Raw genomic sequence first — 56,111 nt, 5'->3', positions numbered from 1 at the left:
GCCCCGCACGGGCCGCCGCCCCGACCCGCCGGGGCCGCCGCCGCTGACGGCGGGTGCGGCGAGCCGCGCGTACGCGGGCACCGCCACCTCCGGCCGGCCCCTCACCCGCCGGCGGTCCCTCACCCGTCGGCGGTCCCTGCGCCCGCCGGAACCGCTCGCCGGGAGGGAGCCGTTCACCGGGACGGCTGCTGCCGCCGGGAGAGGTTTCGGGGTGATGACGCCGGGTAGCCACGGCCGACTCGGACCGGTATCGACGGGGGGCACGGCGTGGGCTTCCGAAAGCGCGACGGCGAGCTGCCGGGCGACCCGCAGCACAGCGAGGACGAGGCCGGCCAGGTGCCGTTGGTGCAGGTCGAGGCGGACACCGAAGTCCCGCCGCCGGCCGATACCGACGTGCCACCGGACATCGTCACCGAGGACAACAGCTCGGGGATGACCGGCGGCTCCTCCGGCAGCAGCGGCGGCGGGTCGAGCATGCCGGGGCACCCCGACGCGACCCGCCGATCCGGGCGGACGACCTAGCGGCTCGCCAGCGCCGCCCGCGCCTCGGTCATGCCCTTGTTGGCCAGACCGTCGGCGCGCTCGTTCTCCGGGTGACCGTTGTGCCCCTTCACCCACAGCCAGGTGACCTCGTGCCGCTCGCAGGCCGCCTCCAGCCGCTGCCACAGGTCGGCGTTCTTGACCGGCTGCTTCGCGGCCGTGCGCCAGCCGTTGCGCTTCCACGACGCCAGCCAGCTCGTGATGCCGTTGCGCACGTAGGTGCTGTCGGTGTGCAGCTCGACGGTGACCGGCCGGTTCAGGCTCTCCAGGGCCTGGATGGCAGCCATCAGCTCCATCCGGTTGTTGGTCGTCGGGGTGGCCTCGCCGCCGCACAGCTCCCGCTCGTGGTCGCCGTAGCGCAGCAGCGCGCCCCAGCCGCCCGGTCCGGGATTGCCGCTGCACGCCCCGTCGGTCCAGATCTGCACGCCCCTGCCGGCCGCCGCGTCCACCATGGCAGGCAACCTACCCGGCGGCGACCTCGCGCCGACCCGTCGGGGGCCGCCACGCCGGGCCGGAGGCGCTAGGGTCGGGCCGATGGACCGGCATGTCGCGTTCGATCGTCTGCACAACTTCCGCGACCTCGGTGGTCACCGCACCGACGACGGTCGAACGGTCCGCTGGGGCCTGCTCTACCGCTCGGACTCGCTGGGCAAGCTGGCGGGCGCCGACCTGGACCGGTTCCGCGCCCTCGGTGTCGGCACGGTGATCGACCTGCGGTATCCGTGGGAGATCGCCGCGCGGGGCCGGGCGCCGCAGATCGACGGGCTGACCTGGCACAACCTGAGCGTCGAGCACCGCCCCTACGACCAGGCGACGATCGACCCGACGGTCGACCCATGGCGCTATCTGGCCGACCGGTACGCAGAGGTCGCCGAGGACGGCGTCGCCGAGCTGCGTGAGGCGTTGGAGGTGATCGCCGCCACCGACTCGCCGCTGGTCTTCCACTGCGCGTCCGGCAAGGACCGCACCGGCCTGCTGGCCGCGCTGCTGCTGGCCCTGCTGGGCGTCGACGAGGAGCAGATCGCCGCCGACTTCGCGCGTACCGAGCTGGCCACCGAGCGCCTCATCGCTGACTGGCGGGCCCTGAACCCCGACCGTGAGCTGATCTGGCCCGGTTACGGTCGCGCCCCCGAGGCCGTCATCCGGCACTTCCTGGCCGACCTGACCGCAGCGTACGGGTCGGCGGTCGGCTACGCCACCGACCGGCTCGGCGTGGACGAGTCGTTGACCGCTCGGCTGCGGGGACGGCTGCTCACCGAGTGAGGGAGGACTCGCCGCCGGCTGATAATCCTGCGCGCGATCGCCGCCTGGTCTGCCAGAGTCGACGACCGTGGACGGGAACTGGGACGGCCTGCGGGCCGACGTACGGCAGATGATCGACGAGCTGATCGCCAGCGGACGGGAAGCCGGGGTGCAGGTCGCCGCGTACCTCGACGGTAGGCCGATCGTGACGGTGCAGGCCGGGGTCGCCGACCGGGACACCGGCCGGGAGCTGGGGGCCGACACCCCGATCTGGAGCGCGTCGACCGGCAAGGTCCTCACCTCGACAGTGGTGCACGTGCTGGCCGAGCGCGGCGAACTGGACTACGACCTGCGGATCGCCGACGTGTGGCCGGAGTTCGCCCGGCACGGCAAGGATCGGGTCACCCTGCGGCACGCGCTCACCCACACCGCCGGCGTGCCGGCCCTGCCCGCCGACGTGACGCCGGAGGACTTCACCGACTGGGACCGGATGTGCGCCCTCCTGGCCGACGCGGAGCCGATCGCGCCGGCCGGTGAGGTGAAGGCGTACCACGCGTGGACCTTCGGTTGGCTGGTCGGTGAGGTGGTCCGCCGGGTGACCGGCCGGCGCATCTCCCAGGTGCTCGCCGAGGACGTGGCCGGGCCGCTCGGCGTGGCCGACGAGCTGTACCTCGGTGTTCCGGCGGCCGAGCTGGGCCGGCTGGCCCGTGTCGAGGACCGCAACATGGCGGCGCTGTTCGACTACGCGAGCGCCAACCTGCCGAACTTCGACCGGGTCGCCCCGTCCGGCGTGCGGCCGGGTGCGCAGATCGGCAGCCGCGCCGACGTCCTGGCGGCCGACGTGCCGGCCACCGGCACCATGACCGCTCGGGCGGCGGCGCGGATGCTCGCGGCGCTGATCGGCGAGGTGGACGGCGTCCGGTTGATCTCGCCGGCCCGGATGCGGGAGGCGGCGACGCTCGACGGGCCGCCCGGACCGGAGTGGGTGTTCGGGCAGGAGACGACCTGGGGCCTCGGGTACGCGGTGGACGGCGACGGTTCGTTCGGCGCGGCCGGCAGCGGCGGCAGCCTCGCGTACGCGTACCCGGAGCTGGGGTTGACGATCGCGGCGACGAAGACGCTGCTGGCCGCCGGTGACGGTGACCCGATGGAGGACGTGCGCGTGCTGATCCGCGACCGGGTGGCCGCGAGTCGCTGACCGCCCCGGTCAGGTTTGCGAGTCGCTGACGGGCCGGAGCGGCCCGCCCACCACGGCCGCCGGGATGGCCGGCGCGGGCCGGGCGGGCCGCAGCCGGTCGCGTACGCGGTGCGCCGCGTCGCCGGCCGTGGCGGCGATCATCGGCAGCAGTCGGGTGGAGTTCATGATCGCGATCTCCTCGGCGGGTGTGGTGACCCCGTCGAGGAAGCGCAGGACCCGCTCGGGCGGGTTGCGGTCGAAGAGCCGGTCGAAGAACTCGGGGCCGCCGACGCCGCCCCGGTCCAGCGCGCGCAGCGCCACCGCGTCCATCCAGCGGTGCCGGGCCGGGTACGCGGGCCTGGGCACCGGCGGCTGACCGGCGGCGAGCGCGCGGGCCACCTGGTCGGCCTGGCGGTACATGGCGGAGAAGGTGAAGCCGGTGGAGGGGCGGGTCGCGCCGCCGGCCGTGCCGAGGCGGACGATGCGGGCCGACGGTCGGGCGGCAAACGGCGCGTCGGTCATCGGGATCACCCCGTTCTCCACCTCGCGCACACGCAGCCCCGCCGGGTCGAGCCCCAGTAGGTCGCGGTAGTCGGCCAGCGCCCTGTCGTACCCGGCGTCGGTGAGCAGACCGGGTGAGAACTCGGTGTACTCGACCAGGGCGTAGCGGTCGCTGACCGGCAGCACGTAGCCGAAGGAGACGCCCCGGGCGGGCTGCGGGGTGCGAAAGTCCATGAGCACCGCCCGCCGCGGGTCGAACGCCGGGCGCTCGGACTCCAGCCACCAGCCGCGGAAATGTTGCAACCAGGTCGTCCGCCCCGCTCGCGCGGGTGGGCGGGGGCGGGAGTCGAGCACCCAGCCGGCCCGTACGACGCGGCCGTCGCCGGTGCGCACGACCACCCGGGCGCCGTCGTCGGTCACCGCCTCGGCCGGCGCGACGATCCGGATGGCGTCCAGCCGACGCTCGGCCTCGGCAGCCCGGTCGTAGACCGGGCCGGAGCGCAGCATGGCGTACCGCAGCGGGGTCAGGTCCAGGACGCGGCGCCGCGCGGGCGTCGCCACCTCGACCTGCCGCCAGCTCGCGCTCAGCAGCGGGTCGAGGTCGGCGCTCGGGTCGCCCCAGAACGCCCAGGTGCGGTCCTGGCCGCGCCGGCGCACCGGGTCCACGACGGCGATCCGCAGGTCGCGAACGCCGTGCCGGTCCAGCGCGGCGAGCAGCAGCGAGGCGGCGCCCCCGCCGCCGAGCAGCGCGAGATCGACGTCGAGCGGGGCGGAATCGGTCACCGCACCACGCTGCCACACCGCCCCGGCCTCCGCACAAGGCGCTCCGGCCTTGCGACCCGGGGCAGTACGGTCTTGACAAGCAACCATCCGGTTGCCTAATTTCTCAGGCAACCGTATGGTTGCGCTTTTCCGGGAGGGCGAATGGACGAGGCGTTCCGGGCGCTGGCCGATCCCAGCCGGCGGCGGCTGCTCGACCAGCTCAACGCTCGCAACGGCCAGACCCTGCGAGAGCTCTGCGACGGGTTGCCGACGACCCGGCAGGCGGTCAGCAAGCACCTGTCGGTGCTGGAGGCAGCCGGCCTGGTGACGACCGTCCGGCGGGGCCGGGAAAAGGTGCACCACCTCAATGCCGCCCCGATCAACGCCATCGCCGACCGGTGGCTGAGCCGCTACGACCGGCAGCGGGCGGCCGCGCTCGCCGACCTGAGCACAGCATTGGAGGAACAGCCCATGGCAGGCCCCACGTTCGTCTACACGACATACGTCACCACCACCCCGCAGCGACTGTGGGCCGCGCTCACGGAGCCCGCGTTCACCCGCCGCTACTGGGGTGGGGTCGCACTGGTGTCCGACTGGCAGGTCGGGTCACCGGTGCTGTGGCAGGACGCGCCGGAGGGCGAGCCGCGCGATCTCGGCCAGCGGGTGCTGGTCGCCGAGCCGTACCGCCGCCTCTCCTACAGCTGGCACGGCTTTCAACCCGAGCACGCCGAGCACTTCGGCTGGTCCGCCGAGGAGCTGGCCGCTCGGCTCGGCGAGCGCCGCTCGACGGTGACCTTCGAGATCGAGCCGCACGGCCCCTCGGCCGTCCGGTTGACAGTCATCCACGACGACTTCTCCCCGGACAGCGAGATGCACCGGGCGATCAGCGGTCAACTCGACGGCAGCGGCGGCTGGCCGGAGCTGCTGGCCAGCCTCAAGACCCTCCTGGAGACCGGCGATCCCATGCCCGAACCGGCCCCGGCCGAGCGGGCCGGCTGAGCCGGCCGGCGGGCATTTCCTCCGTCGCCGGCCATACCTCGCCATCGGCTCAGCGACGACAGCCCGACCCGAGCGGACATCGACCGGAGCACCGGCACCCCTGAAGGCCGTCGAGGCCTAAGCGCTGCTCTCCCCCGCCTTCGGGTGGACACGTGACGGCAACGAAGGTTTCTCATTTTCACCTGATCGAGGTCCCAACCAACCTAGTGTTGGGCACACCGGTGCTAGTCACGGAGTTGGCCACCCGAACGACGTCCCACGCAGTCAGCGGACGAAAAGTGAGGGAAGACGCGTATGAAGGTCTCAACAGCACTCTGCTCGGCGGCGCTCGGCGTGGGCCTCGGCACGCTCCTGCTGCCGGGCGCCGCACTGGCCGACACCGTCGTGTCACCGGCCACCACCCCGGTCGGGGGAACCGTCGTACTCACCGCGACGACCTGCAACCCGAAGTCGGGTGACGTCATCTTCCGGGTCACCGGACCCAACCGCGACCAGAACGTCCGATCCACCACCGCCGCCGCCGGCGGCGGGCTCAGCGCCGAACTGTTCACCGCCGGGTTCACCCTCGGCACGTACACGGTGGCCGCGACCTGCGGCGACGGCAGTTCGGCGGGCAGCGCCACGTTCACCGTCACCCCGATCGGGGGCGCACCGGCCGGCTCGGGCGGCGACAACCGCGACGGCCGCGACGCGGGCGCCCTCGCCGCCGGAGGCACCCTGCTCGGCACCGCCGCCGCGGGCGCGGTGGTCCTGTTCCGCCGGCGTCGTCCGGTGTCCACCGTCGCCTGACCGGCGACGCGCTCCATCCCTGAGGACGGATGCCCGTGCCAGTGACACCGGCACGGGCATCCGACGATCCCTACGGAGGTCGGCACGTGTGGAGGCGACGGACCCTGCCGGCGGTGGTCGCCCTGCTCGGCGTGTCCGGGCTGGGGCTGATCACCGTCGGCCTCACCGCCGAGCCGGCGCAGCCCCCACGCCCGCCGGCGAACGCACCGACACACACCCGGCCCGCGCCGGACCTGGCGCCGCTCTCCCGCGCCGCGCCCGTCCGGGTCCAGATTCCGGCCATCGGTGTACGCGCGGAGATCGTCCCCGTCGGCGTGGACGCCGCCGGGGTGCTGGAAGTCCCCCCGCTGGACAAGCCGACCCTCGCCGGCTGGTACCGGCACGGGGTCAGCCCCGGAGAGACCGGCAACGCCGTCCTGGTGGGACACGTCGACTCCCCGGCCGGCCCGGCGGTCTTCTTCGACCTGGGTCGACTGCGCGCCGGCCAGGAGATCCAGGTCACCCGCGCCGACGCGCGGGTCACCACGTTCACAGTGGACAACGTCCACGCGTACCCCAAGGACCGCTTCCCCAGCGGCCTGGTCTACGGCCCGTCGGACGCCGCCGGGCTGCGCCTGATCACCTGCGGCGGCCGGTTCGACGCCGGGACCGGCAACTACGTGGACAACATCGTCGTCTTCGCCACCCGCACCGCCTGACGCGGTCCAAATAGGTCTAGGAGGCATCATGCCCGACAGCTCCGACTACGCCCGCGCCCTCGACACAGCGGAGAAGATGCTGGGGTTCCGGCTCGAGCAGTTCCTCACCGCAGGCGAGGGCGAGCCGTCGAACGCCGCCGACTTCAAGCAGATCGCCACCGAGCACGCGTTCGGTGACGCCTGGCCACGCAGCGAAATCCTGGACACCCGCATGCGGGCTCTGGTGTCCGTCACTATCACAGCCTCGCTAGGGATCCTCGAGCCGCTACGTGGCCAGCTGCGCATCGCCCTCAACAACGGGGTAACGCCCGAGGAGATCGTCGAGGCGTTCATTCAGATCGCCGTCTATGCGGGCGTGGCTCGTGCCTTCGACAGCTACACAATCGCCGCCCAGGTGTTCGCGGAGCGGGCACAGTCCCGGGTCGGAGATGCGGCACACGGCCGGTGACGACGGTTGCGACCTGCCCGGCCACCGGCAGGAGAAAGGGCCAGGGCATCTGATGTCGCCGCAAGAAGCGGAAGCCGCACCGCGCATCGGTTGGATACCCGCTCAGGAGCAACACGTGACGGAGTGCTTCAACCACCACATCGTCGGTTCACCGGCGACCGTCAAGGCAGGATTGGAGGATCTCGCCGAGCGCCAACCCACCCCGCTGTCGTGGGCCGGACGCCGCTGGGCAGAATGCGGTGGCACCATGCCCTGCGAGCACCGTGGCCGCGACGGTGCGCGGGAGGGGGCGCGTCGTGCATCAGCGAGCGGTACGAGACCGGGCCGGTCGGGGCGTACGCGCCCTGGCCCGCCGACTGCTCGGCCGCCCCGGCGGAGAGGTTCCCTCGCCCCGCCGGTCCAATCCGGACGCCGTTGTCGACTGCGCCGTCTACGTCAAGGGTCGACGGGAGCCGGGCCGGCCGCACTACGACGACGCGTACGCCCGTGCCCGGCGGGGCCGCGACGCCTTCGTCTGGCTCGGGCTGCACGAACCGGGGCCGGCGGTGCTCGCCGCCGTGGGCCGTACCTTCGGCCTCGACGAGCTGACCGTCGAGCAGGCGCTCGCCGACGGGCACCGGCCCACTGTGCAGCGGCACGGACCGGTCACCCTGCTGGTGCTGCGCACCGCCGGGTACGTGGAGCACGCCGAGCTGACCGACACCTCCGAGGTGATCGACACCGGCGACGTGATGGTGCTGCTCGGTGACCGGTTCGCCGTCACCGTGCGGCACGGTGCCGCCGGGGCCCTGCGCGACGTCCGCGCCGACATCGAGCGCCGACCGGAGCTGCTGGCCGCCGGCCCCTGGGCGGTGGCGTACGCGGTCTGTGCCCGCATGGTCGACACGTACCTGGAGGTTGCCGGGCACGTGGAGCGCGACCTGGAGCGGGTCGAGGAGGCGGTGTTCGCCCGCGACCGCTCGGTCGACATCCAGCACGTCTACCAGCTCAAGCGGGAGGTGGTGGAGTTCAAGCGGGCCGTGCTGCCCCTGCAGACGCCCGTGCGGATGCTGCTCGACCCGGGGGCCGACGGGCCGCCGCGCGCCCTGCACCGCTGGTTCGTGGACGTGGACGGTCGCCTGGCCCGGGCGGTGGACCGGGTGGCCGCATACGACGATCTACTCACCTCGATCGTCCAGTCCCGCCTGGCGCAGCTCGCCGTCGAGCAGAACAACGACATGCGCAAGATCGCCGCGTGGGCGGCCATCGCGGCCGCCCAGACCGGTATCGCCGGCCTCTACGGCATGAACTTCGACCACATGCCCGAGCTGGCCTGGCGCTACGGGTACGCCGGGGCGCTGGCCCTGATGGCGGCGGCGGCCCTCGCCCTGTACCGCCTGTTCCGCCGCTCCGGCTGGCTCTGACCCCTTCCCCCGCGATCTTGCACTTTCTGTCGCCGATACGCACCCTTTGCCGGCAATGCGGGGACGGTAAGTGCAAGATCGGCGCCCGGGTCGGGAGGGCGCGGAGCCTCTCCCGTCGGCCACCGTTCGGGCGGGGGCTAACCTCGCCCGCGTGATGTGGCAGCGGTACGTGGCGATCGGCGACAGCACCACCGAAGGGCTCGACGATCCGGACGACGACGGCGGCTACCGGGGCTGGGCCGACCGGTTCGCCCTGGCGGTGGCGCGCGCCCAGGGCGGGCTGGAGTACGCGAACCTGGCCATCCGTGGCCGGACCACCGCCCGGATCCGCGCCGAACAGCTCCAGCCGGCCCTCGATCTCGCGCCCGACCTGGCCACCGTGGTCGCCGGCATGAACGACGTGCTGCGCCCCTCCTTCGACGCGGACCAGGTCGCCGAGGACGTCGCGGCGATGCAGCGGGCGCTCGTCGGGCAGGGCGCCACAGTCCTGACCTTCACCATGCCGGACCCGGCGCCGGTGATGCCGCTGGCCCGGCCGCTGCGGGGCCGGATGCTGGCGCTCAACGCGGCCCTGCGCGCGGCCACCGCGCAGACCGGGGCCACGCTGCTGGACCTGGGGGCCCATCCCGTCGCCTCGGATCCGCGGCTGTGGAGCGACGACCGGCTGCACGCCAACAGCGCCGGGCACGCGCGGATCGCCGCCGCGCTGGCGTACACCGCGGGGCTGCCCGGGTTCGACGACTCCTGGACGGCGCCGCTGCCGCCGGCGCCGCTGCGCCGCCGCGCCGAGGTGCTCGGCGCCGAGTTGGCCTGGGCCCGCCGGCACCTGCTGCCCTGGGTGGCCCGGCACCTGCGCGGCCGGTCGTCCGGGGACGACCGGGTCGCGAAACGGCCGGTGCCCCTGCCGGTGGCGCTGGACCGCTGACGGCCGGCCGCTCGGGTCGCCCGCCCGGCGGTGCGGCAGGATGGCGGGATGGGCAAGGGCAGGGGCGGCCGGCGGGCGAACGCGACGAGCGGACGGCTCTGCCCGTGCGGCTCCGGCCAGGCGTACGCCGACTGCTGCTCGCCGGTCCACGGCGGCACCGCCCAGGCGCCGACGGCCGAGGCGCTGATGCGTTCCCGGTTCAGCGCCTTCGCTCTCGGCGACGCCGCCTACCTGGTGCGCAGTTGGCACTCGTCGACCCGACCCGCCCGGCTGGAGCTGACCCCGGGGCAGCGGTGGACCCGCCTGGAGATCGTCGAGACCGAACGCGGGGGCCTGCTCGACGCCACCGGCACTGTGACGTTCCACGCCCACTACCGCGAGGCGGGCCGACCGGGCACGCTTACCGAACACAGCCGGTTCGTCCGCGAGGACGGCCGGTGGGTCTACCTCGACGGCGACCAGCCCTGACGGCTGCGCGGACGGCCGGTCGGGGCGTACGATGACGGCGGCGTGGTCCTGCGCCGCACCTCCCTCCCGGCGCTCACGCCGCCGGCCACGCGGAGGCAAAGGGGGCCCTGGAGCCCTCGGGACGTGGTGCCACATGCCCCACTCCGGCGGGGTCGGCGGGAGCGTGGGTCCCGGTGACCGTGCCGTTGACCGGGAGCATGTGATGACCGACCAGAGATCGTTCAAGACCCGGGTCCGCGCCCGGATGGCAAAGACCGGCGAGAGCTACACCACGGCCCGCCGGCAGCTGATCAACCGAGCCGCCGCGCCGGTGTCCACCGCCGCACAGACCGAACGGCCCGCCGGCGCGTCCTCGGCACCAGCCGCCGCCGCGCAGACCGAGCGGATCGCCGATGATCTCCTGCGCGACCGGACCGGCCGGGGCTGGGCGGACTGGTTCGCCGTGCTCGACGCCGCGTCCGCCGCCGAGCGGACACACACCGAGATCGCCCGTCACCTGACGGCCGGGCACGAGGTGCCGGGCTGGTGGGCGCAGACCATCACCGTCGGGTACGAGCAGGCACGCGGCCTGCGCTCGCCAGGCCAACGACGCGACGGCGGCTTCGAGGCCAGCGCCAGCCGGACGGTGGCGGCGCCGGCGGCGCGGTTGTTCGAGGCCGTCGCCGACGAGACGGTACGCGCCCGTTGGCTGCCCGACGTCGAGGTGCGGGTCCGCACCGCCACCGCGCCGCGCAGCTTCCGGGCCGACTGGGCCGGCGGTCCCACCCGCATCGTCGTCGGCTTCGACCCGGTCGGCGAGTCGAAGACGCGGGTCACCGTCCTGCACGAGAAGTTGATCGGAGCCGAGCAGGCCGCCGAGTTCAAGGCGTACTGGCGGGAACGGCTCACCGCGTTGAAGGTGCTGCTCGAGTCGAACGGAGACACCCGATGACCATGACCTTCGTCAACCTGCCGGTGCGTGACCTGACCGTCGCGACCGAGTTCTACCGGGCGCTCGGCTTCACCAGCGACCAGGCCACACCGGACGGGGACAGCATGATGATCACCGTCTCCGACACCACCCGGCTGATGCTGCACGTCCGCTCGGCCTTCGAGGGGTACACGCGGGTGCCCGTCACGGACCCGACGACCAGCCGGGAGGTCATCGTGGGCTTGTCGGCCGAGAGCCGCGAGCGGGTCGACGAGTTGGTCGACCGGGCGGTGGTGGCCGGCGGCGAGTCCCTCGGGGCGGGGATCACCAACGGGCCGATGTACATGCGCGGATTCCGTGACCTCGACGGCCACCAGTGGTCGTTCCTGCACCTCGCCGGCTGAGCGGGTCCCCGGCGGTGGCCACTGCGCCCGCCGCCGGGAACCCCGCCGTCACGGTGTCGGTCCGGGGTGTCGCCGGCGGGCCAGCAGCGCCAGCGCCACGACGACGTACGCCCCGGCCACCGCCGCGAACGCCACCGCGTTGCCGGCCGCCGTGGCGACGAGACCGTAACCGGCGTACGTCCCGATGATCAGCACGTCGGTGGCCATCCCGGCCAGTGAGGTGACGGTGGCCCGGCTGGTGCCGGTGATCCGGGCCTGCAACCGCGCGTCGGCCAGCACGGTGGCCAGCTGCGCGGCGCCGAACGCCACCGCGAGCAGCGCGAAGCCGGCCGGGTGCCGGACCAGCGCGCCCCCGGCCAGCGCGACGGCGACCAGGCCGAGCAGCGCGGCGTAACCCCGGCGGCCCAGCCGCTCTCCCGCCGGGGCGAGCAGCCCACCGACGGTCACGCCGGCCCACAGCAGCAGGAGCAGCAGCGGCACGGCCTGCGCGCCGACGCCGGTGTCCACGGCCAGCAGCGGCGTGTACTCGTCCAGCGCGCCCCAGTCGGCGGCCACCACAGCGACCAGCAGCACGGCCGCCCGCACGGGGGGCCGCGTGCGGACCTGCGTCACACCGGCCCGCAGCGTGCCCCACCAGGTCAGGTCGCCGTCGTCGTCAGGTGTCGCCGGATCGGGCGCGTGGCCGCCTGGCAGCACGGCGACGGGCAGCAGGGCGTCGGGCGCGTGGCCGCCGGGCGGCACGGCGTCGGGCGACATGGCGACCGGCGGCACGGCGACGGGCGGCACGGCGACGGGCGGCACGGCGACGGGCGGCACGGCCGGCGGCGGGTCGTGCGCGGGGTGCGACGGTGCCGGGCCGGGCGGCGGGCGGTGCTCGGGGAACCGGGCCGCGACGGCGGCGGCGAGCAGGCAGGCGAGCACGCTGGCCGCGCCGACCGCCGGGTACCCGCCGACGGCGAGCACCGGGCCGGCGAGCACCCCGGTGACCACCACGCCCAGCACACCCGCCGTCCGGGCCCGACCGAGCACCCGGGCGTACCGACCGACGGCGCCGAGCCGGTCCAGTTCGGTCCAGACCAGCGCCTCCAGGGCGCCGGACACCAGCGCCCCGCCAGCGCCCCACAACAGGAACCCGACCGCGAAGGCCGGGTACGACGGGAGCAGCACCCACAGCGCGTAGCCGGCCGCGGTCACCAGCGGGGCGAGGCACAGCAGCAGCCGACGCGACACCACGTCGGCCCACGCGCCGGACGGCACCTCGAACAGGATGCCGGCGGCCGACCAGATGACGAACAGGGACGAGATCTGCCCCACCGACAGGCCGGTGTCGGCGAAGAGCACCACGTACAGCGGGTAGAGCAGGACGAGGTCACTGAGGAACGCGTACGCGTAGAGGGTCACCGACAGCCGGCGGACCGCCGGGTCGGGCACGCGCGAGGCGAGGTGGATCATGGGGCCTTCCCGTGGGAGTGGAGACGGACACCGGACGTGCGGTGCCCGTGGCGGTCCACGGGTGCGGCCGAAGGCGTTGGATCAATGTCGCCAGGTCATGCCGGCGATGGTAGACCGGCGTGACGGTGCCGGCCAGCGCTTTCGGCGTCCGGCGCGCGACGTGAGCGGGGCGGGATCCGCGTGGATCCCGCCCCGTCGTCCCGCCGAGGGTCAGCGCCGGTGGGGATCCACCGGCGGGATGACCGTCGTGGTCTCGCTGTCGTCGCTGGTGCGCTGGCCCGGAACCCCGCCGCTGATCACCTGGGTCGTGTCGGCGTCGCGGTGGGGATCCACGACCTGCGTGGTGTCCGGGTCGCTCGGGCGGGCGACCACCTGCGTGGTGTCGTCGGTCGACGGCCGCACCACCTGCGTCGCGTCCGCGTCCGTGTCGGCGGGACGGGTCACCACCTGCGTGGCCTCCGGGTCGGACGGCCGCGTCGTCACCTGGGTCGCGTCCACGTCGGCGGGACGGGTCACCACCTGCGTGGCCTCCGGGTCGGACGGCCGCGTCGTCACCTGGGTCGCGTCCGCGTCGGCGCGGGCGGCCGTCGCACGGGCCAGTTCGGCCTCGGCGTCGCGGCGACTGGCCCGGTAGGCGCGGGTGTGCGTGGCGATCAGCTGCGACTCCTGCTCGGCGCGGGTCAGCCACGCCTCCCAGCGACTCTGCATCGGACGGATCAGGCCGCCACCGACGCCGACGACGAGGATGCCGCCCACAGTGGCCAGCACCGCGATCAGCACCGGGGTGGTGACCGCGGTGGCCACACCGATCTGGTTCAGCGCCGCGATGACGCCCAGGCCGAGGATGAACACCGAGGCGGTACCGGCCAGCACCCGACCGTACGAGAGCCCGCCCAGCGCCCCGCTGATGATGTCCTTGACAGCGTTGGCGATGGCGGCGGCGACTACGACGATGACGATCGCGACGAAGGCGCGGGGCAACCACGCGACCACGGCCGTGATCAGGTCGGAGATCGGGTTGGGCCCCCAGATGCCGAAGGCGAGTTGCAGGGTGAGCAGCAGCACCGCGTAGTAGACGAGCTTCGCGACGATGTCGCTGGCGTCGTACCGGGAGCGGCTCAGGGCCCGGCGGATGCCGCCGCGCTCGACGGCGCGGTCGAAGCCCACGCGTTCGAGGACCTTCTCCACGATTTTCAGTACGGCCTTGGCGATCAGCCAACCGGCCACCAGGATCGCCAGGAAGGCGACGGCCTTGGGCAGGAAGAGCATCACCGAGCGAAGGGCGTCGCCCACCGCGTCGCTGACGTTGTCACTCATAGGGTCGTTCCTCCATGCGGAGCAGCCGGGATGGTAGGTCCCCGACCTACCCCCACCAGCGGTCGGGGAAACGCCGCTCCCGCTGCGCAGGGTCTAGCGCACGGACGAGTCTTGGCAATATTCTCCGGAGTACGTGCGGCCACTGGAGCTACTTTTCATCCCCCCGCCGTCGGCCGCAGGAGGAGATGTCATGCACGTCGACCATTCCGAAGTGGACCGCCGAACGCTGCTGCGTGCCGGTCTCGGCGCGGCCACGGTCGCCGTCGTCGGAAGCGAACTCGCCTTTTCGGGCGCGGCGCAGGCCGCTCCCGGCACCGACCTGGACTGGATCATCAGCTGCGACGAGTGGGCCGCCCGCCCGCCGAAGGACCCGCTGTCGGTCAGCGCCATCCCCACCAACAAGATCATCGTGCATCACATGGCGTTCCCGAACGTCACCGACTACTCCCGCGAGCAGGCGGTCAAGCTGGCCCGCGACTGCCAGGACCTGCACATGGACGGCAACGGCTGGTCGGACACCGGCCAGCACTTCACGGTGAGCCGCGGCGGCTACGTGCTGGAGGGCCGCCGGGGCAGCCTGGAACGCCTCGAAGCGGGCGACCGCCAGATGATCTCGGCGCACTGCCCGGGCGAGAACGGCCGGGCCATCGGCATCGAGAACGAGGGCACCTACGTCACCGAAACCCCGCCGGAGGCGCTGACCGACTCGCTGGTCAAGCTCTGCGTCGCGATCTGCCGGCAGTACGGGCTGCACGCGTTCGACATCTTCGGCCACTGGGACTTCCGCACCACCGAGTGCCCGGGCGCGGCGTTCTACCGGCAGTTCCCGGACCTGCGGCGGCGGGTCCACGCGGCCCTCGGCACCAAGCTGGGCGACGTGCCGGCCCGCCGCTGGCCGGACCTGTGGCGGTTCGTCAACTCGCCGTCGGTCCGGGTGGTGCAGCACCTGCTGGCCTACCGGGGCTACGCCGTGACGGTCAGCGGCACGTTCGACGCCGCGACCGTGGCCGCCGTGCAGGACTGGCAGGCCCGCAACGGCATCGCCGTGGACGTGGACGCCACGCTCACCACGCCGACCTGGGAGACCCTCGCGCCGGAGCTGGACCAGCACGCCGCCGGAGCGCCGGTCACGGCCGTGCAGGAGATCCTCGCGACCAAGGGGTACGCGGTCACCGTCACCGGGGCGTACGACCACGCCACCCGCGGGGCCGTGCAGGACCTGCAGGCGCTGCACGGCCTGCCCCGCAACGGCAAGCTCAGCACGAGCACGTGGTGCGCGATCGTCGGCGGCACGGTCCGTCAGTCGTTCATGCACCACTGACCCTGGGTCGGAGGCGGCACCTGGTGATCCCCGTGCCGCCTCCACCGCGGGGCGCACGCTGGCCACCAGCGCGCACCCGGGGCCTGAGCAGCGCATTGTCGGCGACGTGCCGGTTTGGCCGAGGGCTCAGGCGGAAAGGTTGCCCGGCATGACTTGGGCCCGTCGAGCCGTACCCGCCGTAGCCGCCGCCGTCGCGGCGCTCGCCGCGCGGGATCTGATCCAGCGTGACCACGCGCTGCTGCGCAACTTCCCGGTGCTCGGCCGAGCCCGGTACCTGCTGGAGGCCATCGGGCCGGAGCTTCGGCAGTACATCGTGGCCGGCAACAACGAGGAACGCCCGTTCACCCGCGACCAGCGTCGCTGGGTGTACGCGTCGGCGAAGCAGGAGAACAACTACTTCGGCTTCGGCACGGACAACGACATCGAGCACACGCCCGGCTACCCGATCATCAAGCACCGCACGTTCGGCCGGGCCGTGCCGCCGTCGTCGCCGACAGCCGGGCACGACGTCCAGCTGCCGTGCGCGAAGGTGCTGGGCGCGGCGCGGGACCGGGCACGCGCGTTCCGACCGGAGTCGGTGGTCAACATCTCCGGGATGAGCTTCGGCTCGCTCTCGGGCAACGCCATCACCGCCCTGAACAAGGGGGCCGCTCTCGCCGGGTGCCTGCAGAACACCGGCGAGGGTGGCCTGTCGCCGTACCACCGCAACGGTGGGGAGCTGGTCTTCCAACTCGGCACGGCGTACTTCGGCTGCCGCGACGAGCACGGCCGCTTCAGCCTCGACCGGTTGAAGGACCTGGTCGCCGGCGCCCCCGTCCGGGCGTTGGAGATCAAGCTGAGCCAGGGCGCCAAGCCGAGCCTCGGCGGCCTGCTGCCCGGGGCGAAGGTGTCCGCCGAGATCGCCGCCACCCGGGGCATCCCGGCCGGGCAGGACTGCGTGAGCCCGTCGCGGCACGCCGAGTTCTCCGACTGTGACAGCCTGCTCGACTGGGTGGAGCTGCTGGCCGCCGAGACCGGCCTGCCCGTCGGCATCAAGTCGGCGGTCGGCGACCTCACCTTCTGGGAGGAACTGGCCAGCCTGATGCGGGACACCGGTCGGGGCGTCGACTTCGTCACTGTCGACGGCGGCGAGGGCGGCACCGGTGCCGCGCCGCTGATCTTCACCGACTCGGTGTCGCTCCCGTTCCAGCACGGCTTCTCCCGGGTGTACAAGGTCTTCGCCGAACACGACCTGCACGAGCAGGTGGTGTTCATCGGCAGCGGCAAGCTCGGCCTTCCGGACAACGCCATCGTGGCGTTCGCGCTCGGCTGCGACATGGTCAACGTGGGTCGGGAGGCGATGCTGTCGATCGGCTGCATCCAGGCGCAGAGGTGCCACACCGACACCTGCCCCACCGGGGTGGCGACACAGAACGCGTGGCTGGCCCGGGGCCTCGACCCGACGCTCAAGTCCGTCCGGGCGGCCAACTACCTGCGGACCCTGCGCCGGGACCTGACCAAGGTCGCCGAGGCGTGCGGCGTCGAACACCCCGGCCTGATCGGCACGGACGCCGTGGAGATCCTGGACGGCCGCACCGGCTCGGCCCCACTGCACGAGGTGTACGGCTACCAACCGCACTGGGGCATGCCCTCGCCGGCCGACCAGAAGGAGATCATCCGGCTGATGACCCCGGAGTCGCCCCGGGGTGGCAGCGCCCCTCCGTCGGCGACCGCCATGGGCTGAGGGCGGCGGCCCTGGACGACGGCTCTGGATGGCGGCTCAGGACGGCGGCTCAGGGCGACGGGCCGTGGGCGACGGGCCGTGGGCGACGGGCCGTGGGCGACGGGCCGTGGGCGACGGGCCGTGGGCGACGGGCCGTGGGCGACGGGTCAGGGCGACGGAGCAGACGCGGCCTCTGCTCTGGGCGGCCATGACTCCGACGAGCGGCATTCCTGTGCGTCATATTTATGACTCACAGGAATACCGCTCTTCCGCATCATGTCGACCGGCCGCCGTGACGAGCCGCGCGGCGTCGCGCGCGGCGCCTCACGAGCCGGGCGGAGCGGGGCCGCGCAGGTCGCGTGCCTCGCCCCCGGAGCGGAGCGAGGCGGGGCCGCGCGCGTCGCCCCCGGAGCGGGAGGCGGCGGGGCCGCGCGGGCCGCCTCGGAACGGGACGCGGCGGGGTGCGGCGGGGCGTGCGGTGCGGGGGCGAGGTCGCGTCGGCTGGCACGACGGTCGCGGGACCGGGCAGGTCCGGCATCGACGGGTCGGGGCATCCGTCATCGGCGGTCGTCGACCGATAACTCCTGGAGCCGCTGCCGGCGACACCCGTATCGTGGCGCGGTGCTGATCAGACGTGAAACCCCCACCGACGTCGACGCCATCCGCGCGGTGCATGCCGCCGCCTTCGCCAAGACCACGAACGACACATCCCAAGTGGATGCGACGCCAGTCGACGCACCGAAGGTCGACACACCGCCGGTCGAGGCGACGCTTGTCGACGCGTTGCGGGCCGACGAGGGCTGGCTGCCCGCGTACTCCCTGGTGGCGGTCGATTCGGACGGCCTGGTGGTGGGGCACGTGGTGGCCACCCGCGGGCGGGTGGCCGGTGAGCCGGTCGCGTTGGGCCTGGGGCCGCTCGGCATGCTTCCCGCGTGGCAGCGTCGCGGCGTCGGCACGGCGTTGATGCACGCGGTGCTCGGCGCGGCCGACGCCCGAGACGAACCGCTCGTGGTGCTGCTCGGGCATCCCGGCTACTACCCACGGTTCGGCTTCCGGCCTGCCGTCGAGCTGGGCGTCACACCGCCACAGCCGTGGGGTCCGCAGTACTTCATGGCTCGGCCGCTGACCGCGTGGCGCGAGACCATCCGGGGCGAGTTCCGCTACGCCAGCCCCTTCGACGACCTGTGAACCCACCGCGCATCCGCCGCCGGCGAGCCGCCGACCTCGACGGCTGCGTCGCGGCGCTCGCCGACGTCCACCGGGTCGACAGCTATCCGCTGAACTGGCCGGCCGACCCGCACCGCTGGCTGCGCGAGCCGCACCCGGCGCGCGCCTGGGTCGCCGTCGACGCCGCTGGAACGATCGTCGGACACGTCGCGGTGCACCGCCTGCCCGACCCGACGGACGAGCCGCACCCCGAGCCGGCGGCCGAGGTGGCCCGCCTGTTCGTGGCGCCGGCCGCCCGCGGGCTGGCGCTGGGCAGTGCTCTGCTGGCCCGGGCCCGGCGCTGGGCGGACGCGCGCGGGGTGCGTCTGGTGCTCGACGTGGTCGCCGACGGCGCCGCGGCCGTCGCCCTCTACGAGCGCACCGGCTGGCGGTGCACGGGCACGAGCACGGCATCGTGGGCCGCCCCGGACGGCAGCCCGGTGTCGTTGCGGCGTTACACGGTGGGCTCCGACGCCGGCCCGGCCAGCGCCGCCAGGCGGCGGGCGAGCCGGGCGGCGGCCTCGCGCAGTTCGACGGGCTCCAGCACCTCCACCTCGTAACTCAGGCGGGCGATGTGCGCGGCGAGCCAGTCCAGGCTGTCGCCGCCGACGACGAGCACGCACCACCCGTCGCGGTCGGCCTCCACGCGCCCCACCTGCGGCGGCACCACCTCCCGCACGCGTTCGGGCGGAGCGTGCACCCGCACCCGGGCGAGGTGCCGGTAGGGCGCGTCGGTCACCGACCGCTGCACGAAGGCGATCGGATCCGGATGCTCGCGCGCCGCAAAGCGCCAGGTCGTCGCCACAGTGGCCCGCATCCGGTCCAGGCGGAACGTCCGCCAGTCGTCACGATCGACGTCCCAGGCCATCAGATACCAACGACGGCCGGTGGTGACCATCCGGACCGGCTCGACCGTCCGCTCCCGTTCACCGCCGTCGCGTCCGGCGTAGCGGAACCGCACCCGCACGGCGTCCCGACAGGCCCGGGCGAGGGTCACCAGCAGCTCCGCGTCGATCTCGACCACCGGGCCGATGAGCGTCTCCGTCCAGCCGTGCACCGCCCGCACCTCGGCGCGTAGCCGCGCCGGCATCACCTGGTCGAGTTTCGTGAGTGCCCGCAGGGCCGCCTCGCCCGCCCCGGCGACAGTGCCTCCCGACGCCAGTCGCAGGGAGACCGCCGTGGCGATCGCCTCCTCGTCGTCCAAGAGCAGCGGCGGCAGCCGGGTGCCCGCGCCGAGCCGGTAGCCGCCGCCGACGCCAAACGAAGCCTGGACGGGATACCCGAGGGCGCGCAGGCGTTGCACGTCGCGGCGCACACAGCGGTCGGTGACACCCAGCTCGGCGGCGAGCTCGGTGGCCGTCCACGACGGCCGCCGCTGCAACAGGGCCAGCGTCCGCAGCACCCGCTCCGTCGTCGCCTCCACAGTCACCCGCCGATCGTTGCACGAATAGCGGAACGACCCTGTCCGCCATCAGCGAGAGGGTGGCGGCATGACCAGCCAGACCAGGAAAGAGGGAGCTGTCATGGCCCGCGAGGTGCAGATAACGTTCGACGCCGCCGACCCGGCCAGCCTGGCGGCGTTCTGGGCCGCGGCCCTCGACTACGAGTTGCAGGGACCGCCCGGCGACTTCGACTCGTGGGACGCCGCGCTGGACGCGATGGGTGTGCCGCCGGAGCGGCGCAACGACGCGTCGGCGGTGGTCGATCCCAAGGGCGCGGGGCCGCGCCTGTTCTTCCAGCGCGTGCCGGAGGGCAAGCAGGCCAAGAATCGCGTACACCTCGATGTGCGGGCCGCCCCCGGGCTCACGGGTGACGAGCGGATGGCGGCCCTGGAGGCGGAGGCCGAACGGCTCGTCGCCCGCGGCGCCACCCGCCTCGCACGGCACGAACCCGCTCCCCCGCTCGGCGCCGGTCACCTCGTGCTCGCCGACCCCGAGGGCAACGAGTTCTGCCTCGACTGATCGCGCGTTCCCCCAGCTCACCGCCGCGATCACCGGACGTCGTGCGAACATGTGTACGTGTCGAGCGGCGCCCACATCCTGCACGCCGACCTGGACGCCTTCTACGCGTCGGTCGAGCAGCGCGACGACCCGCGCCTGCGAGGGCGGCCGGTGATCGTCGGCGGTGGTGTGGTGCTCGCCGCCAGCTACGAGGCGAAGGCGCGGGGCGTCCGCAGCGCGATGGGTGGCCAGCAGGCCCGCAGGCTGTGCCCGGACGCGATAGTGGTGCCGCCCCGGATGGCGGCGTACACGCAGGCCAGCCGGGCGGTGTTCGAGATCTTCCGGCAGACCACCCCGCTGGTCGAAGGGCTCTCCATCGACGAGGCGTTCCTGGACGTGGGCGGTCTGCGGCGGCTCGTCGGCGCACCGGCCGACATCGCCGAGCGGCTGCGCCGGGAGGTCCGCGACCGGGTCCACCTGCCGATCACGGTGGGCGTGGCCCGGACGAAGTTCCTGGCGAAGGTGGCCAGCGGGGTGGCGAAACCGGACGGGCTGCTGGTCGTCGCGCCCGACGCCGAGGTGGAGTTCCTGCACCCGCTGCCGGTGGAACGGCTGTGGGGCGTCGGCCCGGTCACGGCGGCGAAACTGCGGGAGCGCCGGATCCGTACCGTCGGGGAGGTGGCCCGGCTCGGCGAGGCCGCGCTGGTGTCCCTGCTCGGGGCGGGCGCCGGCCGGCACCTGCACGCCCTGGCCCACAACCGGGACCCCCGGTCGGTGCAGGTGGGCCGCCGCCGGGGCTCGATGGGCGCGCAGCACGCGTTGAGTCGTACGCCGCACGCCCCCGCCGAGCTGGACGCCATCCTGGCGGGCCTGGTCGACCGGGTCAGCCGGCGGATGCGGGCGGCCGGGCGGTCCGGGCGCACGGTGGTGCTGCGGCTGCGCTTCGGCGACTACACCCGGGCCACCCGCTCGCACACCGTCGGCAAGGCGACCGCGGACACCACGGCGCTGCTGGGCGCCGCGCGGGCGTTGCTGCGGGCCGCGCTGCCGGAGATCGAGCGCCGCGGAGCCACCCTGATCGGCGTCTCGGTCGGCAACCTCGACGACAACCCGGTGCAGCCGGAGCTGCCCTTCGACGTCGACACCGGGGCCGACCTGGACGCCGCGGTGGACGCGGTACGCGACCGGTTCGGCTCGGCGGCACTCACCCGGGCGGTGCTCCTCGGCCGGGACCCGGGTGTCGAGATGCCGCTATTGCCGGACTGAGCCCCGTGTGGGGGGCCGGCCAGCTGCGACCGGAGACACATCACAGCAGGTCGACGGTTTAGCCGGCGGCTCACGGGTGACCCTTGGGGGGAACAGCCTGACGAGGGGGGCCACCATGTCCGACGACACCAGCAACCGACCGAGCCGGCACGCCGAACGCCCGCACGACGTGACCGACCCCCTGCTCTGGCAGTTGGCGGTCGACGTGCTGAGTGCCCACGAGCCCGACGACGAGGGCCACTGCCGCAACCTCCAGTGCGCCGGCCAGTCCTGGCCGTGCTCGGCCCGCGCGGGTGCCGAGCAGTCGCTCCGGCTGGCCCGCAGGACTCCCGGCGCGGTCGAGATGACCATCGGCGGTGACGACGCCGGCACGGGCTGGCCCGGCGAGGCCGCGGCACCCGCCGGCCGGTGGGACCGCAGCGCCAACGCGGTGGCGTTGCGCCGGGAGTCGAGGGCCTCCGCCCCCGCGGCGTAGCCGCGACGACACCCGTTGCTCAGAGGCGATCAGCGCCCGACGAACGACCGAACGCTCGGCCGGTGACCCGGCCGAGCGTTCGTGTGTCGTACGTCAGAGGGCGAGCCGCTGACCCGGGAAGATCAGGCCGGCGTCGGCGCCGATCAGCTGCCGGTTGCGCTCGTACAGGGCCTCCCAGCCGCCCGCCTGGTGGTGGCTGTCGGCGATCTCCGACAGGGTGTCCCCCGGCTTGACGACGTACGTGTCGCCGCCGGCCGCGGGGGCGGTGCGCTCGTGGTTGCGGGTCGCCGGCTGGTCGCCGCGCGACGACCGCTCCTTCGGCGCGGTGGACCGGTCCTTCGGCGCGGTGGACCGGTCCTTCGGCGCGGTGGACCGGTCCTTCCCGGCGGTGGACTTCGAGGACTTCGCGGCGGAGCCCGACGAGCCACCCTTGCGGCCACAGGTCGGCCACGCGCCGATGCCCTGCCCGTCGAGCACCTTCTCGGCGATGGCGATCTGCTCGCCGCGGCTGGCCAGGTCGGCGCGGGCGGCGTACTTCTTGCCGCCGTAGCCGGCCCAGGTGCCCTGGGAGAACTGCAGGCCGCCGTAGTAGCCGTTACCGGTGTTGATCTTCCAGTTGCCGCCGGACTCGCACTGGGCGATCGCGTCCCAGTTGACACCGGCCTGGGCCGGGGCCGCGGGCCCGAAGAGGGCGACGGCGCCGGTGACCGCGCCGACGGCCAGGGTGCCGACGGCGACGCGGCGGGTGGTGACCCGTCGATGACGGGGCGTGTAGACAGACGTCATGTGTGGTTCCTCCACGCCGGCGAGGTGAGCTGTCGGGTTCGGGCCGAGGAGCCCGGCCGCGCGGTGGCGGCTTCACCCCGAGGTGACATGCACCGAGGAACGTGGGTCCCCCGCTCCTGCCCGGGGTTCCGGTATCCGACGACCGGGGGCAGGATTTGGCGTTGCCGGTCGTGGTGTCCACGGTGGTGGACTCGACCGACGGTAGGCACGGTCGGTGACCCTCGCCCAACGCTTGTGAACTTGTTCACCGGTGCACGCGGGGCGCCTCTGCCAGCGGTTGCGGACGACGCGCGGCTGTGCACCGACCATGATGGACCGATTCCGATCAGGCCCGGATGTCACCGTCCGTACGCAGCCCGGAGGTGATGCGACGGAGCAGTTCGACGTGTCCGGGCGAAGCGGAGGACCGGGTGTCGTGACCGAGAGCGGAGTAGACCGCCCCGGCTGGGACCGAGGGCGCGGCCCACACCGGTGGGCGGGTGGCGCCGCCCTCCTCGTGCGCGCTCCTTGCGAATTGACGTTCGGGCAGGAAACCGTAGATCGGCGGCCGCGATGCTCGAAGGCACACCGGGTCGATCCCGGTCACCTTCCCAGGAGGAGAGCATGTCGATCCACCGGAGCCGCATCGGCCGCCGCAGCGCCGCCGCCACCCTCGTGACCGTCCTGGCCAGCGCCGGCCTGACCCTGCTCGCACCGACCGCCGCACAGGCGTCCAGCCCCTGCACCAGCCTGACCTTCTACCGGGTCGGCGGCTATCCGGGCGGCGCGGACATGCACGTGCCGACCATCGGTTGGCAGACCGGGAACAAGCAGTGCTATCTCACCTACGGCCACTCGAACTCGGCCGTGCTGGTGCTTCAGGAGGCGCTGAACAACTGCTACTCGCAGTCGCTCTCCCTCGACGGCAACTACGGCTCGAAGACCCGCGAGGCCGTCCGGTACGCCCAGCACCGCATCAACCAGGACATCGTGTACGCGAACATCGCCGAGGACGGCGAGTACGGCCCGCAGACCCGGGCGTACATGGGCTTCGCGATCTTCGGGGTCAACGGCGGGGCGGTCATCCCGAACGTCTGCTACTACCCGGGCTGAGCCGCCTGACGGCGCCGGTCGGAGTCCCCCGTGGGATTCCGGCCGGCGCCGTCGTGCACCCCCCTGCCCGGTTCGGTCCGCGGCTCAGCAGACGCGGACCGCCTCGATCCGCTGGTTCCAGCTCCCCCCGATCGCGGCCGTGTCGTACGCCAGGTTCGCCCGGTAGCCGTAGGCGTGCTGGTAGCCGAGCAGGCCGGTGGCGTTGGCGTTGTCCCAGAAGGTGGAGACGGTGCCCGACGGCCGGTTGTTGATGATCGACTGGGTCCGGTTGCGGAAGTACGAGGGCAGCGGGACGTCGTTGCAGCCGTTGTACGGCCCGTCGAGCAGGAAGATGTCCCCACTGAAGTTGGTCCCGGCGTACAGGCAGAGCAGACCCGAGGGGCAGGCGTAGTTGGCCTGGGCCGGGCTCGGGGCGACGGCGAGCGTGGCGCCCACGGCAACCACGCCGAGCAGGGCGGACGTGAACCTTCGCAGAGCACTTCGCACGATGGTGACCTCCGGTGTCGTCACGACCGGACGGGCCGTGAGTCGAATTGCCGACATCGCGTTGATCGATGCCGCTGTGCCACCATGATCTGCGCGGCAGGTCGACGAATTCCTGCCGGAACCTCAATCCGGCCGCTCGTCGGCGGATTGTCCGACTGGCGGCGCGGCGAGCGGCGGTTCATGGAGATTCGGGTCCTCGGGCCGGTCGAGGTCTGGGCGGACGGCCGCCTGGTCGACGCCGGAGCAGCCCGCCAGCGCGCCGTCCTGGCCGCGCTGGCGGTCGATGTCGGCCGACCGGTCCACGTGGAGTCGCTTGTGGACCGGGTCTGGGGCGACGCGCCACCGCCCAGGGCCCGCCACAACCTGCACGTCTACCTCGCCCGGCTCCGCCGTGTGCTGGCCGACGCGGGCGCACCGGACGCTCTGGTTCGACGCTCCGGCGGGTACCTGCTGGACCAGCCACCGGAGACAGTGGACGGTCAGCACTTCGACTCGCTGCGGCACCGGGCCGATCGGCTGGGTGACGACGATCCCGAGCGGGTGGAGCTGTTGCGCCGGGCGCTGGAGCTGTGGCGCGGCGAACCCCTGGCCGGGCTGACCGGCGAGTGGGCGGCGCGGGTCCGGCAGGACTGGCACCGCCGGCACACCGACACCGCGGTGCAGTGGGCCCGCGCCCTGCTGCGGCGGGGCGAGCCGGACCCGGTCATCGACCCGCTGACCCGGCTCGCCGACGACCACCCCCTGGACGAACCGGTCGCCGCCGTGCTGCTGCACGCGCTGGCCGCGGCCGGTCGCGGCGCACAGGCGCTGGCGTACTACGCCCGGCTGCGGGACCGTCTCGCCGACGCGCTCGGCGCGGACCCGGGCGTCGAGCTTCGCCAGCTGCACCAGGCCATCCTGCGCGGTGAGGTCACCGCGCCGGCTCCCGGGCCGTCCAGCGCCCCCGCCGGAGCGGGCCTCGTCAACAGGCCCCACCCGGACCGCCCGGTCCCGGCGCAGTTGCCGTCGGATGTCCGGGGTTTTGCCGGGCGCGGTCCGGAGTTGGCACGTCTGGACGCGCTGCGGTCGTCCGCCGAGGCGCAACCCGGGGCGGTCCCACTGGCGGTGCTCTCCGGAGCGGGCGGGGTGGGCAAGACGGCGCTCGCCGTGCACTGGGCGCACCGGGCCGCCGGGCACTTCCCCGACGGGCAGCTCTACGCCAACCTGCAGGGCTACAGCCACAGCGGTGTGGTGCGCAGCGCCGAACAGGTGGTGCGGGGTTTCCTGGCCGCGCTCGGGGTGCCGCCGCGGGAGGTGCCGGCGGACGAGCAGGCACAGACGGCGCTGTACCGGAGCCTGCTCGCCGGTCGGCGGATGCTGGTGCTGCTCGACAACGCCCGGGACGCGGCGCAGGTCCGGCCGCTGCTGCCGGGTGCGCCCGGCTGCCTGGTGCTGGTGACCAGCCGGGATCGGCTCACCGGGTTGGTGGCCACCGAGGGCGCGGAGGCGGTGGTGCTGGATCTGCTCACCGCCGAGGACGCGCAGGCTCTGCTCCTCGCGCGGATCGGGGCGCGGGCGAAGGACGAACGGGCCGCCGTCGACGAGCTGGTCCGACTCTGCGACCGGCTGCCGCTGGCCCTGGTCGTGGTCGCGGCCCGGGCGGTGGTCCGGCCCCAGCTGCCCCTGACCGAGTTGGGCGCGCAACTCCGGGCCGACGGCCGGCTGGACGGCCTGGACACCGGAGAGCACGACAGCAGCGTGCGGGCGGCGCTGTCCTGGTCGTACCGGCTGTTGTCGACGTCGAGCGCGCGGCTGTTCCGGCTGGTCGGGGGAAGTACGGACGTGACGGTGAGTACGGCGGCGGCGGTCAGTCTCGCCGGCGGCGGTCGACGGGCCGTGCAGGCGGCGTTCGCCGAGCTGGCCGACGCGCATCTGGTGTTGGAGCGCGGCCCGGACCGGTACGCGATGCACGACCTGTTGCGGGCCTTCGCGGCCGAACTGTCCGCCGAACACGATCCGGCCGGCGACCGGGCCGAGGCGCGCGGCCGGCTCTTCGACCACTACCTGCACAGCGCGCACGGCGCGTCCGTGCTGCTGCACCCGCACTGGGATCCGATCACCCTCGCCCCGGCCGCCGGCGGCGTCCGGCCGGAGAAGTTCGGCGACCATGACGAGGCCGTGGCCTGGTTCACCCGCGAGCGCGACGTGCTGATCGCGCTCGTCGAACGGTGCGCCGCCAGCGGGTTCGACCGACACGCCTGGCAGCTGGCCTGGAGCCTGACCAGCTTCCTGGACCGGCAGGGCGGTTGGCACGACCAGTTGGCGGTGCAACGTACGGCGCTGGCGGCCGCGCGCCGCAGCGGAGACCCGGACGGGCAGGCGCACGCGCACCGCAGCCTGGCCCGGGCGCACGCCCGCCTGGGCCGGCTCGACGAGGCGCCCGAGCAGCTCCAGCGGGCGCTGGAGCTGTTCCGCGAGCTGGGCGACCCGGCCAACCAGGGGCACACCTGCCTCGACCTCGCCGAGGTGGCCGACCGGGAGGGCCGGCGTGCCGAGGTGGTCGAGCATGCCGAGGCGGCGTTGGCGCTGTACCGCGAGGCGGGCCACCGCTACGGGCAGGCGATGGCGTTGAACGCGGTCGGCTGGTATCAGGCCCAGCTCGGGGCGCACGACGCCGCGGTGCGGGCGTGTCAGCAGGCGCTGGAGCTGCTGCGCGAGTTCGACGACCGGCACGGCCAGGCGCCCACCTGGGACACCCTCGGCTACGCGCAGCACCGCGCCGGACGACCCGCGGAGGCGGTGATCGCGTACCGGCACGCGGTTGAGCTGTACCGGGAGTTCCGGGACCGGTACTACGAGGCGGACACGTTGGGGCACCTGGCCGAGGCGCAGGTCGATGCCGGCGACCCGGTCGGGGCGGCCCGGAGCTGGCGGACGGCGTTGGGCCTCCTCGACGACCTCGGGCACCCGGACGCGGAGCGGATCCGTCAACGGCTCACGGCCACCGGCGGGTCGTGACCCGTCGGCGGGGCCCGCCGCTCGGCCGGCCCACCACCCCGCCGACGCAGACGACGAACAACACCACGGACAGGATCGGAAACCAGTCGCCCGTCCGCGAATAGACAGTGCCTGACCCGGTCGTCGGAGCGGCCGTGACCAGCAGTTCCGCGTCACCGGCGGTCGCCTCGCCCAGGACCCTGCCGCCCGGGTCGGTGACGGTCACCCGGCCGAACGCGGCGGCGCGAACCACGGTGAGCCCGTTCTCCACGCCGCGGACGAGGGCCATCCGGCTGTGCAGCCAGCCGTCGGAGGTGAAATCCAGGCCGGGGACGAGCAGCACCGAGGCGCCCTGCGCCCGATACCGCCGGACCAGACCGGGATAGTCGAGGTCCTTGCAGATCGCCACGCCGAACCGCCCGTCCACGATCATTTCGTCGTCGCCCGGCGTCAGCCAGTCCTCCAGGCCCGGGATCAGATGCTGCTTCTCGTACGTCCTGATCGTTCCGCTCGGGTCCAGCACCAGCGCCACGTTGCTCGCGGTCCCGGCCCGCCGCAGCACCGCGCCGACGACGACCCGGGCCTCGGTCTGCCGGAGCGCGTCGACGAGCAGGGGCAGGGTGGCGTCCGTCACGGCGAAGACCTTCTCCGGCAGCACGACGATCCGCGCCCCGCGCGCGGCCAGGCCCGAGACCCGCGGAACGTACCGGGCGAGCAGGTCACGCCCGGACGGTTCGTCGATCGGGAGCCCGTCCTCGGACTGTCGCAACGCGACGAGGCCCACGGCCAGCGGCTCGGCCGGGTCCGGGGAGCGGCTCAGTGACCAGGCCGACCATCCGCCGGTGCCGAGCAGGAGGGCGAGCAGGCAGGTGAGGGCGGGGCGTGGGCCGCCGAGCCGGGGAGTGCGGGTGGGTCGCAGGCTTCTGAGCAGGGCGGCGAGGGCGACCGGGACGGCGAGCAGCAGGTAGGTGACGCCCCACACGCCGGTGAGCGCGGACAGCTGGATGACCGGGCGGACGTCCGCCTGCGTGTAGGCGAGGCTCCACCACGCGCCGTGCGGCAACAGGCGGGACGCGGCGTACTCGCCCAGCACCCACAGTGACGGCACGGTGAGAACGGCGGTCACGGTTCGTCCGCGCAGCAGGAGTGTCCGGGCGAGCAGGACCGTGCCGGCCGCCAGGCCGAGGCCGAGCAGGAACACGCCGCCGACGGCGGGGACCGGTAGTCGCAGGGTGCCGAGGTAGTACCCGACAATGCCGAGTTGGCCGATCGACCAGGCGAGAATCGTCGCCCAGAGCGCGGTCCTCGGGCGTACCCGCACCGAAGCGAGGATCAGCGGGATCGGGGCGAGCCAGGTCAGCGCGGCAACCGGGTGCAGCCCGGAGCCACCGAGCCAGAGCAGTCCACTCAGGAGCGCGGCGATGATCGTCGTCATGCGTCGATCGTGCGGCGGGATCGGCCGGGGCGGATCGCCGTACGAAGTGGAGGTGATCTGGTCCTGTGGAGGGAGGCGCGGCAGCGCCGGGCCGGACCATACTGCCGACGTGAAGCGGTACGTCAATCTCGCCGTCACCGTTGCCGCCGTTGCCGCGACCGTGCTGCCCGCCCTGGCCGGCGGGCCACGTGCCTGGTGGGTGCTGCCGCTCGCGGTCGCGTCCTCGGTCCCGGTGCTGTGGCGTGACCGCGCACTGCTGACGGTCGCCGCCGTCGTGGGCCTCGCCACGACCGTCTCCGCCTCGCTCGGCGCACCCCCGCTGTTGCCGGTCGGCCCGCTCGTCTGCCTCTACACGTTCGCGGCCCGGGCCGCCCTGCCGATCCGCCTGCTCGGCATCCTGCTCACCGCCGGCGGCCTGCTGTTCTCGCTGCTCTATCCACACCCGGACGTGGAGGTGCTGCGGTACCTGGTGGTCGCCTACAGCTTCTCGTACGCCCTGGGCACCAGCGCCCGTGCCCGCCGTACCCAGGCCATGGCCCTCGCCGAACGCGATCGTCGGGTCGCCGGTGAACGTGCGGCGGCAGTGCTGCGCGAACGCGCCCGCATCGCCCGCGACCTGCACGACATCCTCACCCACGCGGTCGGCGTCATAATCGTCCAGGCGGAGGCGGGACCACTTCTGGTCCGCCCCCACCCGGACCGCGCCGACGCCGCGTTCGCCACGATCGCGGCCACCGGCAGGGACGCGGTCGTCCAGCTCCGCCGCGCGGTCGGCAGCCTGCACGAACCCGCCGACCAGTCCCTCGACCAGCCGGGCCTCGCCCACCTGCCCGTCCTCGTCGAACGCGTCCGCGCCACCGGACTCGACGCCGTCCTCACCGTCTCGCCCCCGCCGTGCGGATCCGTCGCCGGACCGCGGTCCGAGATCACTTCCGGTCCGCCGGTTGGTGGTGTCCTCGAGTGGCCGTTCGAGCCGCCCGCGGACGTCGGGATCGCCGCCTACCGGATCGTGCAGGAGTCCCTGACCAATGTGGTCCGGCACGCCGAGGCCCGAACGGTCCGCATCCTGCTGAGCTACAGCGCGGCCGCCCTGACCGTGTCGATCACCGACGACGGTCGCGGCAACCGGGCTTTCGGCGCCGGGGTGCCCGGATACGGGATAGTCGGCATGCGCGAGCGCGCCCGGGCCTGCGGCGGGACCCTGCGCACCGGCCCGGCCTCCGACAGCCACGGCTTCACCGTCACCGCCACCCTGCCCCTCTCCGCACCCGCGGCCGTCTGATGCTGCGCGTCGTGCTCGCCGATGATCAGGACCTGTTCCGGGCCGGATTCGCCACGATCCTCGGTGCCGAGCCGGACATCGAGGTGGTCGCCGAGGCCGCCGACGGCGCCGCCGCCGTGCGGGCCACCCTCGATCACCTTCCCGACGTCGTCCTGATGGACATGCGGATGCCCGTGCTCGACGGCGTCGCCGCGACCCGGCACGTCTGCTCACTCACCCCGAGCCGGGTCCTCGCCCTGACCATGTTCGACACCGACGACTACCTGTACGCGGCCCTGCGTGCCGGTGCCAGCGGCTTCCTGCTCAAGGACGCCCCACGAGCCGACCTGGTCAACGCCGTCCGGGTGGTCGCCGCCGGCGATGCGCTGCTCGCCCCCGGCGTCACCGCCCGGGTGATCGGCGAACTACACCGGCGCGGCCACCCGGACCCGGCGCTCGCCGCCGCGGTGACCGCCCTGACCGCCCGCGAGACGGACGTGCTGCGCCTGATCGCGGCCGGTCTGTCCAACGCCGAAATCGCCGCGCACCACCACCTGAGCGAGCACACGGTGAAGACCCACGTCGGCAACCTGCTCGCCAAACTGAATCTGCGCGACCGCGCCCAGGCCGTCATGATCGCCTACGAGTCCGGCCTGGTGATCCCCGGCCGCTGACCAGTGGCGACGTCAGGTCTGTCGACCTCGTCGATCATGGAGTCATGGTGCCTGTCAGGCACCGTGATGGGCGCTTTGTCACCCACCACAACTCCATGATCGACGAGGCGAGGCAGTTCGCGAGAAGGCTTACAGGGTGCGGGCCAGCCGGTCGGCGAGCGTACGGGTGAACCGGGCCGGATCGGCCAGCTCACCGCCCTCGGCGAGCACCGCCAGGCCGTACAGCAGCTCGGCGGTCTCGGTCAGGGTTTCGCTGGAGTCGCCCTGCTCGTGGGCCTTGCGCAGCCCGGTGACCAGCGGGTGACCGGGGTTGATCTCCAGAATGCGCTTGGCCGAGGGGACGTCGTGCCCCATCGCCCGGTACATCTTCTCCAGCGTCGGGGTGAGGTCGTGCGCGTCGCCCACCACGCAGGCCGGTGAGGTGGTCAGCCGCGACGACAGGCGGACCTCCCGAACGCTGTCGGCGAGGGTCGTGCCCAGCCACTCCACCAGCGCGGCGAACTCCTGCCGCTGCTGCTCGCGCTCGGCCTCGGCCTGCTGCTTCTCCTCGTCGGTGTCCAGGTCGACCTGGCCCTTGGCGATCGAGCGCAGCGGCCGGCCGTCGTACTCGCCGACCCGCTCGACCCACACCTCGTCGACCGGGTCGGTGAGCAGCAGCACCTCGTGGCCCTTGGCCCGGAACGCCTCCAGGTGGGGGGAGTTCTCGATGGTGGCCCGGGAGTCGCCGGTGGCGTACCAGATGTCGCTCTGGCCGTCCTTCATGCGCGAGACGTAGCCGGCCAGGTCGGTGGGCTCCGCCGCGTCGTGCGTGGAGGCGACCGACAGGATCTCCAGCAGGGAGTCCCGGTTGTCGGTGTCGTCGATCAGCCCTTCCTTGACCACCGCGCCGAACTCGGTCCAGAAGGTGCGGTAGCGCTCGGGGTGGTTGGCCTTGAGGTCCTTGACCGTGGCGAGGACCTTGCGGACCAGGCGGCGGCGCACGATCTGGATCTGCCGGTCCTGCTGAAGGATCTCGCGGGAGATGTTCAGCGACAGGTCGTGCGCGTCGACGACGCCCTTGACGAAGCGCAGGTAGGTGGGGACCAGCGCCTCGCAGTCGTCCATGATGAACACGCGCTTGACGTAGAGCTGCACGCCGCGACGGCCCTGCGGGGAGAACAGGTCCAGCGGGGCGTGGCTGGGCAGGAACAGCAGCGCCTCGTACTCGAAGGTGCCCTCGCCCTTCATGTGCACGACCTCGAGCGGGTCGGCCCAGTCGTGGCTGACGTGCTTGTAGAACTCGTTGTACTCGGCGGCGTCGACCTCGTCGCGGGGCCGCGCCCAGAGCGCCTTCATCGAGTTGAGGGTCTGCACCTCGCTGGTGGCCGCCTCGCCCTCGGCACCGGGACGCTCGACGGTCATCCGGATCGGCCACGCGATGAAGTCGGAGTAGCGCTTGACGATCTCGCGGATGGTCCACTCGGCGGTGTAGTCGTGCAGGTTGTCCTCGGTGTCGGCCGGCTTGAGGTGCAGGGTCACCGCGGTGCCCTGCGGCGCCTCCTCGACGGTCTCGATCGAGTAGGTGCCCTCGCCGGTGGACTCCCAGCGGGTGCCGCCGGTCTCGCCGGCCTTGCGGGTCAGCAGGGTGACCCGGTCGGCGACCATGAACGCGGCGTAGAAGCCGACGCCGAACTGCCCGATCAGGTCCTGCGAGGCGCGGGCGTCGGCGGACTCGCGCAGCTGGCGCAGCAGCTCGGCGGTGCCGGACTTGGCGATCGTGCCGATCAGCCGGACCACCTCGTCGCGGGTCATCCCGATGCCGTTGTCCCGCACGGTGAGCGTGCGGGCGTCCCGGTCGACCTCGATGGCGACGTGCAGGTCATCGGTGTCGGCGACGAGATCCTTGTCGACGAGCGTCGCCAGCCGCAGCTTGTCCAGGGCGTCGGACGCGTTCGAGATGAGTTCCCGCAGGAAGACGTCCTTGTTCGAATAGATCGAGTGGACCACCAGCTGGAGGAGCTGACGCGCCTCGGCCTGGAACTCCAACGTCTCGGCCTGGTTGCTCACACCGTCTCCCTTCTCGGCTCGTGCGGAGGTTCGCGCAAAGGATACGAGTCGTCACCGCCGCGGTCGTGCCCGCGTCCGGGTCGTATTCCCGATCCGAGGAGGGCGCGCGGTGACGTAGCTGACTTTGCTCAGCAGAAGTCAGCCGGATAGCGTTCCGGTCGGCGAACGCCGTCGTGCCGCATCGACCGAACCTGGAGCACTCCCATGAAGATCGCCGCAAGCACCGCCCTCGTCACCGGCGCCAACCGCGGCTTCGGCCGACACCTCGCCGCCGAACTCGTCGCGCGCGGCGCGACGGTGTACGCCGCGGCCCGCAACCCCGACTCCGTCGACCTGCCCGGCGTGACGCCGGTCCGGCTGGACATCACCGACCCCGACTCGGTGGCCGCCGCCGCGACGCTCGCCGGCGACGTGAACCTGCTGGTCAACAACGCCGGCATCGACAGCCGGGCCGACCTGCTGGAGGGCGACCTGGACCAGATCCGGCTGGAGCTGGAGACGCACTACCTCGGCAACCTGTCGATGATCCGGTCCTTCGCCCCGGTCATCGCCGGCAACGGTGGCGGAACGGTCCTCAACGTGCTCTCCGTGCTGTCCTGGGTGAATTTCCCCCTGCACGGGGCGTACGGCGCCGCGAAGTCCGCCGAGTGGGCGATGACCAACGCGCTGCGCCTCCAGCTCGCCGAGCGGGGCGTCCGGGTCGCCGGCCTGCACGTCGGCTACATGGACACCGAGATGGCGGCGACCATCACCGGCGCCAAGTCGGACCCGGCGGTGATCGCCCGGCTCGCCGTCGACGGCATCGAGGCCGACGCGTACGAGATCGTCACCGACGACGTCAGCCGGCAGGTGCAGGCCGGGCTCGCCGGCGGTGTCGCCGCGCTCTACCCGCAGCTCCCCTGACCTGGAACGCGACGGGCCGCCGCCGGGAGCATCCGGCGGCGGCCCTTTCCGACGGGTACGCCCTCAGCTGGCCTGCAGGGTCACGTCGTCGATCACGAAGCTGGTCTGCAGCGACGAGTCCTCGGTGCCGGTGAACTTCAGGGTCACCGTCTGCCCGGCGAACCCGGCCACGTTGAACGTGCGCTGGACGTAACCTGAGGCGGCGTTGAGGTTCGAGTACGTCGCCAGGGTGGTCGAGCCCACCTGCACGGTCAGCTTGTCGTACGCCGTGGAGCCGGTGGTCTCGGCGGTGTCGATGTGCAGCCAGAACGACAGCGTGTAGCTGGCGCAGCCGGCCGGCACGGTCACCGACTGGGACAGGGTGTCGGTACGCGTGCTGCCGTACCCGTCGAGCCACGCCTTGTACGACCCGGTCCGGGCCGGCTGGCTGCTGGAATTGGTGATCACGCCGGAGGACGCGGTCCACGGCGTGCTGCCGCTCTCGAAGCCACCGTTGCCGATCACCTGCCCGCCGGAACAGCCGCCGGTGCCGGTCACCGTCAACGTGAGGCTGGCGGTGCGGGTGACCGAGCCGGTGCCGGTGACCGTGATCGTGAAGGTGCCGGTGGCCGCGCTGGCCGAGGCGCTCAGGGTCATCGTGGCCGAGCCGCCGGAGGTCACCGAGGACGGGCTGAACGACACGCTCACCCCGCTGGGCGCCCCGGAGGCGGAGAGGCTCACCGACTGCGCCGAGCCGGCGGTGGTGGCGGTGGTGACCGTCGCGGTGGTGCTGGCGCCCCGGGCCACGGTCCGCGTCGTGGGGCTGACCGCGACGGAGAAGTCGTTGGTCGGGGTGCCGCCGCCCACGGCGAGCTGCCACAGCGCGTACGCGACGCCGTCCGCGGCCCGGTTCAGCACCGTGGCGCTGACGTTGGCGGTGGTGTCGCAGGAACGGTGGTAGCACGAGTCGTAGGCGGCGTTGGCCGTGCCGCCCCACTTGGCCGCCTGGGCGCTGGTCTTACGGGCGCTCGCGCCCGCGGCGTAGCCGGAGGTGGGGATGCCGGCCTGCTGGAAGTAGTAGTCGTCGGAGCGGCCCTGACCCTCGACGTTCTCCTCCGGCTGCAGCCCCAGCGAGTCCCAGTACGCCTTCAGCGGCGCCGCCGTCGTGGAGGTGACCCGGTTGATGAAGTAGCCGCCGTTGGTCGAGCCGACCATGTCGAAGTTGTAGTAGCCCTTGATGTAGCCGCGCTGCGTCGCGCTGAGCGAGTTCACGTAGAACCGGGAGCCGTTGAGACCCTGCTCCTCGTCGGTCCACCAGGCGAACCGGACCTTCTTCGTCATGGTCGGGTTCTGCGCGGCGAGGACCAGCGCGTTCTCCAGCAGGGTGGCGGAGCCGGAGCCGTTGTCGTTGATGCCCGGGCCGGCCGAGACGCTGTCGAGGTGGGCGCCGAACATCACCACCTGGTCGGTCGGGCCGCCGGGCCACTCGGCGATGAGGTTGTTCGAGGGGTACGTGCAGCTGGAGCAGGTCTGCTCGCTGACGGTGTAGCCGGCGGCCTGGAGCTTGCTCTTCACGTAGCTGACCGAGGCGGTGTAGCCGGCCGAGCCGGCCCGCCGGTTGCCGCCGTTGCTGCTGGCGATGGAGTTGAGCTGGGTCAGGTGCGCCTGGACGTTGGTGACGGAGATGTCCGGCGCCGCCAGGACGGCTGCGGACGCGGCGATCGGCCGGGCCGCTGTCGTCGGGGCGGAGGGTGACGCGCTCACCGGCTGGGCGGCCAGCGTCACCGTCATCCCGGCGAACACGGTGAGCGCGATTGCCGCGCTCAGCGTTCTGCCTCTCATGGGGGCTCCTCGGGGGTTGGAGAGATTACCGAGACACTGACAGAGATCTATGTCTGTGACATCGGTCGTTCGTCCCGAACCCCCACCCGTTAGACGGTGGGTACCGACGACGGCACAGGTGAGTAGAGGTGTCAGGATGGGTAGGTAACGCCAGCAGGGGTCGTCGGGCCCGGAACGGGGGGCTTAGCGATGACGGCGGGTCGAGCGTGACACGACCCCGCACCGACCTGTTCGACGACGGCGGTGACACCGGACGGCTGATGGCCGAGCTGGACTGGGCCGACACCCCGCTCGGGGCGGTGTCGGGCTGGCCGCAGAGCCTGCGGGCCGCCGTGCGGGTGGTGCTCTCCTCCCGCTACCCCATGCTCCTGCTCTGGGGCGACCGCCTCTCCCAGCTCTACAACGACGCGTACTCCGCCCTGATCGGCGACAAACACCCCGCCGCGCTCGGCGACGACGTACGGGTGACCCTGGCCGAGGGCTGGGACGTCCTCGCCCCCCTCATCCAGCAGGCCATGACGACCGGCGTGGCCAGCTGGGTGCCCGCTCTGCAACTGCTGCTGGAGCGCGCCGGCTACCGCGAGGAGGCGTACTTCAGCGTCTCGCACGCCCCCGCCCGCGACGACGACGGCCGCACCGTCGGCGTGCTGACGGTGTGCAGCGAGGTCACCGAGCAGGTCGTCGGCGAACGGCGACTGCGGCTGCTACGCGACCTGAGCCTGCGCGGCGACGGGCGCACCGTCGACGTCGACGCCACCTGCGCCCGGCTGATCGACGCGATCGGCGCCCACCCGCTGGACGTGCCGTTCGCGGCGATCTACCTGCGCGACGGCGCGGTGCTGCGCCGGACGGCCTGCGCGGGCGGTGACCCGGGTCACCCCGCGGTGACCGGGGCGCTGCCGGACGTCGTCGACCTGGCCGACCCGGGCCCGGCGGCCCGCGCCTGGGCGCTCCCGGACGCTGCGCAGGGTCGCCCCACCGACGTGACCGGCGTCGCGGACCGGCTGACCCTGCCCGCCGGCCCGTGGGGCGATCCCACAGCCGCCGCGCTGGCACTGCCGCTGCCCTCGGCCGCCGAGGACCAACCGCTCGGCGTCCTGCTGGCCGGCGTCAGCCCCAACCGGGAACTGGACGAGGCGTACCGCTCCTTCTACCAACTGCTGACCCAACAGGTCTCCATGGCGGTACGCAACGCCAAGGAGTACGAGCAGGAGCGCCGCCGGGCCGAGACGCTGGCCGAACTGGACCGGGTGAAGACCACCTTCTTCACCAACGTCAGCCACGAGTTCCGTACGCCGTTGACCCTCATGCTCGGGCCGCTCGCCGACGCGCTCGCCGACACCGCCGCGCCGCTGGCGCCCGGGCAGCGGGAGCGGGTGGAGACCGCCTGGCGCAACGCCACCCGACTGTTGACCCTGGTCAACAGCCTGCTCACCTTCTCCAGCCTGGAGGCCGGCCGGGCTCGCAGCGACGCCCGCGAAGTCGACCTCGCCGCGCTCACCGCGGAGCTGGCAAGCGTCTTCCGGGCCGCCGTCGAGCGGGCCGGCCTGGCTCTGGAGGTCGACTGCCCGCCACTGCCCCGGCCGGTCACCCTCGACCCGGTCAACTGGGAACGCATCGTCACCAATCTGCTGTCCAACGCCCTGAAGTACACGTTCATCGGCCGCATCCGGGTCGCCGTGGACGCCGACCACGACGAGGTACGCCTCACCGTCGCCGACACCGGCATCGGGATCGCCGAGGCGGACCTGCCAAAGCTCTTCGAACGCTTCCACCGGGTGCAGGGCGCGCGCTCGCGCAGCCACGAGGGCACCGGCATCGGCCTGGCCCTGGTCCACGAGCTGACCCGGCTGGAGGGCGGCGAGGTCCGGGTGACCAGCCAGGTGGGTGTCGGCACCGCCTTCACGGTGGCCCTGCCGTGGTCGGCGGCCCGACGCGCGGTGACGACCGGGCCAGCAGCGAACGGCCGGGGCGACGTGGCCCGCGCCGCCGTGTCGGAGGCGGCGGGATGGCTGGCCGACCCGGGCGGCAGCATCGCCGAGCCCGCCGCGGCGTCCGGCCCGGCCGCCGACGAGTTGGCCGGTGCCCGGATCCTGGTGGCCGACGACAACAGCGACATGCGCGCGTACCTGAGTCGGCTGCTCGCCGGTCAGGGCTGGCGCGTCCGGTCGGTCACCGACGGTCGGCAGGCCCTCGACGCGATCCACCGGGAGCCGCCGGACCTCCTGCTCACCGACGTGATGATGCCGGTGCTGGACGGCTTCGACCTGGTACGCCGACTGCGCGCCGACCCGGCGACCCGGGCGCTGCCGGTGCTGGTGCTCTCCGCCCGGGCCGGCGAGGAGGCCAGCGTGGTCGGCCTCAGCCTCGGCGCCGACGACTACCTGGTGAAGCCGTTCGCCGCCGCGGAGTTGATCGCCCGCATCCGGGCCGCCATCCGCCGCGCCCGCACCGACCCGTCCGGCGACGACGCCACCGCGACGACCGCCGACGACAGCCCGAGCGCGCTCGACGCCCCGATGTCGACGCGATCCACCGGGGCCACCGCCGTCGCGCCCGCCCCGCCGGTGGCGGAGCCCACCGCACGCGCCACCACCGCAACGGCTGGTGGGGAGCCGGCCGGCGGGTCGGTGGTCGACGCGGCCGGCGACGGGCTCGGCGACATCCTGGCGGCGGAGTGGACGTACCCGTCCGTGCCCACCTCGGCTGCTGCCCTGCGCCGGGACGTCCGGCTGGCGTTGGACGAGCTGGACGTCCACCCGGACGTGGTGGAGGATCTGCTGCTCGCCGCGTCCGAGGCGATGAACAACGCCGTCGAGCACGCACAACGCCCCAGCCGCCCCGAGGTGCGGGTCCGGCTCCAGGTGGGCGACGACCGGATCCGGATCTCGGTGCGCGACTTCGGCACCTGGCGGGACCGTCGGCCGGCCATGGACCGGGGCCGGGGCGCGCTGTTGATGAACGCGTACGGCGACGTGCGGCTGGTCTCCACCGGCGAGGGGACGACGGTGACCATCGAGCGGACGCTGACCGACCCGGCCTGAGTCACCGCCGCCAGGGCCTCAGAGCCGACGGCCCGCGCGGTCACGGGCGATGATGCCGTCCAGGCGCTCCCCCGGAGTGAGCGTGGCCGGGTCGAACCAGAAGATCACCACCTGCTTGTCCATGCTCCAGCGCGCCATCCGGGCATCGACCTGCCGACCGTCCACCGTGCCGATGATCCGCTCGGCGGGGCCGACGAAGTAGCCGAAGGTGGGCACCGGCGCGTCCGACGAGCGCTCGTCGTAGCCGATCTGGTGGAACCCGGGCCGGCGGTCGGCGCCCGCGACATCGTTGACCAGGATGTCCGTGCGCAACGTGCCGTCCGGGGCGCGACGGCCGGCGGCCAACCCGATGGTCACCTTGGGCACGCCGGGCACCGACACCGAGACGACGTAGTAGACCCGACGGTCGGTGCCCTGCTGTACTCCCGTGTCGATCACCTGGCCCAGGGGCTTCGGACCCGGCACGCCGCGGGCCACCGTCGGCGGCGGCGTGGGCTCTTTCGCCGTCGACGCCGAGGCCGAGGCGGCGGCCGAGGGCGGAGCCTCGGCGACCGACGGTGCGGGGCCTGTCGACGCCGGACCGCCCGGCCCGGGGGCGCTGAGCGCCACCACTGCGACGCCGACCAGTCCCGCCACGACCGTCGCCGCGGCGCCCCCGGCGACCCGTCGACGGATCCGCAGCCGACGGCCCGCACGCATGACGGTTTCCAGGTCGAGCGTGGCGTCGGGGCGCTCGGTCGCCCGCATGGCGTCACGGAGCCGATCCAGCTCGCTCATCGACGCGCCTCCTCGTCGGCCGTGCGCGGCGCCGCCGTGCGCAACTTCTCCAGGGCTCGCGAGCTGGTGCTCTTGACGGTGCCCACCGATACGGCGAGTTCCCGGGCCACCTGCGCCTCCGGCAGGTCGAAGTAGTAGCGCAGCACGACGATGGCACGCTCGCGAGGGCTGAGCGCGCCGAGGATGGTGACCAGCCAGGCCCTGGTGGTCACGTCGTCGGCCACGTCGCCGCGCCGCTGTTCCGGCACCTCCTCGGTGGGGTACTCCCGCATCGGCCGCCGCCACCGATCCACCAGGTGATTGACGAGGGTGCGACGCGCGTACCCGTAGGCGTCGTCGTCGTGGATCCGCGACCACGACGCGTAGGTGCGCACCAGCGCGGTCTGCGCGGCGTCCTCGGCCTGGTGGTGGTCGCCGGTCATCAGGAACGCGGCGTGCACCAGCCGCGCGGACGCCGCGCGCGCGAACTCGACGAACTCCGCGTCACCCCGCGCCACCGCGAACCCTCCCCCGTGCCACACCCTTTTCAGACGGGCGAGGGCCCGCGAAGGTTGAGTCCTCGCGACGTCAACCTTCCGGCGGGCTCACCCGTCTTCTCTCCCGCGTCGCCGTGGACCGGCACGCGAGGGGAGAGAAACATGTCGACGAAGGCTACCCGTCGGGGACATCTGTCCCCGGTGGTGTTGCTGCTGGTCGTGGCGCTGGTCACCGGGTGTGGCCGGCCGGCCGCCGGGAACGGATCGGCCGGTGGCGCCGCGAGCGGACCGGACCCCGCCGGCCTGTCCTCGCCAGCACCGGCCGCGACGGGACGGACGGCGGGAGTGGCCGGCAGCGGCGGCGTCGAGGCGGCCACACCCACTGTGGTGCCGGTCAGCTATCCCGCCACCGGCAGCAACCGCTGGTCGGTGGCCGCAGCCGAGACGACGGGTGGAGGCGGGAGCACCGGCAGCCTGCTGCGCTACCGGGTCGCCGTGGAGCGCGACATCCGCGGCCTGCGGGCGGGCGACATCGCCACGGCGATCTCCGCGACGTTGAACGACCCACGCGGGTGGACGGCGGACGGGACGTGGCGGCTGCGCCGGGTCGGCGCGAACGAACCCGTCGACTTCACGATCTACCTGGCGACCCCGGGCACCCGCGACACGCTCTGCCAGGACGTGCCGGACGGCTACACGTCGTGCCGCAACGGCGCCCGGGTGGTCCTGAACGTGGCGCGCTGGGTCATGGGGGTTCCGAACTACGGCGCGAGCCTGGCCACCTATCGGCAGTACATGGTCAATCACGAGGTGGGGCACAAACTCGGGTTCGGTCACGAGCGCTGCCCGGGGCGGGGCCGGCCGGCGCCGGTGATGCAGCAGCAGACGTTGGGCCTGCACGGGTGCCGCGCCGGGGCCTGGCCGTACCCGAACGGCACGGTCCGCTACCGCGGGCCGATCGGGGCGTACGACGACGGGATCCCCCGACGCGAGGGCGCCTACGCGGCGCCGTGAACCCGACGACCGGGAGGCCGCCGTACGTCAGGTGCGGCGGCCGCGTTCCTGCTCAAGCCGCTCGTCCAGCCGACCCAGCTCGTAGATGGCGTTGAGGCTGGTCGGCAGGCGGCGGACATTGTCCGGCCCGGGGTCGGGTTCCGGCCTCGGGTCGGGATCCGGCGCGGGACCGGGATCCGACGCTGCAACGGTCGTGGGGTCGGACGCGCGGCGACGCAGGAGCAGCAGTGCCAGCACCGCCAGGACGGCCGCGACCAGCAGGTAGGAAACCGGCGGCCAGCCACGGCGGGCGGGGCTGGCGAGCGCCGGCGGGACCTCGGGCGCCGGGGTGTCGACGGTACGCACGGGCCCGGCGGCATCGCGGGCGTCGGCGCCACCGGCCGGGCGGCCGGGGGCGGCCGGAGCCCGGACACCGGCCGACGTCCCGGCGGGCGCGGCGGTCGCACCCGGCGCGGTAGGGCTCGGCTGGGCGGTCGCTGGCGGCCGGGTCGGCGCGGACGTCGCGGTGGGGGTGACGCCCGGCGTCGGCGTCGGTGTCGCGCTCGGCGCCCGACGGCCGTCGAGGAGATCGTCGACGATCCGGCCGACGCCGCCGAGGAGGTCGCCGACCGGGCCCGAGGTGGCCGACGGGGACGGCGCGGGCGCGAGGGCGAGGGTCAGCGCGAGGACGACGACGGTAGGCACGGGTCCACCTCGAAAGTGTCGACTGCCAGGCACAGTACCGCGTTGCGGGACGGCGTGGGTGACACGGCCACGCCGGGGGCGGTGACGGCCGGCCGTCGGCCACTGTTACCCGGTGGTTACGCCGCGGCGAAGCTCGCGTGCCGTGGCACGACGACGGTGACGGCAGAGGGTCACCGGCAACGCCGCCGCGACGTGGCCCCGGCATCGAGTGGAGAGATCACCATGAGGATCAGGAGCACTCTCACCGCGTTGGCGGTCGTCCTCGCCGGCCTGGTCGCCAGCGCGGGCAGCAGCACCGCGGCCGGCACCACTACCGGGTCGGCGTCCTGCGGGATCACCTGGGGCAGCGCGGAGAAGTCAGCCGGCGCGCTGAGCGACGCCCCGCTGGTCGACGTACGGACCGGGCAGCACGACTGCTACGACCGGGTGGTGTTCGAGTTCGCCGGCCCGGTCGACGGTTACGCGGTCGGCTACGGCGAGACGTGGACCGAGGGCGAAGGGCTGGCGCTGAGCCCGTACACCGCCGGGAGCGCGCTGCTGCGGGTCTCGCTGCGGGCCCCGGCGTACGACGCCGAACACCAGGGCACCGTGCCCTACGCGGTCGGCGAGCACGTCGCGAACCTGCTGCGCTGCGCAACGCTGCGCGACGTCGTCTTCGGCGGCAGTTTCGAGGGCTACAGCACCTTCGCGGTAGGCGTACGGGCCCGGTTGCCGTTCCGCACGTTCACGCTCGCCGGCCCCGGCACACACAGTCGTATCGTGCTGGACGTCGCCCACCAGTGGTGAGCGGAGTCGGTGGGGCGGTTCGCCTGGCCGTCCGCCCGTCCGAGGCGGGCGGCCAGGCGGGATCGTCCGCAGCCCCGCCGGCGCCGGGCACTAACCCGCGTGGGGGCGGCGAGCCGTGCTGAACTGTCGTTGGTAGGCGGCGGGGCTGATCGACAGCTTCCTGGCGAAGACCCGACGCATGCTCTCGTAACTGGGGAACCCGGCGAGGGTCGCGGCCTGTGTCGCGGTGTGGCCCTGGTCGAGGAGCGCCCGGGCCAGGTCGAATCGGATGTTCTCCACGTAGCGGGCCGGGGTCGTGGACAGCTCGTCGTGAAAGAGCCGGGTGAGGTGCCGGGTGCTGACGTTGAGGTGTTTGGCGAGTTCGCCGAGCGTGTGGCGCCCGCGGGGGTTCGCCGTCACCAGGTCGGCGATTCGCCGCAGTGCCGGCGAGCGGGGCGGCGGCCCCTGCAGCGGCGCGGAGAACTGGGACTGGCCGCCCGCGCGCTGCATGTACACCACCAGGGCGCGTGCGACGTCGCGCGCCAGGTCGGGCCCGTGGTCCTCCTCGACGAGAGCGAGCGCCAGGTCGATGCCGGCCGTCACCCCTGCCGAGGTGTACGTGGTGCCGTCGCGCACGTAGATCGCGTCGGGCTCGACACGGCTGGTCGGATGCCGGGCGGCGAGCTCGTGCGCGACCTTCCAGTGCGTGGTGGCGCGCTTGCCGTCCAGGAGGCCGGCGGCGGCCAGGACGAACGCCCCGGTGCAGATGGATGCGACCCGTCCGGCCACCGCCGCCGGCCGGCGTGCGGCCTCGGCCAGGTCGGCGGGAACATGGGCGCGCGGATAGTGGTCGGACCCGGCCACCAGTAGCGTGTCGAAGGCCGGCTCCGAGGAGACGGCCCCGTCGACGGCGATCCGCACCCCGAGACTCGACGTGACGTCCGCGCCGGTCGGCGACAGCAGCACGATCCGGTAGTCGGCGCCGAAGCGGTTCGCCTCCTTGAACACCTCCGCCGGACCCGCGACATCCAGCAGCGTCACTCCGTCGTAGACGAAGATCGCGACGCGGTGGGGCGGCAGGGACACCGGGTATTGGTAGCACGCCATTACCGGAGATGACGGCGATCCTCCTGGAGGCGTCGCTCACCTTGCGATATCCCCGGGTGCGGACGCCCGTGGCGTGATCTGCTGATCTGCGACGTATCGAACGGCGACCGGCGCTCTGGTCGATCCCCCGCGACGCCCGGTCCGGATGTGAGTGGTTCCTGGCCGGATGAGGGCGGCACCGCACGACGATCGGTGGGCAGCATGGAGGCCACAAGGACGTCAGCGGACAGCGCCGGGAGGGTCAGAGGGCATGTCAGAGGTCATCGCGGGGTTGGAGATTCCCGATACGGCGGCGGTCGCCGAAGCGACCAGGCACATCCGGGAGACGACCGGACCGCTCATCTACCACCACTCCCGACGCGTCTTTCTCTTCGGCCTGACGCACGCGCGCAGGCTTGGCGTGCAACCGGATCCGGAGCTGCTCTATGTGGCGTCCATGTTCCACGACAGCGGTCTGCTGACACCGTTCTCCGACGTCGAACAGCGCTTCGAGGTCGACGGCGCCGACCACGCGCGCGCATTCCTCCTGGAGCGGGGGTTCTCCACGGCCGCCGCCGAGACCGTCTGGACCGCGATCGCGCTGCACACCACACCGGGCATCCCCGACCGGATGGGCCCGGAGATCGCCACCACCTACCTCGGCGTCCTGACCGACGTGCTCGGCCTCGGCCTGGACGGGCTGGACCGCGACCAGTTGGACGAGATCCTCGCCGTTCATCCCCGTGGGGACTTCAAGAACGAGTTCCTCCAAGCGCAGTTCGACGGGCTGAAGAACCGCCCCGACACCACGAACGGCACCGTGAACTCCGACATCCTCGAACACTTCATCCCCGGACTTGGGCGCGTGACGACTGTCGAGCGCATCGTCGGCTCACCCTGGCCGAGCTGACCGGACGCGGGCTCACGCGGTCGGCGTCACCCGTCGGCCCCGGCGCTGGGCCCGCATCGCCGGGCGACAGCGACGACATTCTCTTGAAAGGTATGGACCATGCAAGCGATCACCGTGCGCGACCGTGACGCGGGCGTCGGCGGGCTCACCCTCACCGACCTGCCCTACCCCCACGCCGCGGAGAACGACGTCATCGTGCGTGTGCACGCCGCGGGTTTCACACCCGGAGAGCTCGACTGGCCGGCGACGTGGACCGATCGCGCCGGCCGCGACCGGACGCCCAGCGTCCCCGGGCACGAGGTGTCCGGGGTCGTGGTCGGGCTCGGCTACGGAACCACCGGCCTCACCGTGGGCCAGCGGGTGTTCGGACTGACCGACTGGGCGCGCGACGGATCGCTTGCCGAATACACCGCGGTGGAGGCTCGCAACCTCGCTCCGCTCGCGGCCGACATCGACCACACCGTGGCTGCGGCGCTGCCCATCTCCGGCCTGACGGCATGGCAGGCGCTGTTCGACCACGCCCACCTCACGACCGGCCAGACCGTCCTCATCCACGGCGCGGCGGGCGGCGTCGGCACGATCGCCATCCAACTCGCGCGGGAGGTGGGCGCGCACGTGATCGGCACCGGCCGGGCCGACGACCGCGATCTGGCCCTCAGCCTCGGCGCGCGGGCCTTCGTCGACCTGGACGCCGACGACCTGCGGGACGTCGGCGAGGTGGACGTGGTGCTCGACGTCATCGGCGGCGAGATCCTCCGGCGGTCGACCGAACTGGTCCGCCCCGGCGGCACCCTCGTCACCATCGCCACGCCGCCCACCGTCCAGCCGAAGGATGGGCGTGCCATCTTCTTCGTCGTCGAACCCGATCGCGTCCGGCTGGCCGACCTCGCCGACCGCGTCCGGGCCGGGCGGCTCAAGCCCATCGTCAGCGCCGTACGGCCGCTCTCCGAGGCGGCTTCGGCGTTCGTCCGTCAGCGCCGCACCCCCGGCAAGACGATCATCCAGGTCACGCAGGAGCAGGGGATGCCGCACCCGACCACGGAGGGCTAGTCCGCCGGGGTCTGCTCGGGCGCCTCCCCGGCCGCCTCGTCGGTCAGGTGCCAGACCTCCCGCATCGGGGCCCACCAGTCCCCCGAGCCGGGTTCGGCGAGCGATTCCTGGCACGGGTCGGTCAACGTCCACCACTCCTGCGTCTTCGGGTCGGCGGCGATGTACCGCAGGTCGGCCTCATAGTCGTCGCCGACGTACTCGTAGTAGCCGAAGAGCAGGTCGCCGTGCAGGAAGATGGTGTAGTGGCGGAAGTTCGCCTCGCGCAGCGTCTTCTCGACGCCGGGCCAGACCTCGGCGTGTAGGCGCAGGTAGGTCTCCCGGTGCTCCGGACGGAGCCGGATCACGCAGCCATGACGTTGCACGTCGTGTCCTCTCAGGTGAACTGGTCACGCGGTGGCGACGGCCCGGTGCGGATCGGCCATCGACGACCATCGCGTTGGTGCGGTTGGCGACCCGATGGTAGCCGGAGCCAAGATCGAGGATCACCCGCCGGAGGTCGAGGGCGACCGATGCCGTACCGGGACCGACCGGGCCGCCGACACCGACCGTTTCGCCAGGGCTGCGCAGCGTCGCGACGGGTCTACCCTCAGGTGGTGGAGGGCCGCGTGCTGGTGGTCGAGGACGACGCCTCCATCCGGGAGGTCACCGCCCTCGGTCTGCGTCGCGCCGGCTTCCGGGTCGACACCGCCGTCGACGGGCGGCAGGCGCTCATGGCCTGGCGGGCACACCCGGTCGACGCGATCGTGCTCGACGTCATGCTGCCCGGCCTGGACGGCCTGGAGGTCTGCCGGGAGATCCGGCGAACGAGCCAGGTGCCGATCCTCATGCTGACCGCCCGCACCGACACGCTCGACGTGGTGGTCGGCCTCGAATGCGGGGCCGACGACTACCTGCGCAAACCCTTCGACCTGCCGGAGCTGGTGGCGCGGGTCCGCTCGGTGCTGCGACGGGCGAGCGCTCCGGCCGGTTCACCCACCATCGCCGTCGGCGACCTGGAGATCGATCCGGGCGGCTTCGTCGTACGCCGCGGTGGACGGGAGGTGACCCTGACCGCCACCGAGTTCCGTCTGCTGCTGGAGCTGGCCCGACGGCCCGGCCAGGTCTTCACCCGCGAACTGCTGCTGGACCTGGTCTGGGACCACCGTTTCCTGGGCGACTCGCGGCTCGTCGACGTGGCGGTGCAGCGCCTGCGCGCCAAGGTCGAGGACGACCCGGCGCACCCACTGCGCATCCGCACGGTACGCGGCGCCGGCTACAAGCTGTCCACGCTCTGACGGGAGGTCGGCGATGGCCGGACGAGCGGTGGCGCCGGGCCGCCTGCGGCGCCGGCTGACGATCGCGTTCGTGCTGGTCGCCGGGGTGTCCGCCGGCCTGCTCGCCGGTGGGGCGGCAGTGGTGCTGCGGCAGTCCTGGCTGGACGCCTCGCTGCGCCAGGCCGCCGCCGACGCGCGCTACCAACTCCTGCTCGCCGGTGAGTTCCTGCCCCTGACCGAGCAACGCGGCACCGAACTGCTCGCCAGCTTCGAGGGCAGCGGGCGGCACGTCGTCCTCGTCGACGGCCCGACCCGTGCCTCCCATCCCGCGTACGCCCCCGCCCTGGGCACGCGACTGCGGGCCTCGGTCGCCGACGGGCAGCTCGCCTACCAGCGCTCGGCACCGGAGCAGCGACCCCGGCTGCTGGTGGTCGGCGGACGCATCCCCGGCTCGACCGCGGAGCTGTACGTGATCACCGTGGAGGACGACATCGCCACCGATCTGGGTGAGGTACGCACCGCGCTGCTGGCCGGCTGGGTGCTCGTCGTGCTGGTCGCCGCCGGGGTGGGCCATCTCCTGGCCCGCCGCACCCTGGAGCCGGTCGGTCGGGCGAGCCGCGCCGCCCGAGCACTCACCGAAGGGCTGCTCGCCACCCGCCTGCCGGTCCACGGGCGCGACGAGTTCAGCGTCTGGGCGGCGTCGTTCAACGAGATGGCCGAGGCGCTGGAATCGAAGATCGCCGCCCTGTCGGCCGCCCAGGCCCGGGAGCGGCGGTTCACCGCCGATGTGGCGCACGAGCTGCGTACCCCGGTGACCGCCCTGGTGGCCGCGGCGTCGCTGCTGCGCGAGCAGCTGGACCGGCTGCCCGACGACGCCCGGCCGGCCGCGCGGCTGCTGGTGGGCGACGTGGTCCGGCTGCGCCGCCTGGTCGAGGACCTGATGGAGGTCTCGCGGCTGGACGCCGGTCGGGAACTGCCGAACGTCGAGCCGGTGGACGCGCCGGCGCTGTTGCGCAGGATCGTCGCGGCGCGCGGCTGGTCGGACCGCGTGCTGGTCACCGGCGACCCGGTCGCGCTGCGCACGGACCCGCGTCGCCTGGAGCGTGTCCTGGCCAACCTGGTCACCAACGCGGTCGAGCACGGCGGCGGCGAGATCCGGGCGACCGTGACCGGGGCGGGCGCGCTCGTCGTCTTCGACGTCACCGACCAGGGGCCGGGCATCCCCGCCGAGCACCTGGCGCACGTGTTCGACAGGTTCCACAAGGTCGACGCCTCGCGCTCCGCGCCCGGCAGTGGCCTCGGCCTGGCCATCGCCCGGGAACACGCCGCCCTGCTCGGTGGGGTGCTGAGCGTCCGCAGCGCGCCGGGCGCAGGTGCCCGGTTCCGTCTGGAGCTGCCGGCCCACGGCCCGCCCGGGCCGACCGGCGGCGTGCCACGCCCCGCGAAGAGCCCCGACGGGGACGCCGAAGCGGCGACCGCCGACCCGACGGGCGGTGCCGGGTGAACCGGCGCGGCGCGGTCCGAGCGCGCTGGCACGGCGCGATCCGAGCGCGCTGGCACGCGGTCGGCGTGCCCGTGCTGGTCGCGGTGCTCCTGGTCGGCGGGTGCGGCACGCCCCGCTCCGGCGTCCTGGGCGCGGCACCCACCGCGCCGCCGCCGAGCGCGCCGCCCGCCGGACGCCCGACCTCCGCGCCCACCCCGCCGCCCGGATCACCGTCATCGCCGGCGGCCACCCGCACCGCGCCGCGGCCGCCGGCACCGACGGCCACCGCCACCCGCCGGTCGGACCCGGTGACGATCGAGCTGTGGTACGTGCGAAACGGCCTGCTCGTCCCCACCCGGCGCACCCGGCCGGCCACCGTCACGACGTCCCGGCTCGCGCTCACCGAACTGGCCGCCGGGCCCACGCCGGCCGAGGCCGCCACCGGAATGGTCACCCTGCTGCCGGCCGGTGTCGAGGTCACCCGGATCACCGACGGCGTGGCGACGCTCGGTCCTGTCGCGCCCGGCGACGACGCGGCGCAGCGTCGGCGGCTGCGCGAGGCGCAGGTGGTGTGGACGCTCACCCAGTTCCCCACCGTCCGGTTGGTCCGCTTCGGTGGCGGCGCGGCGCTCGGCCGGGCCGACTATCCGGACCTGCTCGCGCCGATCGTGGTCACCGCACCGAGCGTCGGCGACCGGGTCAGCGCCCCGCTCACCGTCACCGGCACCGCCGACGTGTTCGAGGCCACGGTGAGCATCCGGGTGCTGGACGCCGCCGGCCGGGAGGTGGCCACCGGCTTCGGCACCGCCAGCTGCGGCAGTGGCTGCCGGGGCGCGTACCGGCTGGTGGTCGGTTGGCGCACGGCCCGCGAGCAGCACGGCACGATCGAGGTGTACGAGGTCTCCGCGCGCGACGGCGCCCGGGTCAACACCGTGGCCGTGCCGGTGATCCTCGCCCCCAGCGGGAGCTGACCACGGGGTTCATCCGCCCGCAGTGCGGCGGAAACGTAATCGTTTCGTCCACCGGGTGCGACGCAGCTCATAAAAGCCTGCAGGAACGGCCAGCAACGAACTAGGGTCAGTACGACATCGTTTCGCGGGGGGTCGTCGAGTGTTGGATGGTCGGCAGGTGAGCGCGGGCGTCGGGGTGCCGGCCGCTCGGGCCGCGCGCTGCACGTCCAGCGACCTGTTCGCCGTGGTGATCGACCTGCTGCGCGAGGTCGGCTACGACCGGATGACCATCGACGCCGTCGCCGCCCGCGCACACGTGAGCAAGGCCACCATCTACCGGCGGTGGGACGGCAAGGCCGAGCTGGTGGTCGCCGCCCTGCGCGACCGTCAGGTCGGCGTGCACAGCCCACCCGACACCGGCTCGCTGCGGGGCGACCTGATCGAACTGCTGCGTGCCACCGCCGCCATCTGCGTCGCCGACTGCGACCTGATGCAGGCGCTGACGTTCGCCATGCGGACCAGCCCGGAGCTGGAACGCCTGGTACGCCACCAGGTGCTGCCCGCCGGGCGGGTGGCCAGCACCGCCATTCTCGTCCGCGCCGCCGCCCGTGGGGAGATCCCCCCGGATGCCGGTGAACGGGAGTTGTTCCACGACCTGGCGCCCGCGCTCACCATGTCCCGCGTCGTCGCGCACGGCCTGCCCGCCGACGACTCGTTCCTCATCCAGGTCGTCGACCAGGTGCTGATCCCGGTGCTCCGCTACCAGCACGACCGCCCGTCCCAGGCCTGATCCATCGACATCCGCACCACGGAAGGCTTCACCATGCCCGGAACCACCTCGACAGCCCCCGGCGCACCCGGCGCCGGGACGTCGACAGGCACGCCGCACCCGCGGCGTTGGATCGCGCTGGCGGTCATCGCGGTCTCACAGCTGATGGTCGTCCTGGACGCCACGATCGTGAACATCGCGCTCCCTCAGGCCCAGTCGGACCTGGGGATCACCGACGCGAACCGGCAGTGGGTGATCACCGCGTACACGCTGGCCTTCGGTGGTCTGCTCCTGCTCGGCGGCCGGATCGCCGACTACTGGGGTCGCAAGCGCACGTTCATCGTCGGCATGGTCGGCTTCGCGCTGGCGTCCGCGCTGGGCGGTCTGGCCACCACCGGCGAGATGCTCTTCGCCGCCCGCGCGTTGCAGGGCGCCTTCGGCGCGCTGCTCGCCCCGGCCGCGCTGGCGCTGCTCACGGTGCTGTTCACCGAGGCCACGGAGCGGGCCAAGGCGTTCGCCGTGTACGGCGCGATCGCCGGCGGTGGGTCCGCGGTCGGGCTGCTGCTCGGCGGCGTGCTGACCGAGTACGCCGACTGGCGCTGGTGCCTGCTTGTCAACATCCCGGTCGCCGCCATCGCGATCGCCTTCGCTCTCCCGCTGGTGCCCGAGAGCCGGGCGCACGGCAACACCCGCTACGACGTGCCCGGCGCGGTAGTCGTCACCGCCGGCCTGGTCTCCCTGGTGTACGGCTTCACCAAGGCCGCCGAGGACGGTTGGGACGCCACCGCGACGCTCGGCTTCATCGCCGCTGGTGTGGTGCTGCTGGCCGCCTTCGTGATGATCGAGCTGCGCTCCAACCACCCGCTGCTGCCGCTGCGGATCATCCTGGACCGCAACCGGGGTGGGGCGTACCTGGCCTCCACGCTGATCGGCGCCGGCCTGTTCGGGGCGTTCCTCTTCCTCACCTTCTACTTCCAGGTGGTCCTGCAGTACAAGCCCCTTGAGGCGGGGCTCGCGTCCCTGCCGGTCACGGCGGGCGTGCTGATCGCCGCGGGTGGCGCCAGCCAGCTCATGCCGAAGGTGGGCGCCAAGCCGCTGATGGTCGGCGGCGCCGTGCTGGCCGCCGTGGCGATGCTGACGCTCACCCAGATCGACGTGGACACCTCGTTCCTCACCCTCCTGCTGCCCGCCCAGGTCATCCTCGGCATGGGCCTCGGCTTCACCTTCGTGCCGCTGTCCAGCCTCGCGCTGGTCGGGGTGCCGGAGCACGACGCCGGAGCGGCCAGCGCGACGCTGAACGCGACGCAGCAGATCGGTGGCTCGTTGGGCACCGCCCTGCTGAACACCTTCTACACCAGCGCGGTGGCCGCGTACCTGGTCGGCCGGGCGCCGAACCCGATCACCCAGGTCGAGGCGCTCGTGCACGGCTACCGCGTGGCGTTCGCCTGGGGCGCGGCGCTGATCGTGCTCGCCGGGCTGGCCACCCTGGTCCTGGTGAAGGTGCGCAAGGAGGACATCCCCACCGGCAACACAGTGCACATGGGCTGAGCCGGACGACACGGCCGGCCGGGCCGCTCCTGACCGGGGAGCGGCCCGGCCGGCACACTCGTCCGGTAGCGTCCCGACCATCGTCGAAGATCCGTTGAGGAGACACATGTCCACGGCTGCCGACCAGATCATCAACGCGCTACGGGCGGGCCACGAGGAGCTTGCCGCGCTCGTGCGCGACCTCAAGGAAGACGACCTGCGCCGCCCCTCGGGTGCCAGCGAGTGGCAGGTCTCCCAGGTGCTGAGTCACCTCGGCAGCGGCGCGGAGATCGGCCTCGCCGGTCTGACCGCCGCCATCGAGGGCAAGCCCACCCCGGACGGCGACTTCAACCGCACCGTCTGGCAGCGCTGGGACGCCATGTCCCCCGAGGAGCACGCGGCCGGCTTCCTGGAGTCCAACCAGCGGCTGGTCGAGGCGTACGAGGCGCTGGACGCCGACACCCGCTCGACGTTGCGGATCAACCTCGGTTTCCTGCCGGAGCCGGTGGACGTGGCCACCGCCGCCCGGTTCCGGCTCAGCGAGTTCGCTCTGCACCAGTGGGACACCGAGGTGGCGTTCAACCAGTACGCGGCGGTGACGCCGGAGGCGGTGCCGCTGCTGATCGAGCAGATCGGCGGCATGCTGGGCTGGACGAGCCGGCCGCAGGAGCTGGCCGGCCGGGAGGCCACCCTGCTGGTTCGGCTGCGGGACCCGGAGCGCACGTTCGGGCTGCGACTGGGTGAGCAGATCACGCTCACCGACGCGCCGGAGCAGTCCGACGGCGAGCTGTCCCTGCCGGCCGAGGCGTGGCTGCGGCTGGTGACCGGCCGGCTCGGGCCGCGCTACACGCCGGACGGGGTGCAGGTGACAGGTTCGCTGCTGACCCTGGAAGACCTGCGCCGGGTCTTCGTCGGCTTCTAGAACGGGACGCCGCGCGGGCCGGTGCTCCCGGCCCGCGCGTACCCCGTCAGCCCTTGACGCAGACGACCTGCTTGAGGTGCGCGACCACCTCGACCAGGTCCTCCTGCTGGGCCATCACCTCGGTGATGTCCTTGTACGCGCCGGGGATCTCGTCGACCACCCCGGCGTCCTTGCGGCACTCGACGCCGGCGGTCTGCGCCGCCAGGTCGTCGGTGCTGAACGTCCGCTTGGCCTGCGCCCGCGACATCCGACGGCCGGCGCCGTGCGACGCCGAGCAGTACGCGTCCGGGTTGCCCCGGCCCCGCACGATGTACGACCCGGTGCCCATCGACCCGGGGATGATGCCCAGGTCGCCTCGGCCGGCCCGGATCGCGCCCTTGCGGGTGACCAGCACCTCCACCCCGTCGTAGCTCTCCTCGGACACGTAGTTGTGGTGGCAGCTGATGGGCTCGTCGTAGCCGACCTGCGGGAAGTGCTCGCGCACCACAATGCAGAGCAGGGCCAGCATGACGGCCCGGTTGCGCCGCGCGTACTCCTGCGCCCACCACAGGTCCCGCCGGTACGCGTCCATCTCGGGCGTTCCGGCGAGGAACACCGCCAGGTCCCGGTCGGGCAGGTCGACGTTGTGCGGCAGCTTGCGGGCCACTCCGATGTGCCGTTCGGCCAGCTCCTTGCCGATGTTGCGCGACCCGGAGTGCAGCATCAGCCAGACCCGGCCCTCGTCGGCGCCGCCCTGCTCCAGGCAGACCTCGATGAAGTGGTTGCCGCCGCCGAGCGTCCCGAGCTGCCGCTGGGCCCGGGTCTCCAGCTGCGCCACCCGCCGGTCCAGGCTGGCGAACCGACTCCAGAAGTCGTCCCAACCAGCCTGCTCCAGGCCACGGACCCGGCGCGGGTTGACCGCCTCCTGCCGCTGGGCGAAACCCACCGGGATGGTGGCCTCGATCGCGGAGCGCAGCCTGGCCAGGTCGTCCGGCAGATCGGCGGCGGTCAGCGAGGTACGCACCGCCGACATGCCGCAGCCGATGTCGACGCCGACCGCGGCCGGCGAGACGGCCTGTCGCATGGCGATCACCGAGCCGACCGTGGCGCCCTTGCCGAAGTGCACGTCGGGCATGACGGCGACGCCCTGCACCCAGGGCAGCGCGCCGATGTTGCGCAGCTGCTTCGCGGCCTGCGGTTCGATGGCGTACGGGTCGGTCCAGACCCGGACGGGCGCCCGAGTGCCGGCGAGGGGGGTGAATCCCATCGTGGTCTCCTTGTTTCAGACCGGCACCAATCGTTGATGATGACCGGAAATGATCGTGCGCCACCATGAACAGGCGCGAAAGTTCGTCGGATAGGAAAAGGGCCGCCAACCCGCAGGGGGTGGGCGGCCACGCCTGACGCGTGTGGCGTCAGCGAAGTCGCCGCCCCTGGCACCGATCCTGGGGCCGCCCCTGCGCGGGCCGGCCGAGACAGTCGTACGACGCGGCGGACCGCAACGCGGCACCGGCGCCGCTACCTGGCCTGCGCCAGGTGGCGTCGGTGGCTGTGCGTTGCGACATGGCGTGCTCCCCGGGGGTGTGCTCGGCCGTACTGCGCATGACGGTAGGCGGGGCAGGAGCTGTCCGCAAAGGATATTGCGCCCGCGCGACTGGCCGTGGTCTGGCCCCGGGGGTCACTCTCGCGACCTGTCGAGCTGCCCCGTAAATGGGGCGGTGCTTCCCACCGAGGCCAGGCGGAGGTAGATGGGGCAGTGCTTCCACCGAGGCCAGCCGGAGGAAGCACCGCCCGCGGCGGTCGCGACACCGCAAACGACCGACGGCGGTCACGCCCACGGTCGACGGCGGTCACGACACCGACACGTGCGCTCGCTTGCCTGCCCCGTTCGTGGGGCAGCTCGACAGGGCACGCACCAGGGGGCGTGGGGGCGGGCCGCCGAGCGGGGCTCAGGTGTCGTAGCAGCCGTCCCAGGGCGGATCGAACCCGAGGTCGTCGGGGAGGAACTCAGCGTGGTCGTCGCCGTCGTACTCCTCGGACCAGTCGACCAGCCCGAAGGTGTGCCCGTCGACCTCGATCTGGAACGGCCCGATGGCGATGTCTGCGAAGACGCGGCCGGGCAGCGCGTCCAGCCACTCGGCGAGGCGAGCCCTGGCCCGGTCGATGGAGGCGTCCTCGGTCTCGCTGGTGCCGGCGAACCAGATGTCGGAGTCGGTGTGCACGCCGTCGGCGTCGAACCGGTGCAGCACCGCGTACCACCGCTTGTGGCGGTACCAGTCGTCGTCGGCTCCGCCACCGTCGCTGAGGGTGGCGGTGACGGAGCCGAAGAACTGACCCTTGTCGTACCGACCGATGGTGCTGGTGCGGTAGTCGGGCTCGTGCGCGATCGGCACCAGGTCGGGAATCGCCATGGCGCAGAGGGTACGGCGACGCTATGACACAGACACCAGCCGGAAGGACTGCGCCGCGGTGCCGTTGCAGGTGTACTGGATGAGCTGGACGCTGTCCGCGGTGGAGGCTCCCGGCACGTCCAGGCACTTGCCGCTGTTGCGGTTGACCAGCCGGTAGTAGCCGCCGCCCTCGGACTCGGCCCGCCACTGCTGGTTGTTGCCGCCGCTGTAGGACCAGAGCTGGATGGGCGCCGAGTCGGCGGTCGACCGGTCGGTCACGTCGAGCACCTGGGCGCTGTTGCCGCGGTTGTTGACGCGCAGGTAGCCGCCGCTGGTCGGGGCGAACTGGTACTGCTGGGCGGCGCTGCTGTTGCAGGCGTACTGCTGGATGGCCGTGCCGTTGGCGGTGCCGGCGGCCCGCGCGTCCACGCACTTGCCGCTGCCCCGGTTGACGACCGTGTGCCAGGCGGTCGGCGAGATCGGGCCGGCGGTGCCCGTCGGAGTGGGCGTCGGGGTGGGCGCCGTGCCGGTGCCGGCGAGCCAGTGCAGACCGTCGATCAGCAGCTTGTTCTGCTGCGGGCTGTCGAAGGTGGAGGACAGCCCGGTGTTGGTGCTGTAGTTCATCGCGTTGTGCCCGAAGTTGGCGTACAGCATCTTGTAGCGCTTGTTGCTCCACACGAGCGGGTAGTAGCCGCCGTACCAGGACTGGTTGGGGTCCGTGCCGACCGGGAAGCTGGACGGGTCGACGGAGGCCAGGATGTCGATGTCCGGGTTCTGGCGCAGGTCGTTGCTCCAGGAGTACCACTCGCTGATCGACGACGCGAAGGTCGCCGGGAGCCCCTGGGTGGCCGGGTGGGTGCGGTTGTCGGCGCGCATCGTGACGCGGGTCGGTCCCCAGGTGTTGGTCTGGAACGAGCCCGAACCGAGGAAGGTGTTGTAGTACCAGCTCCAGCTCGACGGGTCGGTGGTGAACGCGCTGACGTGGAAGCCCATCCACGCCCCACCGTTCTGCATGTACTGCTGGAAGGCAGGCCGCTGCGCGGCGGGCGGCGCGTCGTCGAGGAACATGATGACCTTGTACTGGGCCAGGTTCGCGGTGTTCAAGAGGCCCCAGTTGGTGGTGGCCTCCCAGGAGAAGCCGTACTGGGCGGCGGCCTGCGGGAACCAGGCGCGCGCGTCCCGGTCGAAGTCGATGTGCGCGGCGTCCCAGGTGCCGTTGTAGAAGGCCAGAACCTTGAACGTCGGCGCGGCCTGCGCGCTGCGCGCGACGCCGAGGCCGAGGCCGGCGGTCACGGCGACGACGAGGGCGACGAAAACCGACAGGATCCTTCTGGTACGGGAGGGAAGTTCTGCGATCACCTGATCGTCCCTTCGGTCGGGACGCGCGCCGCCGCGTCGACGTGAACTATCTGTTCACAAGGTTTACAGATAGACGAAAGGTTATGCCGTGCCGCCCAGTGCGTCAATCGCCGCCGGCCCGATCGGGTGGGATTCCTGCGGCAGCGGGTACCCCGGCCGGATGACCAGCCCGGACGCCGTCGACGTCGACCGGCCGCTCGCCGTGGACCTGCCCGCCGCGCCGCACGACGCCAGCGGCGAGCGGGTGC

The 56,111-nt window shown here is 73.0% G+C and carries 55 protein-coding genes and 1 riboswitch (2 of these 56 running past the window's edge); of the genes, 37 read left to right on the top strand and 18 right to left on the bottom strand.

Features of this window, described 5'->3' with window-relative positions; genetic code table 11:
• A protein-coding gene (locus tag AB0B39_RS22495) for a pentapeptide repeat-containing protein (protein WP_357575274.1) crosses the window boundary here: on the top strand, positions 1-47 show its 3' portion. The gene continues 841 nt to the left of window position 1, outside the view; only the last 47 of its 888 coding nucleotides appear in the window; the start codon falls outside the window, past its left edge; its stop codon occupies positions 45-47.
• A gap of 220 nt (positions 48-267) precedes the next feature.
• A complete protein-coding gene (locus tag AB0B39_RS22490; RefSeq protein ID WP_234591488.1) occupies positions 268-522 on the top strand; it encodes a preprotein translocase YidC in 255 nt (84 codons plus the stop codon).
• Here the strand turns inward: AB0B39_RS22490 and rnhA are convergent.
• Positions 519-992 (bottom strand): ribonuclease HI, encoded by a 474-nt coding sequence (gene rnhA, locus AB0B39_RS22485; protein WP_007459445.1) that lies wholly within the window; start codon positions 990-992, stop codon positions 519-521. The two genes, AB0B39_RS22490 and rnhA, sit on opposite strands and share 4 nt — an antisense overlap.
• Positions 993-1,074: 82 nt before the next feature.
• Here rnhA and AB0B39_RS22480 point away from each other — a divergent pair, with 82 nt between their 5' ends.
• Positions 1,075-1,803, top strand: coding sequence for a tyrosine-protein phosphatase (locus tag AB0B39_RS22480; protein ID WP_357489931.1), 729 nt, complete (start codon positions 1,075-1,077; stop codon positions 1,801-1,803).
• A gap of 67 nt (positions 1,804-1,870) precedes the next feature.
• On the top strand, positions 1,871-2,980 hold the full coding sequence (locus tag AB0B39_RS22475; RefSeq protein WP_357575273.1) for a serine hydrolase domain-containing protein: 1,110 nt from the start codon (positions 1,871-1,873) through the stop codon (positions 2,978-2,980).
• A 9-nt stretch (positions 2,981-2,989) separates the two neighbouring features.
• Here AB0B39_RS22475 and AB0B39_RS22470 read toward each other — a convergent pair whose 3' ends face one another.
• Positions 2,990-4,243, bottom strand: a complete 1,254-nt coding sequence (locus AB0B39_RS22470; protein ID WP_357575272.1) for a lycopene cyclase family protein — start codon at positions 4,241-4,243, stop codon at positions 2,990-2,992.
• 141 nt (positions 4,244-4,384) lie between these two features.
• Between AB0B39_RS22470 and AB0B39_RS22465 the strand changes: the two genes are divergently transcribed.
• The 9 genes from AB0B39_RS22465 to AB0B39_RS22425 all read left to right on the top strand — a co-directional run bounded on the left by AB0B39_RS22465 (position 4,385) and on the right by AB0B39_RS22425 (position 11,266).
• Positions 4,385-5,221, top strand: coding sequence for a metalloregulator ArsR/SmtB family transcription factor (locus tag AB0B39_RS22465; protein ID WP_357575271.1), 837 nt, complete (start codon positions 4,385-4,387; stop codon positions 5,219-5,221).
• Between the two features lie 294 nt (positions 5,222-5,515).
• Positions 5,516-6,010, top strand: a complete 495-nt coding sequence (locus tag AB0B39_RS22460) for a hypothetical protein (protein ID WP_234591483.1) — start codon at positions 5,516-5,518, stop codon at positions 6,008-6,010.
• Positions 6,011-6,096: 86 nt separating this feature from the next.
• On the top strand, positions 6,097-6,708 hold the full coding sequence (locus AB0B39_RS22455) for a class F sortase (RefSeq protein ID WP_357575270.1): 612 nt from the start codon (positions 6,097-6,099) through the stop codon (positions 6,706-6,708).
• Between the two features lie 28 nt (positions 6,709-6,736).
• Positions 6,737-7,156 (top strand): carboxymuconolactone decarboxylase family protein, encoded by a 420-nt coding sequence (locus tag AB0B39_RS22450; RefSeq protein ID WP_357489920.1) that lies wholly within the window; start codon positions 6,737-6,739, stop codon positions 7,154-7,156.
• A 296-nt stretch (positions 7,157-7,452) separates the two neighbouring features.
• Entirely contained in the window at positions 7,453-8,559 is a 1,107-nt protein-coding gene (locus AB0B39_RS22445; protein WP_357575269.1) for a magnesium and cobalt transport protein CorA, read from the top strand.
• 154 nt (positions 8,560-8,713) lie between these two features.
• Positions 8,714-9,484, top strand: coding sequence for an SGNH/GDSL hydrolase family protein (locus tag AB0B39_RS22440; protein ID WP_357575358.1), 771 nt, complete (start codon positions 8,714-8,716; stop codon positions 9,482-9,484).
• Positions 9,485-9,532: 48 nt separating this feature from the next.
• Entirely contained in the window at positions 9,533-9,952 is a 420-nt protein-coding gene (locus tag AB0B39_RS22435) for a YchJ family protein (RefSeq protein WP_357489916.1), read from the top strand.
• A 202-nt stretch (positions 9,953-10,154) separates the two neighbouring features.
• Positions 10,155-10,883, top strand: a complete 729-nt coding sequence (locus AB0B39_RS22430; RefSeq protein WP_357489914.1) for a hypothetical protein — start codon at positions 10,155-10,157, stop codon at positions 10,881-10,883.
• On the top strand, positions 10,880-11,266 hold the full coding sequence (locus tag AB0B39_RS22425) for a VOC family protein (RefSeq protein WP_234591605.1): 387 nt from the start codon (positions 10,880-10,882) through the stop codon (positions 11,264-11,266). Before AB0B39_RS22430 ends, AB0B39_RS22425 begins: the two co-directional genes overlap by 4 nt.
• A gap of 48 nt (positions 11,267-11,314) precedes the next feature.
• Here AB0B39_RS22425 and AB0B39_RS22420 read toward each other — a convergent pair whose 3' ends face one another.
• On the bottom strand, positions 11,315-12,718 hold the full coding sequence (locus AB0B39_RS22420; RefSeq protein ID WP_357575268.1) for an MFS transporter: 1,404 nt from the start codon (positions 12,716-12,718) through the stop codon (positions 11,315-11,317).
• 210 nt (positions 12,719-12,928) lie between these two features.
• Positions 12,929-14,035, bottom strand: a complete 1,107-nt coding sequence (locus AB0B39_RS22415; protein WP_357575267.1) for a hypothetical protein — start codon at positions 14,033-14,035, stop codon at positions 12,929-12,931.
• Positions 14,036-14,246: 211 nt separating this feature from the next.
• Between AB0B39_RS22415 and AB0B39_RS22410 the strand changes: the two genes are divergently transcribed.
• The 4 genes from AB0B39_RS22410 to AB0B39_RS22395 all read left to right on the top strand — a co-directional run bounded on the left by AB0B39_RS22410 (position 14,247) and on the right by AB0B39_RS22395 (position 18,824).
• Positions 14,247-15,356: an N-acetylmuramoyl-L-alanine amidase gene (locus tag AB0B39_RS22410; RefSeq protein ID WP_357575266.1), complete on the top strand. Its 1,110-nt coding sequence runs from the start codon at positions 14,247-14,249 to the stop codon at positions 15,354-15,356.
• Positions 15,357-15,504: 148 nt separating this feature from the next.
• Positions 15,505-17,079 (top strand): FMN-binding glutamate synthase family protein, encoded by a 1,575-nt coding sequence (locus tag AB0B39_RS22405; protein WP_357575265.1) that lies wholly within the window; start codon positions 15,505-15,507, stop codon positions 17,077-17,079.
• 600 nt (positions 17,080-17,679) lie between these two features.
• Positions 17,680-18,246, top strand: coding sequence for an N-acetyltransferase (locus tag AB0B39_RS22400; protein ID WP_357575264.1), 567 nt, complete (start codon positions 17,680-17,682; stop codon positions 18,244-18,246).
• Positions 18,243-18,824, top strand: coding sequence for a GNAT family N-acetyltransferase (locus AB0B39_RS22395; RefSeq protein WP_357575263.1), 582 nt, complete (start codon positions 18,243-18,245; stop codon positions 18,822-18,824). The genes AB0B39_RS22400 and AB0B39_RS22395 overlap by 4 nt, the downstream gene beginning before the upstream one ends.
• On the opposite strand, the gene AB0B39_RS22390 is transcribed toward AB0B39_RS22395, so the two are convergent.
• Positions 18,719-19,693 carry a YafY family protein gene (locus tag AB0B39_RS22390; protein ID WP_357489899.1) on the bottom strand — a complete coding sequence of 325 codons (975 nt, stop codon included), beginning with the start codon at positions 19,691-19,693 and terminating at the stop codon, positions 18,719-18,721. The genes AB0B39_RS22395 and AB0B39_RS22390 overlap by 106 nt on opposite strands.
• Positions 19,694-19,787: 94 nt before the next feature.
• Here AB0B39_RS22390 and AB0B39_RS22385 point away from each other — a divergent pair, with 94 nt between their 5' ends.
• The 3 genes from AB0B39_RS22385 to AB0B39_RS22375 all read left to right on the top strand — a co-directional run bounded on the left by AB0B39_RS22385 (position 19,788) and on the right by AB0B39_RS22375 (position 21,945).
• Entirely contained in the window at positions 19,788-20,225 is a 438-nt protein-coding gene (locus tag AB0B39_RS22385; protein ID WP_234589190.1) for a VOC family protein, read from the top strand.
• A gap of 57 nt (positions 20,226-20,282) precedes the next feature.
• On the top strand, positions 20,283-21,470 hold the full coding sequence (dinB, locus tag AB0B39_RS22380; RefSeq protein WP_357575262.1) for a DNA polymerase IV: 1,188 nt from the start codon (positions 20,283-20,285) through the stop codon (positions 21,468-21,470).
• A 115-nt stretch (positions 21,471-21,585) separates the two neighbouring features.
• Positions 21,586-21,945, top strand: coding sequence for a hypothetical protein (locus AB0B39_RS22375; protein WP_357575261.1), 360 nt, complete (start codon positions 21,586-21,588; stop codon positions 21,943-21,945).
• A gap of 93 nt (positions 21,946-22,038) precedes the next feature.
• Here the strand turns inward: AB0B39_RS22375 and AB0B39_RS22370 are convergent, their stop codons facing one another.
• A complete protein-coding gene (locus tag AB0B39_RS22370) occupies positions 22,039-22,731 on the bottom strand; it encodes a transglycosylase family protein (protein ID WP_357575260.1) in 693 nt (230 codons plus the stop codon).
• Positions 22,731-22,875, bottom strand: a riboswitch (cyclic di-AMP (ydaO/yuaA leader). Its footprint overlaps the gene before it by 1 nt.
• A gap of 459 nt (positions 22,876-23,334) precedes the next feature.
• On the opposite strand from AB0B39_RS22370, the gene AB0B39_RS22365 reads away from it, so the two are divergent.
• The gene (locus AB0B39_RS22365) at positions 23,335-23,823 is read left to right on the top strand and encodes a peptidoglycan-binding domain-containing protein (protein WP_357489893.1); all 489 of its coding nucleotides are present in this window, start codon (positions 23,335-23,337) and stop codon (positions 23,821-23,823) included.
• An 84-nt stretch (positions 23,824-23,907) separates the two neighbouring features.
• On the opposite strand, the gene AB0B39_RS22360 is transcribed toward AB0B39_RS22365, so the two are convergent.
• Positions 23,908-24,309, bottom strand: a complete 402-nt coding sequence (locus AB0B39_RS22360) for a peptidase inhibitor family I36 protein (protein WP_234589170.1) — start codon at positions 24,307-24,309, stop codon at positions 23,908-23,910.
• A gap of 180 nt (positions 24,310-24,489) precedes the next feature.
• Here AB0B39_RS22360 and AB0B39_RS22355 point away from each other — a divergent pair, with 180 nt between their 5' ends.
• Positions 24,490-27,306, top strand: coding sequence for a BTAD domain-containing putative transcriptional regulator (locus tag AB0B39_RS22355; RefSeq protein WP_357575259.1), 2,817 nt, complete (start codon positions 24,490-24,492; stop codon positions 27,304-27,306).
• Here AB0B39_RS22355 and AB0B39_RS22350 read toward each other — a convergent pair.
• A complete protein-coding gene (locus tag AB0B39_RS22350; protein ID WP_357575258.1) occupies positions 27,284-28,720 on the bottom strand; it encodes a nitrilase-related carbon-nitrogen hydrolase in 1,437 nt (478 codons plus the stop codon). The two genes, AB0B39_RS22355 and AB0B39_RS22350, sit on opposite strands and share 23 nt — an antisense overlap.
• Positions 28,721-28,829: 109 nt before the next feature.
• Here AB0B39_RS22350 and AB0B39_RS22345 point away from each other — a divergent pair, with 109 nt between their 5' ends.
• On the top strand, positions 28,830-30,002 hold the full coding sequence (locus AB0B39_RS22345; protein ID WP_357575257.1) for a histidine kinase: 1,173 nt from the start codon (positions 28,830-28,832) through the stop codon (positions 30,000-30,002).
• On the top strand, positions 30,002-30,655 hold the full coding sequence (locus AB0B39_RS22340; RefSeq protein ID WP_234589153.1) for a response regulator transcription factor: 654 nt from the start codon (positions 30,002-30,004) through the stop codon (positions 30,653-30,655). Before AB0B39_RS22345 ends, AB0B39_RS22340 begins: the two co-directional genes overlap by 1 nt.
• 129 nt (positions 30,656-30,784) lie before the next feature.
• Here AB0B39_RS22340 and htpG read toward each other — a convergent pair whose 3' ends face one another.
• Complete coding sequence (gene htpG, locus AB0B39_RS22335) at positions 30,785-32,701, bottom strand: molecular chaperone HtpG (RefSeq protein WP_357575256.1); 1,917 nt, start codon at positions 32,699-32,701, stop codon at positions 30,785-30,787.
• A 204-nt stretch (positions 32,702-32,905) separates the two neighbouring features.
• On the opposite strand from htpG, the gene AB0B39_RS22330 reads away from it, so the two are divergent.
• Positions 32,906-33,604, top strand: coding sequence for an SDR family oxidoreductase (locus tag AB0B39_RS22330; RefSeq protein WP_234589150.1), 699 nt, complete (start codon positions 32,906-32,908; stop codon positions 33,602-33,604).
• Positions 33,605-33,667: 63 nt separating this feature from the next.
• On the opposite strand, the gene AB0B39_RS22325 is transcribed toward AB0B39_RS22330, so the two are convergent.
• Positions 33,668-35,425 (bottom strand): M28 family peptidase, encoded by a 1,758-nt coding sequence (locus AB0B39_RS22325; protein WP_357575255.1) that lies wholly within the window; start codon positions 35,423-35,425, stop codon positions 33,668-33,670.
• 206 nt (positions 35,426-35,631) lie between these two features.
• On the opposite strand from AB0B39_RS22325, the gene AB0B39_RS22320 reads away from it, so the two are divergent.
• Positions 35,632-38,469 (top strand): ATP-binding protein, encoded by a 2,838-nt coding sequence (locus AB0B39_RS22320; RefSeq protein WP_357575254.1) that lies wholly within the window; start codon positions 35,632-35,634, stop codon positions 38,467-38,469.
• Between the two features lie 18 nt (positions 38,470-38,487).
• Here AB0B39_RS22320 and AB0B39_RS22315 read toward each other — a convergent pair whose 3' ends face one another.
• A complete protein-coding gene (locus tag AB0B39_RS22315) occupies positions 38,488-39,246 on the bottom strand; it encodes a hypothetical protein (protein WP_357489879.1) in 759 nt (252 codons plus the stop codon).
• Positions 39,243-39,743, bottom strand: coding sequence for a SigE family RNA polymerase sigma factor (locus tag AB0B39_RS22310; RefSeq protein WP_234589143.1), 501 nt, complete (start codon positions 39,741-39,743; stop codon positions 39,243-39,245). The genes AB0B39_RS22315 and AB0B39_RS22310 overlap by 4 nt, the downstream gene beginning before the upstream one ends.
• Before the next feature lie 141 nt (positions 39,744-39,884).
• On the opposite strand from AB0B39_RS22310, the gene AB0B39_RS22305 reads away from it, so the two are divergent.
• The gene (locus AB0B39_RS22305; RefSeq protein ID WP_357489876.1) at positions 39,885-40,736 is read left to right on the top strand and encodes a DUF3152 domain-containing protein; all 852 of its coding nucleotides are present in this window, start codon (positions 39,885-39,887) and stop codon (positions 40,734-40,736) included.
• A gap of 27 nt (positions 40,737-40,763) precedes the next feature.
• Here the strand turns inward: AB0B39_RS22305 and AB0B39_RS22300 are convergent, their stop codons facing one another.
• Positions 40,764-41,420 carry a hypothetical protein gene (locus AB0B39_RS22300; protein ID WP_357575253.1) on the bottom strand — a complete coding sequence of 219 codons (657 nt, stop codon included), beginning with the start codon at positions 41,418-41,420 and terminating at the stop codon, positions 40,764-40,766.
• Positions 41,421-41,642: 222 nt separating this feature from the next.
• On the opposite strand from AB0B39_RS22300, the gene AB0B39_RS22295 reads away from it, so the two are divergent.
• Positions 41,643-42,206: a hypothetical protein gene (locus AB0B39_RS22295; protein WP_357575252.1), complete on the top strand. Its 564-nt coding sequence runs from the start codon at positions 41,643-41,645 to the stop codon at positions 42,204-42,206.
• Between the two features lie 90 nt (positions 42,207-42,296).
• On the opposite strand, the gene AB0B39_RS22290 is transcribed toward AB0B39_RS22295, so the two are convergent.
• On the bottom strand, positions 42,297-43,271 hold the full coding sequence (locus AB0B39_RS22290) for a GlxA family transcriptional regulator (RefSeq protein WP_357575251.1): 975 nt from the start codon (positions 43,269-43,271) through the stop codon (positions 42,297-42,299).
• Between the two features lie 271 nt (positions 43,272-43,542).
• Between AB0B39_RS22290 and AB0B39_RS22285 the strand changes: the two genes are divergently transcribed.
• A complete protein-coding gene (locus AB0B39_RS22285) occupies positions 43,543-44,181 on the top strand; it encodes an HD domain-containing protein (RefSeq protein ID WP_357575250.1) in 639 nt (212 codons plus the stop codon).
• A gap of 99 nt (positions 44,182-44,280) precedes the next feature.
• Positions 44,281-45,231 carry an NADP-dependent oxidoreductase gene (locus tag AB0B39_RS22280; RefSeq protein ID WP_357575249.1) on the top strand — a complete coding sequence of 317 codons (951 nt, stop codon included), beginning with the start codon at positions 44,281-44,283 and terminating at the stop codon, positions 45,229-45,231.
• Here the strand turns inward: AB0B39_RS22280 and AB0B39_RS22275 are convergent.
• Positions 45,228-45,593, bottom strand: coding sequence for an L-rhamnose mutarotase (locus AB0B39_RS22275; protein WP_357575248.1), 366 nt, complete (start codon positions 45,591-45,593; stop codon positions 45,228-45,230). The genes AB0B39_RS22280 and AB0B39_RS22275 overlap by 4 nt on opposite strands.
• Positions 45,594-45,824: 231 nt before the next feature.
• Here AB0B39_RS22275 and AB0B39_RS22270 point away from each other — a divergent pair, with 231 nt between their 5' ends.
• The 6 genes from AB0B39_RS22270 (at position 45,825) to AB0B39_RS22245 (ending at position 52,135) form a co-directional block, all read left to right on the top strand.
• A complete protein-coding gene (locus AB0B39_RS22270) occupies positions 45,825-46,505 on the top strand; it encodes a response regulator transcription factor (RefSeq protein WP_357489864.1) in 681 nt (226 codons plus the stop codon).
• Between the two features lie 13 nt (positions 46,506-46,518).
• Positions 46,519-47,988, top strand: coding sequence for a HAMP domain-containing sensor histidine kinase (locus AB0B39_RS22265; RefSeq protein ID WP_357575247.1), 1,470 nt, complete (start codon positions 46,519-46,521; stop codon positions 47,986-47,988).
• A complete protein-coding gene (locus tag AB0B39_RS22260; RefSeq protein WP_357575246.1) occupies positions 47,985-48,938 on the top strand; it encodes a Gmad2 immunoglobulin-like domain-containing protein in 954 nt (317 codons plus the stop codon). Before AB0B39_RS22265 ends, AB0B39_RS22260 begins: the two co-directional genes overlap by 4 nt.
• Before the next feature lie 157 nt (positions 48,939-49,095).
• Positions 49,096-49,707, top strand: a complete 612-nt coding sequence (locus tag AB0B39_RS22255; RefSeq protein ID WP_357489858.1) for a TetR/AcrR family transcriptional regulator — start codon at positions 49,096-49,098, stop codon at positions 49,705-49,707.
• Positions 49,708-49,740: 33 nt separating this feature from the next.
• Positions 49,741-51,234: an MFS transporter gene (locus AB0B39_RS22250; protein ID WP_234588210.1), complete on the top strand. Its 1,494-nt coding sequence runs from the start codon at positions 49,741-49,743 to the stop codon at positions 51,232-51,234.
• Positions 51,235-51,340: 106 nt separating this feature from the next.
• The gene (locus tag AB0B39_RS22245; protein ID WP_357489856.1) at positions 51,341-52,135 is read left to right on the top strand and encodes a maleylpyruvate isomerase family mycothiol-dependent enzyme; all 795 of its coding nucleotides are present in this window, start codon (positions 51,341-51,343) and stop codon (positions 52,133-52,135) included.
• 46 nt (positions 52,136-52,181) lie between these two features.
• On the opposite strand, the gene AB0B39_RS22240 is transcribed toward AB0B39_RS22245, so the two are convergent.
• From AB0B39_RS22240 to AB0B39_RS22230, 3 genes are all read right to left on the bottom strand, one after another.
• Complete coding sequence (locus AB0B39_RS22240) at positions 52,182-53,381, bottom strand: RtcB family protein (RefSeq protein WP_357575245.1); 1,200 nt, start codon at positions 53,379-53,381, stop codon at positions 52,182-52,184.
• Positions 53,382-54,063: 682 nt separating this feature from the next.
• On the bottom strand, positions 54,064-54,525 hold the full coding sequence (locus tag AB0B39_RS22235) for a hypothetical protein (protein ID WP_357489854.1): 462 nt from the start codon (positions 54,523-54,525) through the stop codon (positions 54,064-54,066).
• 21 nt (positions 54,526-54,546) lie between these two features.
• A complete protein-coding gene (locus tag AB0B39_RS22230; protein ID WP_357575244.1) occupies positions 54,547-55,863 on the bottom strand; it encodes an RICIN domain-containing protein in 1,317 nt (438 codons plus the stop codon).
• A gap of 160 nt (positions 55,864-56,023) precedes the next feature.
• Here AB0B39_RS22230 and AB0B39_RS22225 point away from each other — a divergent pair, with 160 nt between their 5' ends.
• Positions 56,024-56,111 carry the start of a spore photoproduct lyase family protein gene (locus tag AB0B39_RS22225; RefSeq protein ID WP_357575243.1) on the top strand. Its footprint extends 1,100 nt past the window's final position, so only the first 88 of its 1,188 coding nucleotides appear in the window; it begins with the start codon at positions 56,024-56,026; its stop codon lies off the right edge, out of view.

The organism is Micromonospora sp. NPDC049114, assembly GCF_040648635.1.
Taxonomy (GTDB): Bacteria; Actinomycetota; Actinomycetes; order Mycobacteriales; family Micromonosporaceae; genus Micromonospora.
Note: the sequence above shows the minus strand (reverse complement) of the source record. Positions and strands in the feature narration are given on the sequence as shown.

What these genes read in the sequence shown, in the direction of transcription:
- rnhA (WP_007459445.1), bottom strand. Translation starts at nt 992, where the DNA reads ATGGTGGACGCGGCGGCCGGCAGGGGCGTGCAGATCTGGACCGACGGG.
- AB0B39_RS22480 (WP_357489931.1), top strand. Translation starts at nt 1,075, where the DNA reads ATGGACCGGCATGTCGCGTTCGATCGTCTGCACAACTTCCGCGACCTC.
- AB0B39_RS22465 (WP_357575271.1), top strand. Translation starts at nt 4,385, where the DNA reads ATGGACGAGGCGTTCCGGGCGCTGGCCGATCCCAGCCGGCGGCGGCTG.
- AB0B39_RS22460 (WP_234591483.1), top strand. Translation starts at nt 5,516, where the DNA reads ATGAAGGTCTCAACAGCACTCTGCTCGGCGGCGCTCGGCGTGGGCCTC.
- AB0B39_RS22450 (WP_357489920.1), top strand. Translation starts at nt 6,737, where the DNA reads ATGCCCGACAGCTCCGACTACGCCCGCGCCCTCGACACAGCGGAGAAG.
- AB0B39_RS22440 (WP_357575358.1), top strand. Translation starts at nt 8,714, where the DNA reads ATGTGGCAGCGGTACGTGGCGATCGGCGACAGCACCACCGAAGGGCTC.
- AB0B39_RS22435 (WP_357489916.1), top strand. Translation starts at nt 9,533, where the DNA reads ATGGGCAAGGGCAGGGGCGGCCGGCGGGCGAACGCGACGAGCGGACGG.
- AB0B39_RS22430 (WP_357489914.1), top strand. Translation starts at nt 10,155, where the DNA reads ATGACCGACCAGAGATCGTTCAAGACCCGGGTCCGCGCCCGGATGGCA.
- AB0B39_RS22425 (WP_234591605.1), top strand. Translation starts at nt 10,880, where the DNA reads ATGACCATGACCTTCGTCAACCTGCCGGTGCGTGACCTGACCGTCGCG.
- AB0B39_RS22420 (WP_357575268.1), bottom strand. Translation starts at nt 12,718, where the DNA reads ATGATCCACCTCGCCTCGCGCGTGCCCGACCCGGCGGTCCGCCGGCTG.
- AB0B39_RS22415 (WP_357575267.1), bottom strand. Translation starts at nt 14,035, where the DNA reads ATGAGTGACAACGTCAGCGACGCGGTGGGCGACGCCCTTCGCTCGGTG.
- AB0B39_RS22405 (WP_357575265.1), top strand. Translation starts at nt 15,505, where the DNA reads ATGACTTGGGCCCGTCGAGCCGTACCCGCCGTAGCCGCCGCCGTCGCG.
- AB0B39_RS22385 (WP_234589190.1), top strand. Translation starts at nt 19,788, where the DNA reads ATGGCCCGCGAGGTGCAGATAACGTTCGACGCCGCCGACCCGGCCAGC.
- AB0B39_RS22375 (WP_357575261.1), top strand. Translation starts at nt 21,586, where the DNA reads ATGTCCGACGACACCAGCAACCGACCGAGCCGGCACGCCGAACGCCCG.
- AB0B39_RS22370 (WP_357575260.1), bottom strand. Translation starts at nt 22,731, where the DNA reads ATGACGTCTGTCTACACGCCCCGTCATCGACGGGTCACCACCCGCCGC.
- AB0B39_RS22365 (WP_357489893.1), top strand. Translation starts at nt 23,335, where the DNA reads ATGTCGATCCACCGGAGCCGCATCGGCCGCCGCAGCGCCGCCGCCACC.
- AB0B39_RS22355 (WP_357575259.1), top strand. Translation starts at nt 24,490, where the DNA reads ATGGAGATTCGGGTCCTCGGGCCGGTCGAGGTCTGGGCGGACGGCCGC.
- AB0B39_RS22350 (WP_357575258.1), bottom strand. Translation starts at nt 28,720, where the DNA reads ATGACGACGATCATCGCCGCGCTCCTGAGTGGACTGCTCTGGCTCGGT.
- AB0B39_RS22340 (WP_234589153.1), top strand. Translation starts at nt 30,002, where the DNA reads ATGCTGCGCGTCGTGCTCGCCGATGATCAGGACCTGTTCCGGGCCGGA.
- AB0B39_RS22330 (WP_234589150.1), top strand. Translation starts at nt 32,906, where the DNA reads ATGAAGATCGCCGCAAGCACCGCCCTCGTCACCGGCGCCAACCGCGGC.
- AB0B39_RS22325 (WP_357575255.1), bottom strand. Translation starts at nt 35,425, where the DNA reads ATGAGAGGCAGAACGCTGAGCGCGGCAATCGCGCTCACCGTGTTCGCC.
- AB0B39_RS22315 (WP_357489879.1), bottom strand. Translation starts at nt 39,246, where the DNA reads ATGAGCGAGCTGGATCGGCTCCGTGACGCCATGCGGGCGACCGAGCGC.
- AB0B39_RS22305 (WP_357489876.1), top strand. Translation starts at nt 39,885, where the DNA reads ATGTCGACGAAGGCTACCCGTCGGGGACATCTGTCCCCGGTGGTGTTG.
- AB0B39_RS22295 (WP_357575252.1), top strand. Translation starts at nt 41,643, where the DNA reads ATGAGGATCAGGAGCACTCTCACCGCGTTGGCGGTCGTCCTCGCCGGC.
- AB0B39_RS22285 (WP_357575250.1), top strand. Translation starts at nt 43,543, where the DNA reads ATGTCAGAGGTCATCGCGGGGTTGGAGATTCCCGATACGGCGGCGGTC.
- AB0B39_RS22280 (WP_357575249.1), top strand. Translation starts at nt 44,281, where the DNA reads ATGCAAGCGATCACCGTGCGCGACCGTGACGCGGGCGTCGGCGGGCTC.
- AB0B39_RS22265 (WP_357575247.1), top strand. Translation starts at nt 46,519, where the DNA reads ATGGCCGGACGAGCGGTGGCGCCGGGCCGCCTGCGGCGCCGGCTGACG.
- AB0B39_RS22250 (WP_234588210.1), top strand. Translation starts at nt 49,741, where the DNA reads ATGCCCGGAACCACCTCGACAGCCCCCGGCGCACCCGGCGCCGGGACG.
- AB0B39_RS22245 (WP_357489856.1), top strand. Translation starts at nt 51,341, where the DNA reads ATGTCCACGGCTGCCGACCAGATCATCAACGCGCTACGGGCGGGCCAC.
- AB0B39_RS22240 (WP_357575245.1), bottom strand. Translation starts at nt 53,381, where the DNA reads ATGGGATTCACCCCCCTCGCCGGCACTCGGGCGCCCGTCCGGGTCTGG.
- AB0B39_RS22235 (WP_357489854.1), bottom strand. Translation starts at nt 54,525, where the DNA reads ATGGCGATTCCCGACCTGGTGCCGATCGCGCACGAGCCCGACTACCGC.